A 57,671-nucleotide genomic window follows, 5' to 3' on the forward strand; every position below is an offset into this window, starting at 1 on the left:
CGACCAGTACCGGTGCTTCGGTTGCGGACATGCTCAATTTTCCTGGCGGTAGAGTTTGATGATCGCGGAGAAATCCAGCATCCCGTTGCCCTGCATGCTGAAGGCCTGGTAGAGCTGCTGCGCGAGAGCACCGAGGATAACCGGCTGGCGCACCTGTTTGGCTGCCTCGCTGGCCAGACCGAGGTCCTTGAGCATCAGGTCGGTGCCGAAACCGCCACTGTAGCCGCGCGAAGCCGGGCTGTTTTCCACCACGCCGGGAAAGGGATTGTAGATTTCGGAGCTCCAGCAACGCCCGCTGGAGGAATTGATCACCCCAGCCAGCACCTTGGCGTCCATGCCCAGCGCCACACCCAGCGACATCGCCTCGGCCGCGCCGATCATCGAAATGCCCAGCAGCATGTTGTTGGCGACCTTGGCCACCTGGCCGTTGCCGCAGTCACCGCAATGGATGATGTTCTTGCCCATCGCTGCGAGAATCGGCTGGGCCTTCTGGAAGTCCGCCTCGCTGCCCCCCACCATGAAAGTCAGGGTGCCGGCGGCCGCGCCCACCGTGCCGCCGGATACGGGGGCATCGATCATCGGGTTGCCGTTTTTCGCCGCGGCTGCGGCGACTTCGCGTGCACTCATTGGGTCGATGGTGGAGGAGTCGATCAACAGCACACCGGGTTGCACGTTCGCCAACAGGCCATCGTCGCCCAGGTACACCTCTCGCACATGGGTCGCGGCCGGCAGCATGGTGATGATCACCTCGACTCCGGCCTTGGCGATGGCACCGGCGGAGGTCGCTTCCTGTGCGCCCGCCGCCGTCAGCCCGGCGACCGCCGTGGCGGAAACATCGAAGACGTAGAGCTGATGCCCAGCCTTCAGCAGATTGTGGGCCATGGGCCCGCCCATGTTGCCGAGCCCGAGAAAACCGATATGCATGGCCGCTTTCCTTATTCTTGTAAGCGCTGGGATCTGCTACTTGAGGTTGATGGTGGTATTGACCGGTCCGCCGACCTCATTTTCATCGAACCAGCGCTGGATGACGGTCTTGGTCTGCGTATAGAACTGCACCACCTGCTTGCCGTACGGGCCCAGGTCGCCGAGCTTCGAGCCGCGCGAGCCGGTGAAGGAGAACATGGGCACCGGCACCGGAATCGGCACGTTGATGCCCACCTGGCCGACGTCGATCTCTTCCTGGAAATGCCGCGCCGCGGCGCCTGAGCGGGTGAAGAGGGCGGTGCCGTTGCCGTTGGGGTTGGCGTTGATCAGCGCGATGGCCTCGTCGAGGCTGTCGACCTGCATCACGCAGAGCACCGGGCCGAAGATTTCCTCGCGGTAGATGCTCATCTCGGCGGTGACGCCAGAGAAGATCGTCGGCGCAATGAAGTTGCCTTTTTCGTAACCCGCGACCTGCGGCTTGCGGCCATCCAATGCCAGCTCGGCGCCTTCGGCGACGCCGCGTTCGATCAGCGAGTGAATCCGCTCCAGCGCCGAGCAGGAAACCACCGGACCCAGGTCGGTCGCGTCCTCGACACCGGCGTTGACCTTGAGGGTTTTCGCCTTGGCCACCAGGTCCGGCAGCCAGCTTTGCGCTTCGCCCACCAGGATCAGCACCGACAGTGCCATGCAGCGCTGGCCCGCCGCGCCGAAGGCTGCACCGACCAGGTTGTTGAGCGTTTGCTCCTTGTGTGCGTCGGGCAGGATGATGCCGTGATTCTTCGCGCCCATCATGCATTGCACGCGCTTGCCGGCCTGGCTGGCGCGGTTGTAGACGTGGGTGCCGACCCGGGTCGAGCCAACGAAGGACACCGCCTTGATATCCGGGTGATCGCAGATCATGTTCACCGCATCGGCGCCGCCGTGGATGACGTTGAGCACGCCCGGCGGCACGCCGGCTTCCATCGCCAGCTCGGCCAGGCGCATGGTGACCATGGGGTCCTGTTCGGAGGGCTTGAGCACGAAGGTATTCCCGGTGGCGATGGCCATCGGGAACATCCACAGCGGAATCATCGCCGGGAAGTTGAACGGGGTGATGCCGGCGCAGACGCCCAGTGGTTGCAGCAGCGTATAGGTGTCGACGCCTGTGGCGACGTTGTTGGCCAGTTCGCCCAGCTGCAGGTTGCCGATGCCGGCGGCATGCTCGACGACCTCCAGCCCGCGAAACACATCGCCTTCGGCATCCGGCAGGGTCTTGCCCTGTTCGGCGGTGAGGATCGCCGCCAGCTCCTTCATGTGCTCGCGGATCAGCTGCTGGTACTTGAGGAAGATCCGTGAACGCACGCCGATGGGGGTCTTGCGCCAGGTCTTGAAGGCCTCCTTGGCACTGGCGACCGCGGCGTTCATTTCCGCCTCGGTCGCGAAGGGCACACGGGCCAGTATTTCCTGGGTCGCGGGGTTGACGATGTCGCGCCACTCACGGGTGGTCGACTCGACCAGTTCACCGCCGATCAGGAGTTTGACCGTGGGCAGGGTATTGGGCTGGGACATGGGGAGAGTTCCTGGTGATCAGCTCCCCTGAGCCTAGAAGGCAATATTGTCGATATCAAACACAGACGGGTCTGCGCCGCGGGCAAAGCGGGGGGCGTCACAGGGAAGCAGCCAGGGCCGTGCTCAGGCTCGTCAACAGCAGCCATCCCGATAATCCTGCAAGCAAGGCACCGACGATGACCCGCAGCGAACCGGGTTGCCAGCGATGATGCAAGTACTGCCCGGCGAAGTTGCCGAGCAATGCCGGTAGCAACAAGCCGACCGCCAGCTGTAGATGCTCCGTCCCCAGGGCATCGAATAGCCACAGCCCGAGTAATGCGCAGGCGCTGCTGGCCGCGAAGAACAGAATTGCGGTGGCACGTAGCTGGGTCACATCCAGGCCACTGCGCAAGAGATAGAGCATCAGCGGAGGGCCGCCAGCCGATGCCATGCTCATGGCAAGGCCCGAGGCCAGTCCCGCCGGAAATGCCAGGTGGCGGCTCTGGTCGACGGTTTTCTGCGCGGCAACCGGCCTTGCGAGTATCAGCCCGCTTCCGACCAGACAGACGGCCGCCACCGCAGGCGTCATCCAGAGCGCGGGCAGGATGGTCAGCTGCAGCGTGCCGATCGGCACCGCCAGCAACATGCCGGCAATCAGACGATAACCAATGGGCTGGTGAAAACCTCGACAGGCACCGATCCAGAGCCCTGCGCTACAGACCAGGTCCAGCAGCAACGCAACCGGCACGGCGACCGAGGGCGGCACGGTGGCCATCAGCCCCAATGCGAGAATCATGGAAAACCCGAAGCCGCTGAAGCCGCGAACGAGTCCAGCCGTAAAAGCCAGTAGCCAAAGCATCTGGTTGTTCCGAACCTATCAAGGTTAATCGTGTAGGTCGCGCTCGGACATCATGACCGAAACGCTGATGCAGCAGTCAGGAAGCAGGCCCTGTAGATGAACCGGCGAGCGGCCTGGAGGCGATGGAGGGTGTCGACACGCAAGAGCCAGGCGCTGCGCCCATGGAGAGCTATGGCGCAGCGGCCGGGTATCTGTGACGCAGGTGTTAGTTCACTGCATCCTTCAGCGTTTTGCCTGGCTTGAAGCCCGGCAGTTTTGCCGCGGAGATCTTGATGGTTGCACCGGTCTGCGGGTTGCGACCGTCACGGGCGGCGCGCTCTTTCACTGCAAAGGTACCGAAGCCGACCAGCGTCACGCTGTCGCCGTTCTGCAAGCTGTTGGTGACGCTTGCGGTGAAGGCATCGAGCACGCGGGTAGCGGTGCTTTTGGTTACATCGGCAGAGGTTGCAATCGCTTCAATCAACTCGGCTTTGTTCACGGGAATCGCTCCGGGTGGGGATAGGGGGGTCAGTATAAGCAGCGTCTTGCTTCGCCGCCTGCGACAAATGCCCTCTTTTTCGAATCCTGTCAAAGCCGCAGGCGAGACAGCCGGGCCAGCTGTTCAGCTCTGGACAGCCCCCAAGGGGGCCAGTTCATCGCAACGGGTGGTCTGTTGAATGTTTCAGGCAGAATGCTTTGCGCGCCCTACAAGAGTTCCCAGTACCCCATGGACAAGACCCATATCCAGACGCTGATCGTCGACAGGCTGCAGGCCGACCTCGTCATCGCCCGGGACGCCCTCAAGGCTTCCCATGAAGCAGCGACCCACGCCGAGAGCAAGGCCGAGAACAAGTACGACACGCGCGGCCTGGAAGCCGCCTACCTGGCCGACGGCCAGCGCCGCCGCGTGCACGAGATCGAAACGGCACTGGTGGCTTACCGCAACCTGCCGGTGCGACCGCAGGAAGGGGAGCCCATCCGGGTAGGAGCCCTGGTTGCACTCGATCAGGAGGGCATGGCTCGCCGAATTTTCCTGGGCCCCGATGCGGCCGGGCTGCGCATAGTCGATGAAGGCCAGGAAGTGCTGGTCATCACCCCGCGCTCGCCACTGGGCCAGGCGCTGCTGGGACGTTGCGAGGGCGATGAAGTGGAGTTGCTGGTCGATGGCCGCCGGCAGCTGTGCGAGGTGATGGCGGTCTGGTAAGCCGTTTCAGACAACGATATTCCGATCGACAGCGCTAGCCAGAGCCTGGCCAAAGGAGTACAAATGTACTCCATGAACGAACTCACTCCTCGCCGTAGCGCGATCCTCGATTTCATCCGCGAACGCATCGTCACGCAGGGCCAGCCACCGAGCCTTGCCGAGATTGCCGAGGCCTTCGGCTTCGCCTCCCGCAGCGTGGCGCGCAAGCACATCGTGGCGCTTACCGAAGCCGGGCTGATCGAAGTGGTTCCCAACCAGGCCCGCGGCATTCGCCTGGTGGAGCACTCGCCACGCCCGGAAATGTTGGAGATTCCCGTACTCGGACGGGTCGCCGCCGGCACGCCGATTGGCCCCGACGCCGACCTGCACGGGCATTTGCTGCTGGATCGCTCGACCTTCTCCCGAGTGCCGGATTACCTGCTGCGCGTGCGCGGCGACTCGATGACCGAAGACGGCATCCTCGATGGCGATCTGGTCGGCGTGCATCGCGGCGCCGAAGCGCGCAACGGACAGATCGTCGTCGCGCGTCTGGACGGAGAGGTCACCATCAAGCGTTTCGAACGCACGGCCGGATCGATCCGGTTGCTGCCGCGTAATCCCGCCTACGCGCCCATCGTGGTCAGCCCCGATCAGGAACTGGCCATCGAAGGCGTGTTCTGTGGCCTGGTCAGGCGTGAGTGATGGGCGCCGTCGTTGCCCTCGATTCGCTGCTGGATCAACGCCGTCTCTGGAAAGGCCAGCCACAGGCGCGGCCTTCCGGCAACCAGAGCACTGGCCACGCCGCGCTGGATGCGGCGCTGCCGATCGGTGGCTGGCCGGAGTCGGCGCTGATCGAAATCCTGCTGCCGGCCGAGGGCCTGGGTGAGCTGCAGTTGCTCTGGCCGACCCTGGCGCGCCTGACCGGCAAGGGCGAGCGCATCGCGCTGGTGGCGCCGCCGCATGTGCCTTATCCGCAGGCCTGGCAGGCGGCCGGCGTGGATTTGCGCTGGCTGTCGATAATCGAAGCGAGCGGCAAGGATGCGCTGTGGGCGGCCGAGCAGTGTTTGCGCTCCGGCTGCTGCGCGGCGGTCCTGTGCTGGCCGCTGCAGGCCGATGATCGTGCCTTGCGCCGTCTGCAGGTGGCGGCGGAAACCGGGCAGACCCTGGCATTCGCCTACCGCCCGCTGAAAGAGGCGATGAATCCTTCACCGGCCGCCTTGCGCATCGCCCTGGAGGCCCAGCCTGCGCCGCAGTTGCGGGTGCTCAAATGCCGGGGTGGCCTGGCCCAGCCCGCGCCGATTCCCTTCGCTGCGTGGCATTGAGGTCGACATGCGCTGGGCCTGTGTATTGCTGCCGCAACTGGCGCTCGATGGCGTCCTCCGCCGTCGTCCCGATCCCGACACGCCACTGGCACTGATTACCGGCACGCCCCAGCGGCGCATCCTGCAAACGGTCAACTCGCCGGCGCGCGCCCTGGGTCTGCGACCCGGGCTGTCGCTGACGGCCGCCAAGGCCCTGGTGTGCGACTTCGCCACGGCCGAATACGACCCAGCGGAGATCGACCGCTGGCATCGTTTCCTGGCGGCCTGGGCCTATCGCTTCAGCTCCCATGTGAGCCTGGATTACCCCCGTGTACTGATGATGGAGATCGAGTCCAGCCTCGGCCTGTTCGGACCCTGGCCGAGGTTCGAGGCACGCTTGCGCGAGGAACTGACGGCCCTGGGTTTTCGCCACCGCATCGTCGCAGCGCCCAACCCGGCAGCGGCGCGGGTGCTGGCCAATGCCTACGACGGGCTATGTATCGCGGATGACGAAACCCTGCCCCAGGCGCTCGGACAACTGCCCATCGACCGCGTCGGGCTCGATCGCGAGGTGGCGACCGCCTTGTCGCGGATGGGGCTGCGCAGGCTGCATCAGGTGCTGGCCTTGCCGCGCGAAACCCTGGCGCGGCGCTTCCCGGCCGAGGTCCTGCGTCATCTGGATACCTTGACCGGCAGGCGGGCGCTGGCCTTGGATTGCTACCGCCCGCCGGACCGTTTCGATGTGCGTCTGGAACTGAATTTCGACGTGGGATCGACGCAGGCGCTGCTGTTTCCGCTGCGCCGGCTGACGGCCGATCTGGCGGCATTCCTGGCCGGGCGCGACAGCGGCGTGCAGCGTTTCGACCTGCTGCTCGAGCATGCGCAGGGGGAGGACAGCCGCGTACCGGTGGGCCTGCTCAGCGCCGAGCGCGAAGCGGCGATGCTCTTCGAACTGGCGCGCGGGCGGCTGGAACATTTGCAGGTACCGGCACCGGTGCGGGCGCTGCGGCTGGTGGCCCGGGACCTGCCGAGCTTCGTGCCGCAGCATCGCGAACTGTTCGAGGAGCGCCCGCAACAGACGCTGCCCTGGGAGCAACTGCGCGAACGTCTGCGGGCGCGCCTGGGCGACGAAGCCGTGCATGGCCTGTGCGCCAGAGCCGATCACCGACCGGAACACGCCTGGCTCTGCGAGGGCCGGGGCGAAGCGTTGCCCACCGGCTCGCCGCGCCCGGGGTGGCTGCTGCGTGAGCCCCGGCCGCTACCTGATGCCGCGGTGAGGATGCTGGGTGGCCCCGAGCGCATCGAGTCCGGCTGGTGGGACGGCGACGATGTGCGCCGCGACTACTACCGGATCGAAACCCGTTCCGGCCAGCAGGGCTGGGCCTATCGTGACGTGGCCGAGCACGGTCCCTTGCTGCTGCAGGGCTGGTTCGCATGAGTGGGGAATACGCCGAGCTGCACTGCCTGTCGAACTTCAGTTTCCAGCGCGGAGCCTCCAGCGCCAAGGAGCTGTTCGAGCGCGCCCGGGCTCATGGCTATCGCAAACTGGCCATCACCGATGAATGCACCCTGGCCGGCATCGTCCGCGCCTGGCAGGCGGCGAAGGAGAGCGAGCTGCCGCTGATCGTCGGCAGCGAGATGCGTATTCATGACGGCCCAAAGGTCGTGCTGCTGGTGGAGAATCTCGAGGGCTATCAGCGGCTCTGCAAGCTGATTACTCAGGCCCGGCGCCGGGCGAAGAAAGGCGAGTACCGGTTGTTGCGCGAGGATTTCACCGCTCCAATGACCGGTCTGCTTGCGCTCTGGGTGGCGGACGAAGCGGCCGAGCGGAGCCGGGAGCGCGAGGAGGGCGGCTGGCTGCGCGAGTGCTTCGCGCAACGACTGTGGCTGGCCGTCGAAATGCATCGCGGGCCGAACGATGCGCAGCGTCTGGAATACCTGCAGAAGTTGGCCCGAGAACTGGGCATTCCCGCCGTGGCGGCCGGCGATGCGCATATGCATGCCCGGGGCCGGCGCGCCCTGCAGGACACCCTCACCGCCGTACGCCATCACGTCACCGTGGCCGAGGCCGGATTCCGTCTGTTTCCCAACGGCGAACGACATCTGCGGCCATACGAGCAGCTGCGCGAACTCTATCCGCCCGAATTGCTGGACGAGACATTGCGCATTGCCGAGCGCTGTACCTTCGATCTCGGCCAACTGAGCTATCAGTACCCTCACGAGCTGGTACCTGCCGGGCAGACGCCGACCAGCTGGTTGCGAGTGCTGACCGAGAAGGGCGCGCGCTGGCGCTGGCCGGATGGCACGCCCGAGAAGGCGCGCGAACTTATCGAGACGGAATTGAAGCTCATTGCCGAGCTCAAGTACGAAAGCTACTTCCTCACCGTCCACGACATCGTGCGTTTCGCCCGGGACCAATCGATCCTTTGCCAGGGGCGGGGCTCAGCGGCCAATTCAGTAGTCTGTTTTGCGTTGGGCGTCACTGAGCTGGATCCAGTCAAGAACAACATGCTGTTTGCGCGTTTCCTGTCCAAGGAGCGCAACGAGCCGCCGGATATCGATGTGGATTTCGAACACGACCGGCGCGAAGAGGTGCTGCAGTACGTCTTCCGCCGCTATGGCCGTGGCCGCGCGGCGCTGACGGCGGTCGCCAGTACCTATCACGGTGCCGGAGCGATACGCGACGTGGCCCGGGCGCTGGGGTTGCCGGCGGACCAGATCAATGCTTTGGCTGACTGTTGCAGCCGGCGTGGCGAACGGCTGCCGACGCCGGAGCGCCTGCGCGAGAGCGGCTTCGATCCGGACAATGCGCTGCTGCGCCGGGTGCTGATACTGGCGGGCGAGCTGCTCGGTTTCCCGCGGCATCTGTCGCAGCATCCCGGCGGTTTCGTGATTTCCGAGCACCCGCTGGATACCCTGGTGCCGGTGGAAAATGCCGCCATGGCCGATCGCACCGTCATCCAGTGGGACAAGGACGACCTGGACCTGGTGGGCCTGCTCAAGGTGGATATCCTCGCCCTGGGCATGCTCAGCGCGCTGCGTCGCTGCTTCGACCTGGTCAGTCGCTACCGTCAGCAAAAGCCCTGGACCATCGCCAGCATTCCCGCCGAGGACGAGGCGACCTACGCGATGATCAGCCGCGCCGACACCATTGGCGTGTTCCAGATCGAATCCCGGGCGCAGATGGCCATGCTGCCGCGGCTCAAGCCCGAAACCTTCTACGATCTGGTGATCGAAGTGGCCATCGTTCGCCCCGGGCCGATCCAGGGCGACATGGTGCATCCCTATCTGCGGCGGCGGAACGGCGAAGAGCCCGTCGATTATCCATCGGAGGAACTGGAACCAGTTTTCAAGCGCACCCTGGGCGTGCCGCTGTTCCAGGAGCAGGTGATGGAGCTGGCCGTTGTCGCGGCGGAGTACACCCCGGGCGAGGCCGACCAGTTGCGCCGCTCCATGGCGGCCTGGAAGCGCCACGGCGGGCTCGAGCCTCACCGGCAACGCCTGACCGAACGCATGCTTGAGCGGGGCTACACGCCCGAATTCACTGCACGCATCTTCGAGCAGATCAAGGGCTTCGGCAGCTACGGTTTCCCCGAATCCCACGCGGCCAGTTTCGCCTTGCTGACCTATGCCAGCTGCTGGCTGAAATGCCACGAGCCGGCGGCGTTCGCCTGTTCGCTGATCAACAGCTGGCCCATGGGTTTCTACAGCCCCGACCAGATTCTTCAGGACGCCCGCCGCCATGGCATCGAGACGCGGCCGGTGGATGTGAACCACAGCGACTGGGATTGCACGCTGGAGCCGAATGGCGGCGAGCAGCCGGCAATTCGCATGGGGCTGCGGATGATCCGCGGCTTTCGCCAGGAGGCGGCCGAAAGCATCGAACGTGCGCGTTGCCAGCAGCCTTTCGACGATGTCGCCGATCTGTGCCTGCGTGCCGGGCTCGATCAGCGCGCACGTGCGCAACTGGCCGATGCCGGCGCCTTGCACGGCCTGGCCGGTGATCGTCATCGTGCGCGCTGGGCGGTCGCAGGTGTCGAAGGGCAGTTGCCGTTGTTTGCCGGGCAGACCACGCGCGAGCTTCCCGTATCGCTGCCCCGGCCCACGGTAGGCGAGGATCTGCATACCGACTACGACACCCTCGGCACCACTCTGGGGCCACATCCGCTGAAACTGCTGCGTGCTCAGCTACGCGGCAAGCGCTGCCGCAGTTCGCGGGAGCTGCGGGGCATCGAGCATGGCCGCAACGTCAGCGTGGCCGGGCTGGTGGTCGGCAGGCAGAAACCCGGCACGGCCAGCGGTGTGATCTTCCTTACCCTGGAAGACGAATTCGGCATGGTCAATGTGGTGGTCTGGAAGGATCTGGGCGAGCGGCAACGCCGTGTGCTGGTCGACTCTCAACTGCTGCGAATCGACGGACGGCTGGAAATGCAGCATGACGTGGTCCACCTGATCGCCGGTCGCCTGACCGATTACACCCCTCTGCTTGCGGGGTTGGATGTGCGTAGTCGAGATTTCCGCTAATAAACATATCCTTATAAATCAATAGATTGTTAGATATATCTAAGCAATCACAACAAGATTGTTCGCTTTGATATGCACAACGGGCGAGGGCTGCTGACCGTCAGAAAAACAACCCCAGCCATCGATTCAGAAATAATTTGACGCATTCAGGACGCGCCGCTATCGTTCCGCAGCAAATGATAATCAATCCCATTATTATTTGTTATGGAGGTGAGAGTGAACGCACTGACCAGCGTCGTCTGCGACGGGCCTGAGGTGGGCTATCAATTCCCACCGTCGTATCGCTTCTATTCCCCGGCTGGGGGCATCGAGGCCAGTGGCTGCTTCATGGCGATCACCACGCCGGCCGAAGCGTCCGGCCCGAATCTGGAGCGCGACGTTCTACAGGCCTTTTCCAAGGCGCAGGCTGTGGGGCTGGCCAACCCCGTCCTGGTAGGGGTGATTCCTTTCGACAAGCGGCAAGCCTCCAGCCTGTTCATTCCCCGTCATGTTTCCCATCTTTCCCCGACCTCGCCACCCACCGCAATCTGCGGCTTTGCCTGTGGCCAGGCTCGCCAATGCGTCGAGCAGCCCGACCAAGTCGGTTTCCAGCAGGCGGTCATGCGCGCACTGGACGAACTGCGCAGCGGCCGGCTGGACAAGGCGGTGCTGTCCCGATTGCTGCAACTGGAGTTCGATGAGCCACCTTGTGCGGCGACGATCTTCCAGGGGCTGCGCCAGCAGAATCCCGAGGCCTATCACTTCCTGGCGGATCTGCCCGATGGCGGCGTGCTGATCGGCGCCAGCCCGGAACTGCTGCTGCGCAAGACGGGGCAGCACCTGGAAACCAACCCACTGGCCGGCTCGGCCAAGCGCCACAAGGACTCCAAGGCCGATGTCCAGGCAGCCAACGGCCTGCTGGATTCGAGCAAGGACCAACATGAGCACCGCCTGGTCATCCAGGACATCGAACGCCAGTTGCGACCGCTGTGCCGCACCTTGAACATCCCGAGCGCCCCCTCGCTGATGAGCACGAGCCGACTCTGGCATCTCTCGACCCGGATCAGCGGCGAACTCGCTTCCCCCGTGTCAGCGCTGAAGCTGGCCTGCCAGTTGCACCCGACACCGGCGCTCTGCGGCTTCCCGACGGCGGAGGCGAGGCGGCTGATCGCGGAGCTGGAACCCTTCGATCGTGGCGTCTTCGGCGGCATCGTCGGTTGGTGCGATGCGGCGGGCAATGGCGAATGGGCGGTGGTGATTCGCTGCGGCGTCATTCATCAACGCCAGGTGCGCCTGTTTGCCGGAGCGGGGCTGGTTTCGGCGTCCTGCCCGGAATCCGAATGGCGGGAGACGGGCACCAAGCTCGGCACCATGCTCAGCGCGTTCGGTCTCGAACGGGAGGCGGTATGAGCCTGACGCCCTTCAGTCGGTGGCCCGAGGCCTTCACCGAACGCTACCGCGAAGCCGGTTACTGGCTCGGCAAACCGCTGAACCACATGCTCGAAGAGCAGGCCAGGTCGCAGCCGGACGCCATTGCCGTGGTATGCGGCAGCCGGCAACTCAGCTATGCCGAGCTGGATGCGGCCTCGAGCCATTTCGCCCAGTGGCTGGCCAATCACGGCCTGGGGCAGGGTGACCGGGCGCTGGTGCAACTGGGTAACCAGGCCGAGCTGTACATCGTGTTCTTCGCACTGCTGAAAGCGGGAATCGTGCCGGTCAATGCGTTGTTCAGCCACAACCGGATCGAGCTGAGGGCCTATGCCGCGCAGGTCCGCCCACGGCTCCTGATCGCCAGCCGCGTGCATGCATTGTTTGCGGGCGATGCCTTCCTCGAAGAGCTGATCGAGCTGGTTCCCGAGCTCGATACGCTGCTGCTGCACGACGACGATCATCCTGGCCAACGCCTGGCCAACTGGTTCACCCCTGCGCCTGCGACCTGTGCGTTCGCGCCGACGCCTGCGGACGAGGTGGCCTTCTTCCAGTTGTCTGGTGGCAGCACCGGCACACCGAAGCTGATCCCGCGCACCCATGACGACTACTACTACAGCGTGCGCCGCAGCGTGGAACTCTGCGGTTTCGACCGCCAGACCCGCTACCTTTGCGCACTGCCGGCTGCGCACAACTTTCCGCTCAGCTCACCCGGCGCGCTGGGGGTGTTCGTCGCGGGCGGCCAGGTCGTTCTGGCGCCCGATCCCGGGCCGGCCAGCTGTTTTCCGCTGATCGCGCGGCATCGGGTCAATGTCACGGCGCTGGTGCCGTCGGCGCTGTCGATGTGGCTGCAGGCCGCCCCGGATCATCCGGATGAGCTGGCTTCGCTACGGCTGTTGCAGGTCGGTGGGGCCAGGTTGCCGGAAGCCGTCGCCCGACGCGTGCCGCAGGCGCTTGGCTGTCGCCTGCAGCAGGTGTTCGGCATGGCCGAGGGGTTGGTCAATTACACGCGCCTGGACGATGACGACGAACACACCTATCTGACCCAGGGCCTGCCCATGAGCCCCGATGACGAGGTGCGGGTGGTCGATCGCCAGGGCAATCTGCTGCCCGCCGGGCAGGTCGGTGCCCTCATGACGCGCGGACCCTACACCATTCGCGGCTACTTCCAGAGCCCGGAATACAACGCGCACGCCTTCGATGCAGAAGGCTTCTACCGCTCCGGTGATCTGGTCCGGCAGCGCGAGGACGGCTACCTGGAAGTGGTCGGCCGGATCAAGGACCAGATCAACCGCGGTGGTGAAAAGATCGCCGCCGAGGAAGTGGAGAACCTGCTGATGGCACACCCGGACGTCACCCAGGCGGCGCTGGTGTCGATGCCGGATGCCGCGATGGGCGAGAAAAGCTGCGCCTTCATCGTCAGCCGCGATCCGGCCCTGCGCGGCATCGCCCTGCGCAAGTTCCTGCGCAGCCTCGGCCTGGCCGACTACAAACTGCCGGATCGCTTCGAGCGCCTCGATGCACTGCCCATGACCGCTGTCGGCAAGGTGGACAAGAACCGCCTGCGCCATCACATCGCCGAGCAATTGACCGTTACCGAATAAGGACCTGCTACATGGCTATTCCCACACTGTTGCCCTACAGCCTTCCGAGCGAATGGTCTGCCGACAAAGTCCAGTGGTCGGTGGACCCCGCGCGCGCGGTATTGCTGATCCATGACATGCAGGCGTATTTCTGCGATTTCTGGGGCGAGGACAGCCCCTTCGTCGCCGCGCTCATCCAGCGCCTGGCCCGGGTTCGCGAATGCTGTCGCGCGCTGGGCATCCCGGTGGTCTATACCGCGCAACCGGGCGAGCAGAGCGCCGCCGAGCGGGCGCTGCTCACCGATGTCTGGGGCCCCGGTATCACCCAGCACCCGCAGCGTCAGGCAATCGTGCCCGGGCTGACGCCCGCCGCGGACGACACGCTGCTGGTGAAGTGGCGCTACAGCGCTTTCCAGCGCTCGCCGCTGGAACACATGATGCGCGAGCTGGGCCGCGACCAACTGATCATCGGTGGCATCTATGGCCATATCGGCTGCCTGATGACCGCCTGCGATGCCTTCATGCGCGACATCCAGCCCTTCCTTCTGGCAGACGGCATCGCCGACTTCAGCCAGGCCGAGCATCGGATGGCGCTCGACTACGTCGCGACCCGTTGCGGACGGGTGATCACCTGCAATGAGCTGCTGAGCCTGCGTCCGGCACCGGCCTCCCTGACCCACGAATCGCTGCAGGCCCGCCTGCTGACGATGCTCGATGAGATGGACGAGCCCTTCGATCCCGACGAGAACCTGCTCGATTACGGCCTGGACTCCATCCAGATCATGACCCTGCTCAGCGAATGGCGGGAGCAGGGGCTGGAGCTCAGCTTCACCGACCTTGCGAAAACACCGACGCTGAACGGCTGGTGGGCGCTCATTGGCGAACACGGAGGTGCCCGATGAAGCCGCTCGGTATCGCCCAGCAGGGGCTCTGGGCCGGCTACCTGCTCAACGAAGACCGAGCCATGTTCAACACCGCCGAATGCATCGCCTTCGCCGGCAAGGTACGCAGCGCCGAACTGATCGGCGCGGTGCAGCGAGCGGTGGCCGAATGCGAGGCGTTGTCGGGGGTGTTCGTCACCGACCAGGAGGCGGTGTTCTTCGCCAGCTGCAACCTGCCGCTGGAAGTTCGGCAGATGCGTATCCCCGAAGGGGTCGAGACCGAAACCTGGGTCCGCGACTGGGCCATGAGCGATATCCGGCTGCCGATGGATCTCGAGCAGCAGCTGCCGTGCCGTTTCGCGCTGCTGCAGGGCTCGGAACAGGATTTCCTTTACAGCTGCGTGCATCACATCGCCCTGGACGGCTACGGCACCAACCTGCTGTACCAGCGCATCGCCGAACTCTACAGCGCCGCGGTAACCGGGCAGGTCGCCGCGACGTGTGGCTTCGGCCGATACGATGCGGTACTGGCGGAAGAACAGGAACGGGAGGCCAAGGGGGCTACCGCGGCGGCTCGCACCTACTGGCTGGAACAGTTCGCGCGGATGCCCGAGCCGGTGAGCTTCAGCGAACGCCACGCGCCGATATCCGCCCGTTTCATCCGCCACAGCGCGGCATTTCCCGCACCCTTGTGGAAGGCGCTGAACAGTGTCGCCGAAGGTAATGGCGTCGGCTGGCCCGACCTGCTGCTCGCTGGCCTGAGCGCCCAGCTGCGGCAGGTCACCGGCAGCCGTGCGCAGACGCTCGGGCTGATGGTGATGAACCGCATCGGTTCGGCATCCTTCAACGTGCCCTGCATGCAGATGAACATCGCGCCGTTGTGCCTGGACCTGCCCGACGACACCGACCTGGTTGACTGCGCCACGGCCATCGGCAAGTTGCGTCGCCGCAGCCGCAAGCATCAGCACTACCGTTACGAGTCTCTGCGTCGCGACCTGGGGCGCGTCGGTGGCGAGCAGCGTTTATTTGGCCCGCTGGTCAACATCATGCCGTTCGATCGCCCGCTGGCCTATGGCGATTGTCCGGCGCGCATGCTGAATCTCAGCGCCGGCCCCTTGGAAGATCTGACGCTGGAAGTGCAGATCGGCGCCGATGGCATGCCGACCCTGGATTACGACGCCAACCCCGACTGCTACAGCCTGGAACAGATCCGCAGCCTGCAGCAGGAGCTGTTCGCGCTGCTCGAGTGCTGGCTGGCCGAGCCCCGGCAACCGCGCGCGGTGCTGCTCGATGAACTCTACGCCGTCCGGCGCGCCTGGCAACGCCTCTCGGCGCCCGCCAGCGAGAGCGGCGGGGCGGCCCTCAACGTGCTCGCGGCCATCCGGCAGCAGGCGCAGGCGCGCCCCGAGCGCGTCGCACTGGTGCAGGAGGCAACCTCGCTGAGCTACGGCGAGCTCCAGGAACGCGCCGAACGGATTGCCGCAGCGTTGCTGGAAAAGGGCTTACGGCCCGGCGCCCGGGTCGGCGTCATGCTGAGCCGCTCGCCACAGGCGATCCTGGCCCAGCTTGGGGTGTTGCTGGCGGGCGCGGTGTACGTGCCGCTCGATCCGCAGCAGCCGGCCGATCGCCAGAGGCTGATCTGCCAGAGCGCGCAGCTGGCGCTGGTGATCACCGAAGCCGCGTACCGGCATCAGCTCGCCAGCGTGCATGCCGGGCCGGTCGAACTGATCGGCCAACTGGCCTCGGAAAACCGCCGCTATCGGCCACGGGACGGCGAAGAGGCCGCCTACCTGATGTTCACCTCCGGCTCCACGGGCACACCGAAGGCGGTGGAGATCGGCCAGGGCGCGCTGGCTCACTTCACCCAGGCGGCCCGGCAGCGCTATGGCGTAGGGCCGGCCGATCGGGTGTTGCAGTTCGCACCGTTCAACTTCGACGCCAGCATCGAGGAGGTCTTCGTCAGCCTGACGGCCGGGGCCACGCTGGTGCTGCGCACCGACGCGATGCTGCAATCCATCGACGCCTTCGTCGAGGGTCTTGAGCAGCAGGCCATCACCGTGGCCGACCTGCCCACCGCGTTCTGGAACGAGTGGGTGGTGGCTTTGCGCAGCGACCGGACGCGCATCCCCGAGACGCTGAAGACTCTGATCATCGGCGGCGAGGCGGTCTATCCCGAGCAGTTGGCCGCCTGGCAGCGCATGGCGCGGCCGGACGTGCGGCTGATCAATACCTACGGGCCGACGGAAACCACGGTGGTGGCAACCAGTTGCGACCTGCAACGTGTCGATCCGGATCGCGCGCAGCTGCCGATCGGCCGGCCGCTGGCGGGCATCGAGGCACTGGTGCTCGACCGTGGCGATCGTCCGGCACAGGAAGGCGAACTGGTGCTCTGTGGTCCACAGCTGGCCAACGGTTACCTGAACAGCGAATCGGCGGCCTTCGCCAGCCTGCGCGTCGGCGGCGAATCGGTGCGAATCTACCGCACCGGTGACCGCGTGCGCCTGGAGGATGGCCAGCTCATCTATCTCGGCCGGCTGGATAACGAGTTCAAGATCAGCGGCTACCGCATCCAGCCGGGAGAGGTGGAGGCGCGCCTGCTCGCGCTCGCTGGTGTCGACGAGGCCTGCGTGCTGGGGCTGGAACTCGGCGGCGGACTGCGCCGGCTGGTGGCGTTCATCGCCGGCCCCCGCGATGACGTGCGCGGCATCAAGCGTGAGCTGGCCGAGGTGCTGCCCGCCGCGATGATTCCCACCGACTATCGCCATTACTCCAGCCTGCCGCGCACCGGCAGCAACAAGCTCGACCGCAAACGGCTGCAGCAGGAGTATCTGCAAGGCACCTCCGAACAGGCATTGGACGATGAGACGCAACGGCGTGTGCGCGCCATCTGGCAGCAGATCCTCGGCGTCGGCGCGATCGATCCGCAGGACAACTTCTTCGAGCTGGGCGGTCAGTCCTTGCAGACCATCCAGATCGTCAACCGGCTGGGGGCCGAGTTCGGCACGGCAGTGAAGGTTTCCGATGTGTTCGATCACCCGCGGCTGGCGGATTTCTGCAGCTTCCTCGACAGCCGTCTGCGGCAGCGGGAAGAGCAGGTTGAAATGGTTTGGTGAGGGCGGAAAGATGAACCATCAGATGGATTTCAGCGGTCGCAACATCTGGGTGACCGGGGCGGGGCAGGGTATCGGGCGCGCCGTGGCCGAAGGTTTCGCCCGGCTTGGCGGCGAGGTAACGGGCTTCGACCGTGCGTTCCCCGAACGCGATTACGGCTTCACGCCCTATGTGCTCGACGTCGGCGATGCTCAGGCGGTGCAGCAGGCCTGCCAGGAGCTGCTGGCGGAGGAGGGTGCGCTGGACGTTTTCGCCAGCGTGGCCGGCATCCTGCGCCTGGCGCCGATCGAGGAACTGACGCTGGCGGATTGGGACGATTCGCTACAGGTCAACGTCTCCGGGCCGTTCTACCTGCTGCGCGAGCTGTTGCCGCGCTTCAAGCGTCTTGGTCGCGGTGCCGTGGTGGCGGTGAGCAGCAACGCGACCCACGTGCCGCGGATGCAGATGGCCGCCTACAGCGCCTCCAAGGCGGCGCTGTCCTGCCTGATCCGCACTGCCGGGCTGGAGCTGGCGAACCACGGTGTGCGCTGCAACCTGGTCTCGCCCGGTTCGACCGACACCGCGATGCAACGCGGCATGTGGCACAGCGAGGATGCCCGCGAACGCACCATTGCCGGTTTTCCCGAGCAGTACAAGCTGGGCATACCGCTACGCAAGATCGCCACGCCCGAGGAAATCGCCAGCACGGTGCTGTTCCTCGCCTCGGACCTGGCCAGCCATATCACCCTGCAGGACATCGTCGTCGATGGCGGCGCCACGCTCACGGCCTGAGGGCCGGTTTTCAGGCGCCAGGCCCGACGCGCAGCAGACTTTGAACAGGTTCTGAGAGGTAACGGATGCACACCAACATCATCGGCCTGCTGAAGCAACTGGCCCAGCAGGGGGTGCAGCTTGCGCTCAACGATCAGGGGCAACTCGTCTCGCAGTCGAGCAAGGAGGCGCTGACCCCGGCCCTTGGCCAGCAGATTCGCGAGCATCGCAATGCCATCGTCCGCTGCCTGCAGGCACAACGGGCCTTCGCCGCACCCATCCAGGCCTGCCGCACGTCGGTCGGGCCGCTGTCCTCGTCGCAGAGCGGCCTGTGGTTCATCGAGCAGTACGAGGAGCGTTCGCACCTGTACAACATGCCGGTGTTCTTCCGCCTCACTGGCGAGCTGGACGTGGCGGCGCTGGAGTTCGCCTTCGACGCCCTGGTGCAGCGCCACGCCAGCCTGCGCACGCGCTTCGTGCGCAACGCGCAGGGCAGTGGCGAGCAGCAGATTCTTCCGCACCACGGCTTTGCCCTGCAGCACGAGGACCTCAGCCAGCTGGAACCGCAGGCGCGTGAACAGCAGGTGGCGCGCCGGGTGCGCGAGGAAATCGAGCGGCCCTTCGACCTCACCAGCGGCGAGCTGACCCGGGTGAACCTGCTCAGGCTCGGCGAGCGCGAGTACGTGCTGCTGTTCATCCAGCACCACATCATTTCGGACGGTTGGTCGGTGAAGAACATGTTCGCCGATCTCAAGACGGCCTTTCTCGCCTACCAGAACCGCCAGCCGCTGACCTGGGGCGTGCCGCCGCTGACTTACATCGACTATGCGCACTGGTTCAATTCGCCGCTGTTTCGCGACTATCACGACGAGTTCAAGCCGTTCTGGGTCGAGCGGCTGTCCGGCATTCCGGACGTGCACAGCCTGCCGCTCGACAGGCCGCGCCCGGCGCAGCAGGCCAGCGGCGGCGCACTGGTGTTCTCGACGATCGACAATGCGCTGTGGAGTCGCTTCAAGCAGCTCTGCCAGCAGCACAGCACCTCACCCTTCATCGGCCTGCACGCGCTCTTCGCGCTGTTGCTGGCGCGGCACAGCGGCGAGCGCGACATCGTCGTCGGCACACCGCTGGCCTACCGCGAGCGCGCGGATATCGAGTCGCTGCTGGGGTTCTTCGTCAACACCCTGGTGCTGCGCACCCGAATCCCCGAGCGGCAGGCGTTCAGCGACTATCTGCGGCAATGCCGACAGGACGACCTCGCGGCGTTCGACCATCAGCTGTATCGCTTCGAGGCACTGACCGAGGCGCTGGGCATGGATCGCCATACGGCGATCAATCCGATCTTCCAGATCATGTTGGTGTATCAGGCGCGGGTGGATTTCAACGACCTGATCCCCGGCTGCGCGGCGGTGGAAGAAACCTCGCCGGTGCTGCCGGCCAAGACCGATATCTCGGTGAAGGTCACCGAGCTGATGGATTCGGTGCGGGTCGACTGGCTCTACGCCACCGCGCTGTTCGAGCGCAGCAGCGTCGAGGGTTACGCCAGCCGTCTGTTGAGCCTGCTGCAAGCGGTGGTGGACGATCCGCAGCAGGATATCTGGCAATTGCCGATGCTCGACCAGCCGCTGCTGGCGGACACGGCCAAACGCCTCGCGGCGCTGCCCCGGGCTTACCCCGAGGGGGTGACGGCGCTGTCGCTGTTCGCGGACGGGGTGCGGCTGCATCCGCAACAGAACGCATTGATGCAAGGCGAGAGCACCATCGGCTATGCCGAGCTGGATGCCCGCGCCAACCGCGTGGCCAATTGGCTGCAGGCTCAGGGCTGCGCAGCCGGCGAACTGATCGGGATACTGGCGCGCCGGGAAAACAGCTTCGTGATCGCCGTGCTGGCCTGCTGGAAACTGGGCGCCGCCTATGTGCCGCTGGACCCCAACTACCCCCCGGAGCGACTGGCACACATCATGCGCGACGCCAAACTGCGGTTGATCGTCGGCGAGGGTGCGGCACCCTTCGATCTCGGCGCGGAGCAGCAGTGGATTGATCTCGCCAGCGCCGGGGTGCAGGCCCAGCTGGATGCCCAGTCGCCGGATGCGCCGGCTCTGCGACATGACCCGCAACACCTCGCCCAGGTCATCTACACCTCCGGTTCGACCGGGCTGCCGAAGGGCGTGATGATCGAGCACGGCGCACTGGCCAACCTGCTGCGCGACCATGGGCGGCGCCTGGATATGGCACCAGGCGATTGCATGCTGAACTGCATGTCGCTGTCGTTCGACGCCGGCAACATGTGCGCACTGGTGCCGCTCACGCATGGTGCCTGCCTGCGTTGGGCGGAACCGGGGGAAGGCTTGCTGGACGAGATCGAGCGCACCCGGGCCACCCAGATGATTTTCCCCACGGCCTTGCTGGCGACCCTGCCGGCGCGATCGCTGCCTGCGATGAAGGCGATCGGCTTCGGTGGCGAAGCCTGTCCTGCGTCCATCCCCGAGCGCTGGGCCAGCCAGTTCCGGCTGATCAACATGTACGGTCCCACCGAGGCGACCGTCACGGCACTGACCAAGACCCTCGCGGCTGACGATCGGCTGACCATCGGCTCGCCCATCGATGGCATGCAGGCGCTGGTGCTGGACCCGCATGGCAGCCTGTGCCCGGTCGGCGTTCCCGGTGAGCTGTGCCTGGCCGGCCTCGGGCTCGCACGGGGCTATCTGAACCAGCTGGAACGTACCGCCGAAGTCTTCCGGGAACACGAAGTGGCCGGCGTGCGCTTGCGGCTTTATCACACCGGTGATCGCGCCCGGCTGCTGGCCAATGGCGAATACGAATACCTGGGCCGCCTCGACGAGCAGATCAAGCTGCGCGGCTACCGCATCGAGCCCGGCGAGATCGAAGCTCAGCTGGGCCTCGGTTGCCCGGCGCTGCAACAGATCAAGGTAGTGGTCGCCCGCGAAGGGCAACGTCAGGCGCTGGTGGCCTATGCCTCGGTTCGAGCGGGGCAGACGGCGCCCGAACCCGACGTCATCCTGCAGGACGTGGCCCGGCGTCTGCCCGAATACATGGTCCCGCTGAAGCTGGTGCTGCTGGAGCGACTGCCGCTGACGGCCAACGGCAAACTGGACCTGCCGCGCCTGCCGTCGGTGGAGTTGATGGCGAGCGACACCCTGGTGCCGCCTGGCGATGAGCGGGAAGCGCGGGTCCTGGAAATCTGGCAGGGCGTGCTGCAGCAACCGCTGGGCGTGGAAAGCGATTTCTTCCAGTCCGGTGGCGACTCCATTCTCAGCATCCAACTGGCCACACGCCTGCGTGACGCGGGCTTTGCCTGCAGCGTGCGAGAGGTTTTCGAAGCCAGGACGGTGCGGCGGCTGTGCCGCGTGCTGGCCGCGCCGCGAGAAATGCCGAAGGTCAGGGGCGAGCAAGGGTTGCTGAGTGGGGACTTCCCGCTGCAACCGATCCAGCGCTGGTTCTTCGAGCAGCCTTTCGCCAGCCCGCAGCACTGGAACCAGGGGGTGATCCTGCGCTTGCCACCCGGCATTGGCTGGGCCCAGCTGATGGATCACCTGCGTCAGCTGATGCGCCATCACGATGCATTGCGCCTGGCGGTGACGGCTGACGGCCAGACTTATCGAGAATTTCTGTCGCTCACCGAGCCGGCCCGGCTGGATGCCATGACGCTGGGCCCCCAGGGCCTGCAACAAGCCCTGACCAACCTGCAGGCACATCTTCAGCCAGAGTGCGCGCGGACCTTGGCATGGGCGCTGATCGAGGGGCTGCCGAACGGTGAAAGGGGGCTGTTCATGGCATTCCATCACTTGGTGATCGATGCGGTGTCCTGGCGCATTCTGGTCGAGGATCTGCAGCGGCTCGGCCGTGGCGAGGCATTGCCAGCCAAGACCAGCAGCTATCGCCAGTGGGGAGAGGGCCTGGCCCGATACGCTCGCCAGGCACAGACGCAACTGCCTTACTGGCAGAGCCAGACGGCGGGCATGGACTACCGGATCGCCAGCGAATGGTCCGCCGCACAGCCCGAGCAGCAGCTGCTGGAGCTGGACGAGGCCTTGACACGTCAGCTGGCACAGCGCGCCACACGCTACTTCGAGGCGGACATGCGCGAGCTTCTGCTCGCCTCCCTGACCCGCGCGCTGGTCGAACTCGGCTTGGGCGACCGACACTGGATCATGCTCGAAGGCCATGGTCGCGAGCCGATCGAGCCGACGCTGGACGTCAGCCGGACGGCGGGCTGGTTCACCAGCATGTTTCCGGTGCGGGTCGACAACCTCAGGGCCTGGCCCGACCTGGTGCGGCATGCGGCTGGCCAATTGCGTCAGGTGCCGGACAAGGGCGTCGGCTACCTGCCGCTACGCTGCGATCCGGCACACCGCGAAAGCCTGCCGTTGCCGCCGGTGGCGCTGAACTACCTGGGCGTCTATCAGAGCGGAACCGGCGACTGGCAGACCTTGCCACTGGCGCCGGGCAATCCGAGCGCCGCGGACAACGGCTCCGCCGAGCTGATCAGCCTGCACGGTGGAATCTTCGACGGGCGACTGACGCTGCGCCAGATCGGCAGCCTGCGCGCCGACCTTGGTGAGCGCCTGCTGGCCTCCCTGCGGGCCAACCTGAGCGCTCTCGCCGCGCTGGCAGGAGGTGAACGATGAGCGAATTCAACCGGCATCTGGCCGATGTCTTCATACGCCATGCGGAGCAGCCGGCGCTGAGCTGTCTCGGTGCCAGTTTCAGCTATGCCGAACTGCGGGCACGGGTCGGCGCCATCGTATTGCAGCTGCGGCGGCAGGGACTGGTCGCGGGTGACCGGGTCGGCCTGCACATGGGGCGCGGCCCGGACCTGATCGCCACCTTGCTGGCGTGCCTACACGAAGGGCTCTGTTTCGTTCCGCTGGAGCCGGACTTCCCGCTGGAGCGCCTGCAAGGCATCGACGGGGATGCGCAGCTGCGGCTGGTGATCCAGGACGAACAGGTCGCCACGGCGCTGAGCCCTTCCTTCTGCCTGCAACCGGGGCTCGCCGAGATGCCCCGGACGGCATCCGTGGACGATCGCCTGCCGGCCTACATGATGTTCACCTCGGGCTCCACCGGAAAACCCAAGGGCGTGGTCATCGGGCGCGCGGCACTGGTCAATTTCCTCGATGCCGCCAGCCACCGGATCGGGCTCGATTCGACGACCCGCTGGCTGTTCACCACGACCCCGGCCTTCGATATCTCCCTGCTGGAAATGCTCGGCCCGTTGTGGGTCGGTGGCTCGCTGGAGGTGGTCTGCGCACCGACCCACAAGGACCCGGTGGCGCTGTTGCAGCTGCTGGAGAATCGTCCCGAGATCAATACGCTGCAGGCGACGCCGGCGTTCTGGCGAATGCTGCTCAAGGCGGGCTGGAGCGGCCGGGCGAACCTGACGGCCCTCTGCGGCGGCGAAGCCCTGGACGCGACCCTGGCGGCGCGACTGTGTGGCTGCGTCGGTCAGCTGTGGAACTGCTACGGGCCGACCGAGGCGACCATCTGGTCAATGATGGGCACTGTCCAGGTGACGTCCGGCGAACCCTGCGTGCGACTTGCGCAAACCCTCGAGGGCTATCGCCACTGGGTGCTGGACGAGCAAGGCGTGGAAACGGAGGAGGGCGAGCTGTGCATCGAAGGCCGCTCCCTGGCGGACGGCTACTGGCAGCGCGACGACCTGACCGAACAGGCCTTCGTGTCATGGCAGGGCCGGCGTCTCTACCGCACGGGCGACCGGGTTCGCCGTGTGGCCGAGGATGCTTTCCAGTACCTCGGTCGCCGCGACGATCAGGTCAAACTGCGCGGCTTTCGCATCGAACTGGGCGAGATCGAAGCCGCGCTACGCAGCATCGATGGCGTTCAGGATGCCGCCGTGCGGCTGCTCGGAGAGGGGGAGGAGGCGAGCCTCGTTGGCTACGTAGAGCTGCGCGAGGATGGCCCCGGTCGGATGCAGATCCGCCGCATGCTGCAACGCAACCTGCCGCACTACATGATTCCGGGGCGGATCGTGAGGCTGACGACGCTGCCCAAGACGGCCAGCGGCAAGATCGATCGCAAACGACTGCCGGAGCCGGTCTGAGGAGAACACAGACTTCGTCGCGGCGAATGCAGTGCAGGCCCGAGCCTGTTCGAGAAGCTCGAAGCTTCGCGCCGAGGGCGGCGCTCACAAAAAAGCTAATTGATCGTTCCCATGCGTGGGAACGATCAGTCGTGCGGGTTCAGTTCACCGGCTCGGCATCCGCCTTGCCGACGATGGCTTCGATATCTTCGATCACCTGCATCGCGGCCAGCGGTCCGCCGGTGGAGGTCCAGAGCGAGCCGTCCACGGGGCCGAAGCGTTTGGCCTGGATGGCTGTCAGTTGCCGGAAAGCAGGGGTTTCCTCGGCCTGACGCATGGCCTCGACGGCCTCGCCGCTGGTGGCGAGGGTGCCGATCACCAGCCAGTCGGCGTCGAGCAGCTGCAGCGATTCCAGGCTCAGCGCCATGGAGTGCGTGTGGCCGGCATCCTGTTGATGGGCCGGGCGGCGCAGGCCGACATCTCCTACGATGGTGCTGGCGAAGGACTCCTTGAACATGTAGGACGGCCCCTTGGGGTTCCAGCGCGCGATGCTGAAGGTCTCCCCCTGGTGATTCTTCAGACGCTCACGCGCTTCGGCGGTACGTGCTTCATAGCCTTCGATGAAGGTCTTGGCCTGGGCATCCTGATTCAGGATGTGAGCGGTGCGCTGGAAACTCTCCTGCCAAGGGCGCCCCCAGTTGTAAGTGACGACGGTGGGGGCGATCTCGTTGAGGATCGCCAGCTGCTCCGGCTTCACCGGGCCGGTGAGGATCAGGTCGGGCTGCAGTTCCAGAAGGGTTTCCAGATTGGGGTTGTCGAGATCGCCGACCACCTTGATCCCCGCCGGCATCCGGCTTTCGAGATAGCGGGGTGGGGTGGCCTGGCCGCGGCCGTTGACGACGCCGACCGGTGTCACGCCGAGGGCCAGCGCGCTGTCGAGGTCGCTTTCACTGAGGGTGATGATCCGCTGCGGTTCGGCCGGGACCGCCACGGCGTTGCCGAAGGCGTCTTCCACCTGTCGGGTATCGGCCAGTGCCGGCAGCGCCAGCAGGCTGCCCAGCAGCACCGCGGCGAGGTTTCGTAGGTTCCTGTCGATCATTGCGTTGCATCCTCTTGAACGAATTCGGGCACCTGTGCGGTGCGGGTATTGGTCGACGTGGCAGTCGCCAGCGACCGGCGCCTTGGAACGATCACCGGCGCGCCGTCACCGGGTGCCGGCAGGATGTCCACGTCGGTGTCGTAGAGGCGATCCACCAGCTGTTTGGTCATGACCTGGCGTGCCGGCCCCATGGCCTGAATCTGGCCATCGGCGAGGGCGATCAGCTCGTCGCAATAACGCGCCGCGATACCCAGGTCATGGATGACGATGAGCACCGTGCGGCCTTCCTGGGTGATCCGGTGCACGGCCTCCATCACCTCGGCCTGGTGGCCGATATCCAGTGCGCTGGTGGGCTCGTCGAGCAGGATCAGGTCGGTGTTCTGCGCCAGGATCATGCCCAGCCATGCACGCTGCGCCTGGCCGCCGGAGAGCGACGAGGCCTGGCGCCGCCAGATGGCATCGAGCTGCATGGCCTCCCGCGCGCGGGCCACCTGCCGCGCGTCTTCGTCGCTCCACTGGTTGAACCAGCCTTGGTGCGGATGGCGCCCGTACTGCACCAGTTGTTCGACGCGAATGCCTTCGACCATCACTGGACGCTGGGGAAGAAAGGCCAGTTGTCGGGCCAGGCTCTTCATCGAATAGCTCGACAGCGTCTGCCCCTGAACCTCCACCTGACCGCCTTGCAGCGGGAGTTGGCGCGCCAGCAGCTTGAGCAGCGTGGACTTGCCGCTGCCGTTGGGGCCGACGATGCCGATCAGCCGGCCCTTGGGCAGCGAGAAGGAGATATCCCGCAGGATGACCTTGTCCTGATAGGCAAAATGCAGATTCCGAGCGTGCAAGGCAGTCATCAGTCAGCTCCTCGTCTGTCCTTGACCAGCAGGCCGAGCAGCAGAATGCCGCCGAGCAGCCGGGTCATGATGCCGGTGGGAATTTCCTCGGGCTGGGCCAATACCCGCACCAGGGTGTCGCTGCCCAGCAGCAGCACTGCACCGCACAGGGCCGACAGCCAGATGGGGGCGAGATTGCCGCGAGCCAGCCAGGACGCGAGGATCGGCGCGGCCATGGCGATGAACACCACCGGCCCGCCGATGGCCGTACCCAGCGAGGCGACCACGATGGCCAGGCCGAGCACGCCGAGCTGTACCAGCGGCACACGTACGCCAAGATTTCGCGCCGTGGCATCGCCGAAGCGCAACAGTGCCAGCGGGCGGTTGAGCAACACCATCACGGGGCAGAGCACCAGCAGCACCAGCACGATGGGATTGACCGTCTGGTAGCTGACCCCGGCGAAGTGGCCCATGGTCCAGAGATAGATGTTGCCCAGGTGGGTCAACGGTTGGGTGGCCATGGCGAAATCGCCGAGGGCGCCGAGCAGCTCGGAGAGCGCAATGCCGATGATGATGAACAGGTAGCCTTGCTCGCCGGGCCGGCGGCACAGCGTGAAGAGTGCGGCTGCCGCCAGCAGCGCACCCAGCGGGGAGGCCCACCAGGGCCAGCTGCCCAGCGTCAGGTACAGGGCGAAGCCGACCACCGCCAGTGACGCGCCCTCGTTCACGCCGATCATGTCCGGGGTGGCCAGGCGGTTGCGCACCAGGGTCTGGATCAGGCAGCCGGCCATGCCCATGGCGAAGCCCGCCACGATGGCCGCCGCGACCCGCGGCATACGGATCTTGAACACCATGATCTCGTGCAGCTTGCTGCCGTTGCCGGCCAGGGTGGCGAGCACGTCGCGCACGCCCATGTTTCCCGAGCCCAGGCTGATCGCCAGCACCACCAGCAGCGCGAGCACTGCCGACAAGAGGGCGAACATCAGCCAGTTGCGACGGTGCAACAACAGGCTCATCGCGCCCAGACGCAAGGTCCAGACGCCGGTTGGGGTAACGGTCGCCATGCCTACCTCACCGCCAGCAGTGAACGGAAACCGCCGCGCAGCACGATGGCGATCAGCGCCGGCGCGCCCAGCGCGGCCAGCAGGGTACCGACCGGCAACTCGTAGGGTTGCAGCAACCAGCGTGCGAGCACGTCGGCGGCCAGCAGGAACGCCATGCCGAACAGAGTGGAGAACAGCAGTTGCCGCAGCAATGCCACCGGTTCGATCATGCGGGCGCAATAGGCGGCCAGAAAACCGACGAAACCGATGGGGCCCGCGAGGGAAATCGCACAGGCGATCAGCAGCGTCGAGGCGGCCAGCACGCCCAGGCGTACCCAGGTGGTATGAATGCCCAGCGCCCGCGCCTGACTGTCGCCCATCTGCATCAGCGTCAGCTTGCGACAGAGCAGGGCGGCCAGGACCAGGCCGAACAGTGCGACTGGCGCCACCGTAGCCAGGGCATCCAGGCTGGAGGCGGACAGCGATCCCAGGTTCCAGAAGCGGAACTGCTCCAGCGCGATGCGCGTACGCAGAAGCATGAAGTTCGACAGGCCGCTGAAGATCGCACCCAGGGCAACGCCGGCGAGGATCAGCTTCAGCGGGCTGGCCTGACCGAGCATCAGCCCGATCACCAGCACTACCAGGTTGCCCAGCAGCGCACCAGCGCCGGACCACAGCAGGTAACCCTGGGTGGACTCGACGCCGAAGAAGATCAGGCCGATCACCAGCCCCAGCACCGCACCGGCATTGACGCCGAGCAGGCCGGGTTCGGCCAGCGGGTTGCGTGTCGCGCTTTGCAGCAACGAGGCGGCGATCGCCAGGCTCGCACCGACCACCAGCGCTGCCAGGGTGCGGGGCAGGCGCAGCGTATCGACCACCATGGCCAGTTTCTCGTCCGCCACGGCGAGCGGATCGCCCAGCAGATAGCCGAGCACGTCACCCGCACCGTAGACACCCGCGCCGATACTCATCGAGAGCACCAGCAACCCCAGCAGCAGGCCGCCGCCACACAGGATGACGGTCTTCTGATGGCCGGGAAGCGACTGGTTAGTGGTTGCCATTGTTTATCTGTTACTACTCCGATGAAACCCGGCGGTCGAGACCACCGGGGGTTGGTGGGTCAGATGTCGTAGCTGAAGCCCACGAACAGCGTGCGACCCATGAGAATGTTGTCTACAGCTTGGGCAACTTCATCACGCTTTTCATTGGTCAGATTATTCAATCCGCCGTTAAGTGTGAGATGGCTGGTGGCTTGGTATCTAGCGCCGACGTTAACGGTATGGAAAGCCCCAGTCTCGAATGTTCCTGAACGGGCCACATCATAAACGTACTGACTGCCGGTGTATTGATAATCTAGATTCAGACCAAGTTTCGGAATTGCCTGCCAGTCGACGCCAATATTGGCAACATGCTGCGGTGAATTCCGAATAGCCTCGTCAGTATCGCGATCATTGGCATCGGAGTACGTATAGTTTGCACGCAGGCCGACAGCCTCGGTTAACAAATACCGGCCTTGCAGCTCGTAACCTTTGACTCGGACGTGAGGCTGGTTGTAGGTGGTAAGTACTGGATCTTCTGCGACTGGAGGCAGTCCCGGCCCCGGCGGGGGAAGAAGTCGGGTCGTTTCGGTGTTGATCATATCTTCGATGTCAGTCTGGAAAAACATGACCCCTGCTTGCAATCGCTCATCTTGATAGAGAGCGCCTAACTCATAACTAGTAGCAGTTTCAGGTTTCAAGTTTTCGTTGCCAATGGTTACGCAATAACCTCGACAGGCGATTTCCACATAGGTCGGATCGGATTGAGCAATGCTCGGCGCTTTGAATGATTTGCCCACACCTCCCTTGATCACCCAGTTGTTGCTGAGGTTGTACACACCATAGGCTCGCGGACTAAACTCATTGCCATACGTATCGTGATCGTCCCAGCGTGCACCAAGGGTGATATCGAGCTGCCCTAACGAGAATTCGTCCTGCAAGTACAGAGCTTTCTGATCAACTTTAATTTCCGAGACTAAATTATTACTGTGACTAAGCTCCGTCCGCCTAAACTCACTGCCTAGTGTCAGAAGGTGACTGCCAAGGAACGCGTTAACTTGCCCGTCGAGTGTATGATTGGTCTGGCTTACGTCACTGACCCGCCCGCCTCGCAGGTTAGTCATTACTTCAGAGTCGTCCTTTAAATCAACGTCTTCGTAATAGTAGCGAATGCGTGAGTTGAAACCGTCCCAGGCTCCGTTGTGAGTCAAACCGAAAGCACTACGCTCCATTTCCTGAATATTGGTAGGAAATGCGAAGCCTGAATTATTCCAAGTGGCTTTGCGGTCATCTTCGCGGTAACTCATATCTAGATCGATACTCTGGCGCTCATCAAGAAGCCAGCTCAGGGTTCCATAAACGCTGCCATTTTGGCGCTTCTCGGCCGCGTCAATTCTTGGAGATGTGGTTTGATCGGAACCCCACGCGGCCTGATCGGTGCCCTCGACGATCAGATTGCCGAGTAGCTTGTTGTCAATCAACGCGCCGCTGACATAACCGCTAGTCTTGTGACTGTCGCCAGAGTCCCCTTCGGTCGGGTGCTCATAGACATAGGCAATGCCGGCTTCAGTCTTATCTGTTGGCTGACGCAAGATCACGTTGACGACACCACCAATTGCATCGGCGCCATACAGCGAGGACATCGGCCCGCGGATCACTTCGATGCGCTCGATGGCGGCCATGGGAATCGACGACAGGTCGAAATCGTTGGCGTAGTTGGAGGTCAGGGCTTCGCGGGAATTCACGCGGCGACCATTGACCAGCAGCAGGGTGTAGTCCGAGTCCATTCCGCGCAGCTTGATTTCCTTGCGGCCATAGGCGGAGGACGGGTTGATGTGCACGCCCGGCAGATACTTCACCGCGTCGGCGAGGTTGTACACCGGCATTCTCTCCAGCTCCTCGCGGGTCACCACCGATACGCTGGCGGGGGCGCTGAGTTCGCTGTGTGCCGTCTGGGTGGCGGTGATGACCTGCTGCTGCAGCGCCAGGGGTTCATCCGCCAGCGCGGCGATCGGTAAAAGGCTGGCCAGGATGGTCAGGGACAGGTGACGAGGACCGCTGATTCCTCGGTTTCTTACGATTGGCATAGCATGCTCCGTTGCTGCTTTGATGTTGTTCGAAACGGCCTGATCACGAATCCCCGGCAAGTTCATCCCGCCTGTTGTTCTGTTGTTTCGCCGTGGGCGGCATCGCGCCGCCGCAGGCCATGAAGCAGGTAAAGAACACCCAGCCCGGCCACTGGCCCGGCGAGCGCATAGAAGCCGGCCAGGTGTTCGAAGCCGATCAACTCATGCCGCGCACCGGATGTCAGGTAGAGCGCGGAGCAGAGGCTGCCGACGCCGGCGGCAATATTCGAGACGGTGCCCTGGAACGCCATGAATGCCGCGCGCTGATGCGGCTCCGGGATGCCGGCGGCGATGGTCATGGTGCTGTTGCTGCGCACGGCGCTCAGCGCCATGAACAGGGTGAAGATGATGTAGAGCGAAATGCCCACCGACGTCGCGAAACCCAGCGCGGTTACCAGGGCGAGGCCGCCGCTGCTGCCCAGCACGACCGTCACGGCACCGCCACGATCGATCCAGCCGCCACCGAGGCGCATCGCCGCCAGGCTGGCGAGACCGCCCAGCAGATAGAGCAACCCCAGGTTGCTGCGGGGAAAGTCCAGGTTGAACTGGAAGTAATTGGCGAAGTGCGGCACCAGCAGGAAATGCCCGAACATCTGCAGTGCGGTGATGGACAGGGCTGCCAGGCACAGGCGCGAGGAAAGCAGCGGCAGGATCGAACCACGCGGACGCCCGGCAACTGCAGCCGGCGAGGGCAGAAACAGCTGGGCCAGCAATGCCAGCAACAATCCTGCGCTTCCCAGAATCAGGAAAGGCGACTGCCAACCCCAGCGGGCTGAGCTTTCCAGCGACAGGGGAATGATCAGGATCGCCGCGAGGGAGAACCCCATGCCGACATAGGCGAGCTGCCTGCCTCGTTGCGCAGGCGGAATCATGTCCAGCATGGCGGCCATCAAGACCGCGCCCATCGGGCCTGCCAGCAAACCCGACAGCACGAACAGGGCGATGAGCTGATTGGAATGGGTGACCAGCGCGCAGCAGAGCAGAAGGGCGAAGCGAAGCGCCAGCAGGATGATGAGCGCGCGCTTGCGGTCGAAGCGATCCAGCCAGGGCGCGCTTGCCACCGCACTCAGGGCGGCGGCAATGGTCGCACCACCGCTGATGTAACCCACATGGCTGGCTTCCATGCCGAGGTGGCGAACGAGATCCGGGCCCAGCGGCATGACCATCATCAGGCTGCCCAGCGATAGCATGTTGATCAGCATCGCAAGGTGTACGGCGACCCTCGACTGTTCGGCAACTTTCATGATTTCCGGCGCGCTCATTGGGCAGGCGGGCTGCATCCTATTCCATAGCAAACGCGATATCAAACACAAATCGTTCGCATTTATATGGAAGGCATAGACGATCCATGTCATACCCGGCGAGGGCCTCGTCGAGCCGGTGCAACGCCGCTTGAAGATGCGCCTGATGATTTCTTGAGCGAAATCAAGGGCAGGGTTTCATGAGACCGGTAGCCTCGAAACGACTGCCACTCTCAGGGGTTCGATATGGCCAAGAAGTTTCCGCTAAACCCGCCACATCCCGAACGTATCTGCTGGGGTTGCGACCGCTACTGTTCCGCCGAATCCCTGGCCTGTGGCAATGGCGCAGGCAGGACGCAACATCCATCCGAAATGATGGGCGACGACTGGTACATGTTCGGCGACTGGGATCTCGATTCGATCATCGTCACCGACAAGTCGAAGGACACCTCGCCGCTCTGAGGCCCGCCTCCCATCTGATTTCTCGGATTCCTGAAACCTGCGGCAATCCGAACTTCGTTTCGATCACCCATGCCAGCCACCGGTGATCGCCCGACTGTCCCATATAAGCACCCCGGCGCCCAGCCACGCGACAAAACCCTTACCATATCAACCACATATTCGATGTTCGGTTGGTCGTCATGCTTTCTGCCGTCAAGCGCTACAAACTGCTCGTTTCCGGAGCGCTGGCGCGTTGTTTCCCTCGCACATCCGCCCATCTGCGTTCGGAGGAGGGTGCGGTACTGTTTCGGCGCTGGTCCGTGGCGGACGCGAAGCAGAGCATCGAGTCCGTCGGGAAACCGAAGGCGCGGGCGCCGCGAAAACCTTCTAAACCACGTGCCAAGCCCCGTAAACCAGCCAGCGAGGGCATCTACGGGCCGGCCAGGATGACAGTCGATAACCCGCAGATCCAGGCGATGCGCCTGCGCGTAGGCAAGGCGGTGGAGGCCGGTGTGATCTGTGCGCCGTCCGACGAACAATGGGCCATGATCCTCAGCGACAGCCCTGTCACCCGAATCTTCGCTGGCGCAGGCTCGGGCAAGTCCACCACCTTGGTGCTGCGGGTGGTATTCATGCTCTGTCATATGGAAATCCCGCCCGAACGGCTGACGGTGATTTCCTTCACCAACGCCTCCTGCATGCAGCTGCGCGAACAGTTGCTCCAGGTGCTGGGCTTCTGGAATTTCGCTTTCGATCCGGTTCAGGCGAGGCGCTGCGTGCGTACCTTCCATTCGGCCATGGGCGTGCTGGCCAAGGATGTGCTGGGCGACCCGCGGTGGTTCGAACAGCTCGACGAGAAAGGTGCATCCGCCCCAGAGCTGGACAATCCATTGACCTCCTCGCGTCTGCGACCAGCCCAGCAGCGCCTGCTGAAACAGGCTTACCAGAGCTGCTATGCCGAAACGGCACGCTTTCGGCAACTGGTGCACCAGCTACTCGGTCTGGCGCAACCCGCCGAGCCGGCATCGGGCAAGCGCTGTACGCGCAAGGCGCCGCAGGATGTCTTCAAGCTGCCGGGTGAGTTCACTTCGGCGCCCCTGTTCGAGGTGTTCTACGCGCAGGCGGGCTTCATCGAAAGCATCGGCATACGCATCGACCAGTTGCAGCCCGAGCGGATGACCTGCAGCGAGCACGAGCGCGCCTTCGTCGAAGCGTTGATCCTGTTCTGGAACCATTTCCAGAAAATACTGCAGGCGCAGGGGTTGATGACCTTCAATGCAGCTTTCCAGCAGCTCGCCCAGCGGCTGACGGGGGAGGGCAAGAACATCCCCGCCGAGGCACTGGCTCCCTTCAGTCATCTGCTGATCGATGAATTCCAGGACATCTCGCCGCAGATCGTGCAATGGCTGCAGGCGTTGCACCGTGCCTTGGCACGCCAAGGCGAGGCGGTCAGTCTGATGGCCATCGGCGATGACTGGCAATCGATCTATGGCTGGCGTGGCAGCTCGCCGGAGCTGTTCATCGACTTCGACAAGTATTTTCCCGGCAAGGGCGCCTCGAAGAAAAGCCGGGTGCTGATGCTGGAGACCAACTATCGCTCCATCGAGCCCATCATTCGCGATGGCGAATCGGTGCTGGCTGACGTCAGTTTCAAGCAGTCGAAGAACAGCCGGGCGGCCAAGACAGCCCAGGCGGGTGATCATGGCGTGAAGCTGGTAACGCGTTTCGATATCAAGGCGCGACTGCCGGAGTTGATCGCGCAGATCCGGTCCCAGTGCGAATACGTCGCCGCCAGGCAGCATGCCGATCGCAACGCGGTACTGGTGTTGAGCCGTCGCAACGAGCCGCTGCGTGCCATCCAGGCGCAGCTGGACAGGAAGCTGCCCGTCAAGGCGTACAGCATCCACCGGGCCAAGGGTTTGCAGGCGGAGGTTGCGATCATCGTCGACGACTGCCTGCCGCCGGAAAAGCACCCGCTGCGCAACGCGCTGTATGCCTATTCGGGCTTCTTCCACAACAGTTATGACCAGGCGATGGCCGACGAAAGCCTGCGCCTGGCCTATGTCGCAATCACCCGTGGCGTCAGCCGGGTGTTCTGGTTCACGCAGAAAACCCAGGGCGCGACACGGATACTGGCCGGGCGAGGGAAGGGATGAGCAACGGCCGCCATGAAGGCTGGCGTGCCGGTAATTTTCTCAGCCGCGCCCGAACGCCTGCGCTAGCAATGCGGGCAGCTGTTCGCCGGCGGGCCCCGCAAGGTTGTATTCCCGTTCGCGGCGACCGGCTTGCCCCTGCGGATTGACATGCACGACGACAGCGCCGGCCTCCCAGGCCAGCTCCGGCACCTGCGCAGCGGGATAGACCACCCCGGAAGTGCCCACCGATAGCAACAGGTCGCACGCCTGTGCCGCCGCGAAGGCCCTGTCCAGGGCCTCGCCTGGAAGGTGCTCACCGAACCAGACCACGCCTGGGCGCAACTGCCCCGCGCAATGCATGCAACGTGGTGGCTCCAGGCGGCGACCGGCATCCGGCTCAGCGGGCATGGCCAAGGGCTCATCCGGTTCACGGCCGCAACGCAAGCACCGCGGTCGATGCAGGCTGCCGTGAAGATGGATGACGTCGGTGTTTCCGGCGCGCTCGTGCAGATCGTCGACATTCTGGGTCACCAGGGTGAGCCTGGGCACGTGCCGCGCCAGTTCGGCGATCGCCCGGTGCGCTGGGTTCGGCTGCGCCTGTAACACCTTCATTCGTCGCCACTCATACCAGCCCCAGACCAGCGCCGGGTCCCGGCGAAAGGCATCCGGTGTAGCCAGCGAAGCGGCATCGAAGCGCTCCCAGAGACCGGTGAGCGAGTCGCGAAAGGTCGGGATGCCGCTCTCGGCCGACACGCCGGCTCCGGTGAATACCACGACGTGACGGGCGCTGCGCAGGGCATGCAGGAGGCTGTCTGAGATCACTGTTCGATTCCTTGGAGAGACCGGCTTGGCCATGGCTGTTCGAGCATCAATCAATAGCACCGGACCGGAGGTGAAACCAAGTGCAGCAGGGCTACATCGTCCTGATAGATTTCCAGTTGTACCCGCCTGGGCGAGTGGCCTCTACAATGCCTGCGCCGCATACCCGGCACCTGGTGCACCGGGCATCCCGTTCTGCTTCGCCGATCTGGATGCGGCATTGGCGGGCCTGCGCAAACCGATGCCCGCTGTGTGAAAATAGCGTGGGCCGTGGGATGCGGCGCGATCCTTTAATCCGTAGTCAGGAATGTCGCATGACTGAGCAGGCGTTGTTGTTGGTCAATCTGGGTTCTCCGGCGTCCACGAAGGTGGCCGACGTGCGCAGCTATCTCAATCAGTTCCTGATGGACCCTTACGTGATCGACCTGCCATGGCCGATCCGACGTCTGCTGGTGTCGCTGATTCTCATCAAGCGCCCGGAGCAGTCGGCCCACGCCTATGCGTCGATCTGGTGGCCGGAGGGCTCGCCATTGACGGTCCTCAGTCAGCGCCTGACCGATGCAGTGAGGCCGCACTGGAACGAGGGGCCGGTCGAATTGGCGATGCGCTATGGCGAGCCTTCCATCGAGCGTTCGCTGCTCAAGTTGGCAGGGCAGGGCATCAGGCAGGTAACGTTTGCGCCGCTGTATCCGCAGTTCGCCGACAGCACGACCACGACCGCCGTCGAAGAGGCGCGCCGAGTGATTCGCGAGAAGGGGCTCGATCTCAAGCTGTCCGTGCTGCAGCCTTTCTACGATCAGCCGGAATACCTCGACGCGCTGGTCGCCAGCGCCAAGCCATACCTGGCGCAGGACTTCGATCACCTGCTGCTGAGCTTCCACGGTCTGCCGGAGCGGCACCTGCACAAGACCGACCCGACCGGCTCCCATTGCCTGAAGACGCAGGACTGCTGCCAACGTGCCGAGGGCGCCGTGCTCGCCAATTGCTACCGTGCCCAGTGCCTGCAGAGCGGCGCCGCGTTCGCTGAACGTCTCGGGTTGCGTCCGGAGCAATGGTCCGTCAGCTTCCAGTCCCGCCTGGGCCGTGCGAAGTGGATCGAACCCTACACGGAGGCGCGGCTGGATGAGCTGGCGGCACAGGGCGTGAAGAAACTGCTGGTGATGTGCCCGGCCTTCGTCGCGGATTGCATCGAGACGCTGGAGGAGATTGGCGATCGTGGCCGCGAACAATTCCTGGCCGCAGGTGGTGAAGAACTGCAACTGGTGCCCTGTCTGAATACGCATGAGGCCTGGGTGCAGGCACTGGTTACCCTGTGTCGCCGCGCGCCCCAGGCGTTGTAACTGCCGGACGGGCTTGGCGAATCGGTGCCAAAGAAGCATTGTGCTGACACGAGAGTCAGGGCAATGCTGCCATCCGAAACCCGCGGATCGAGGCACCATGGACAACGACATCGCCGAACGCCCGGAACTGAGCCACCTGCCTGGCGGGCTGCGGATACGCCTGCTGCCCCGGCGGCGCAGTTCCCAGGCCGCCGCACTGGTGCGGGTACACGCGGGCGCACACGATGCGCCGGCAGCCTATCCGGGGCTTGCGCATTTTCTCGAGCATCTGCTGTTTCTCGGTAGCGATCGCTATCCGCCTGAACAGGGCCTGATGCCTTTCATACAGGGTTGCGGCGGGCAGCTGAATGCCTCCACCCGCGAGCGACACACCGATTTCTTCTTCCAGCTGCCGGCCGAGTTGCTGGAACAGGGCCTGCTTCGGCTGCTCGACATGCTGGCTCACCCGCTGCTCGATCCGGCCGCTCAGCTACGAGAGCGTGAGGTGTTGCAGGCCGAATACCTGGCCCGCGCCCAGGACAGCGAGACGCTCTGCGATGCCGCGCTGGGTACGCTGCTCGACGTCGAGCATCCCTTCGGCGGTTTCCACGCCGGCAACCGCGACAGCCTGCCGGTGGAAGCCGACGAATTTCAGCTGGCCCTGCGCGGCTATCATCGCCGTTTCTACCACGCCGGGCAGATCGAACTGCTGCTGGCAGGGCCGCAAAGCGTCACGGAACTGCAGCGGCTATCGGAACTGGCGGCGCGCAACCTGCCTTCCGGCGCGTCGTTGGAGCGCGCCCCTGCGCCACTGCGTGCATCCGCATCCTGGCTGGATGTGCAGATCCCCAACGGGGCGCCCGGGCTGCACCTGTGCTTCGTGCTCGACGAACTGCCCGAGGACAATGCCGTCGCGCTGGATTATCTGGCCACCTGGATAAGCTCGGAAATGCCCGGCAGTCTGCTGGCGAACCTGCGCGCCGAGAGTTTCTGCAACGGGCTGAAATGGCGAGAGCCCTACCGTTACGCCAATCAGGCCGTCGTGGTTCTCACGCTGCCGCTCACCGAGCGCGGACGGGCACAGCCTCAGGAAATCATTTCGAGGGTGTTGGGCTGGCTGACGTTCTTCGCCCGGGCCGGCATCCAGCGGCAAATCCGCGAGGAATACCGTTACATCCGGCTCAGGAGCCTGCAGGGTTTCACGCCGCTGGAGCAGCTGCGTTACTGGGCGGAACCTGCCGCGTGGTCGGCAGCCAGCGACAGCGATTCGTTGCAGCAGGCCTTCGATGCCCTGATGCGGCGGGTTTCTTCCTGCGAGCCCATCGTCCTCCTCACCGGTTCCGATGAACGCCCCGCGTTGGCCAGCAAGGGTTTCCCGGTACGCGCACGTCGGGAAGCGCCGCGCCGCATCGAACCATGCTCTTTCGACTGGCGCCTGCCCGAGCCGAATGCTTGGTTGAAGTCTCCGGCACCACAGGTGCCCGGGAGCGCCGCTGTCGAGTCATCCCTACGCTGGCGGGCTGGTGACTTCAATGGGCAGGGCGCGCTGTATCTGCGCTGGCAGTTCGCCGAAAAGCGTCCTTGCGCCGCGCTCTGGCATGCCCTGTGGTCCACGCTGCAACCCTGTCTATGGGCAGCGAAGCAGGCCGGCGTGACGCTTCGCTTCGAGGATTTCGGCCATGCCTGGTGCTTGAGCCTGCTGGGCTTCGCCGAGGCCTTTCCGCGTATCGTCGAGGACATCGGCAGGCTGCTGAACAACCCGCCATCCCAGGCCTTCGCCGAAGGCATTCGGCTCGCCGGCGAAGCAGGATGGTCGAGCGGTGACGAAATGCTGATCCGGCAGCTGATCCGGCAACTGCCACGACAACTCGGCCAGCGCGCCCCGGATCACGAGGAGAAGGAACTGCGCCTCGATCGATCCGTGCTGCTGCACTGGCAAACGGCGCAGCGGGATGGGCTGGCGATGGGGTTTACAGGCGATCTGGCCGATTCGCTCGCCGAAGCCATGAAAGCGATGCCCGGCTTGTCGGGTGATACGAACGATACGATCAGGCCGTTCGCTGGCCATCGCTGGCACGACGCAGGGCTGCGTGCAACCGATACCGCGGTGTTGCTGTTCTGCTCGCTGCCGGACGCCAACCCCGAGACGGAGGCCGGCTGGCGGTTGCTGGCGCGCCTGATGGAGGGGGATTTCTTTCGCCGGCTGCGTGGCGAGCTGCAGCTGGGTTATGCGGTGTTTTGCGGCTTCCGCCAGATCGCGGGGCAGGGCGGAATACTTTTCGCGGTGCAGTCTCCCAAGGCTTCGGCGGCGGAAATCCTCGCTCACGTTGGCGCCTTCCTGGCGGATTTCACCCACCCGCTTTCTGACTTGCCAGCCGAACGAATGGCGCAGGCCGTGCAGGCGTCGACTGATCTTCTGTTCGACAATGAACCCGAAATCGCCATGGAGCGCACCTGGCAGAACCACCTGGCTGGCCAGCCAGAGGACCATCCACAGCGCGTCGCGGCGGCACTGCGCAAGCTGCAACTGTCCGATCTGCAGGGGCAATTGCAGGCCTTGCGCGAAGCGGAGGGCGGCCGACTGGTGCTTGCCAACGCACCGCCCCCCAGCGAATGGACTCAGACGGTGCGCGAGAACCGTCCACGCTGTTCGCCGCCCAGGTAGGCGTCGAACGCCATGGCGACGTTGCGCATCATCAGGTGGCCCTGGGGCAGCAGCACCAGCGAATCATCGCGAATCTCCACCAGGCCGTCGGCAACGTGCTCGGCCAGCTTGTCGAGCGATTCGGCGAAATAATCGCGGAAGACGATGCCGTAGCGCTTTTCCATCTCGCTGAAATCGATGCGGCCGTGGCACATCAGCGAGATGATCACGTCGCGACGCAGGCGATCGTCCTCGCTGAGCTTGTAACCACGCTGCACCGGCAACATGCCTTCGTTCAGCCGCGCGTAGTACTGGGACAGCTCCTTCACGTTCTGGCTGTAGCTGTCGCCGACCTTGCCGATCGAAGAGATGCCCATGCCGATCAGGTCGCAATCGGCATGTGTGGAATAGCCCTGGAAGTTACGCTGCAGGGTGCCATTGGCGCGGGCCAGGGTCAGCTCGTCATCGGGCAGGGCGAAGTGATCCATGCCGATGTAGACGTAGCCGGCATCGGTGAGCCGCTTGATGGTCAGCTCGAGCAGTTCCAGCTTGCGCTCCGGCGGGGGCATGTCTTCGGGGCGGATCAGCTTCTGCGCGCGCACCAGGTCTGGCAGGTGTGCATAGCTGTAGGCCGCGATGCGATCCGGGCGGATGTCGATGATCTTGTCCAGCGTGGTGTTGAAGCTCTCGACCGTTTGCAGCGGCAGGCCGTAGATCAGGTCGACACTGATCGACTTGAATTTGGCCGCTCGCGCCGCCTCGACCAGCTCGCGGGTCTGCTCCTCGGTCTGGATGCGATTGACAGCGATCTGCACCTGCTCGTCGAAATCCTGAACGCCGAAACTCAGGCGATTGAAGCCCAGCTTGCGCAGTTCGTGAATCTGCTGGGGCGCGACGGTGCGGGGGTCGACTTCCAGTGAAAACTCGTGGCTGTCGCTGTCGTCCATGTTGAACGCCTGGCGCAGCGTACTCATCAGATCGACCAGCTGCTCACTGGTCAGATAGGTCGGCGTACCGCCGCCCAGATGCAGCTGGGTCAGCTTGCGCGAGCGATCGAACAGGGCAGCCTGCATCTGGATTTCACGCTTGAGGTACTCGAGATACTCGACGGCACGCTCGGTCTTGTGGGTGATGATCTTGTTGCAGGCGCAGTAGTAGCAAAGGCTCTTGCAGAACGGAATGTGGATGTACACCGATAGCGGCTTGGGGGCCGGGGCCTCGTTGGTTTCCCGCGCGGCGCTGCGATAGTCATCGATGGCGAAGGCCTGATGAAACTGCGGTGCGGTGGGGTAGGAGGTATAGCGAGGACCTGGACGGTCGTATTTCTCGACCAGGGCGCGGTTAAAGCTCGGCGTTTGGTCCATGTCAGGGGATCACCTTGGAGGTTGAAAGGGAGAGCGCCATGCTGCATCCGGGCTCTGCGCGGCTCAGCATGCGATGCGATAGGCGAATTATCGACGATTCTAGCCCAGGCGCCGGCTGTTTCAGATCAAGAACACTGCGGTTTGCTCGGATGAGCCGCCCGGCGCGATGGGAATGCCCGAGTGGCAGGCCGACCTGCTGAGGCCGGCCTGTCATCCGCTACAGCCTGAACTGGCTCACCAGCCTGTTCAGTTCGGCCGCCAGCTGCACCAGCTCGTCGCTGATCCGTGCGGTCTGCTGGGCATCCGTGGAGGTGGTATCGGCGATCATGCTGATCGTGGTGATGTTGCGGTTGATCTCCTCGGCCACTGCGCTCTGCTCCTCGGCCGCCGTGGCGATCTGGGTGTTCATGTCGTTGATGGTGCCGACTTCGCCGGCGATCACGGTCAGGCTCTGGGCCGCCTTGGCCACGCATTCGGAACCGGCATGGGCACGAACCTGCGCACCCTCCATAGCCTTCACCGCATTGCGCACGCCGTTTTGCAGCTGCTCGATGGTCTGCTGGATTTCCTCGGTGGATTTCTGCGTGCGCGAGGCGAGGGTGCGCACCTCATCGGCCACCACCGCGAAACCGCGCCCCTGCTCGCCGGCACGGGCCGCCTCGATGGCGGCGTTGAGCGCGAGCAGATTGGTCTGCTCGGCGATGCCATTGATCACGCCCAGTACCATGCCGATGCTGGCGCTGTCGTCTTCGACCCGCTTGATGACCTGCGCCGCGTTCTCGATGTCGCGAATCAACACCTCGATGCCATCCAGCGCCTCGGTCGCCACCTTGACGCCGGCCTTGGATTCTTCGTCCGCTCCGCTGGAGGCCGAGGCCGTTTGCGTCGCGTGACGGGCGACTTCCTGCACGGTAGCGCTCATTTCGTTCATCGCCGAGGCAACCATGTCGGTTTCACTGCGCTGCTCGATGACCGCGCCGTGGGTCTTTTCCGCAACGCTGGAGACGCGATCGGACACTTCACCGAGCTGACGCGTCACGCCGGCCACGGCCTCGAGACTGTCGCGGAACTTGCCGATCATGCGGTTGAAGGCGTGGCCCATCGCGCCCACCTCGTCTTCGGCACGGATCACCACGGCGCGGCTCAGGTCCTCATGGGCGGTCATTTCCTCCATGGTGTGACGCATGGCATTGATGCGGCTGATGACCACGCGGCGGATGATGTAGCTCATCACCAGCAGTCCGGCGAGCAGCAGCAGCAGCTGGATACCGGCGGAAACCAGGATGTTGCGGTCTACCTCGCCGTCCAGCGCGGACAGGTCATAGGTGATGCGCACCGCGCCCATGACCGCATCCTCAGGCACCTGGTGGCAGGTAAGACAGTTGGTGCCGCGGTAGTCCTTCTCGGCGTGGATCGGGTTGATCACCGTCAGAACGCGGCCCTGTTTGCCCTCGGTCACCTCCATGATGGCTTCGCCGGCCAGGGCGCGTCGATCCAGCAGATCGGCAGGGGCCTGGTGCTCGAAACCGGGGCCGAAGACCTTGCTGACCAGATCGCCACGCACGATGCGAGCATCGATGACGCCCGGGCGGGCGAGGATCTTGTTTCGCAGCACCTCCCGCTGGGCCATGGTGCCGGTCAGCATCATGGTGTTGATGCTGTCGAAATAGGAGTCCGCGGCGTCCTTGGTCTGCTGCTCGACCACTTGCAGCACGAGACGCTTTTCGGTGACGGCGGCATAGAGCAACGAAGCCGAGAGCACCAGAGCGAAGACTACCAACAGGGCCAGGTTGATCTTGGCCTGGATAGATATTTGCCGAGTCGCGGGAGTCGCGGAAATGCTGCTGTTCATCGTTTTCCTTAGATATCGACTGCCAAGCGTGGCCCCATGGCTCACTGCTTCGTGCCGTACATCAGTCTGTCATCCGAGGCGTCTGAAGGAGCCCGGTATACGAAGGGGTATCGGCCGAATAACCTTTTCCTTTAAGTGGTCTTATATTCGACCCGAATGATAGCCAAGTGCCATCTATCGAAGTGAATACATAGTATGAGCAGGCGCTTTCCGAAGCCTCCGCCAGGCAACGATTGCGTCTTTTATTCGCCTATTGAATGACATGGATCAGTTATTCGGCTTTTTGCCGGCCTGAGCAGCTTGACAGTGCCGATTGCATCTTTCCGATAAATTATCGTCAGCCGCGATGTCGGCAGCTCTTGGCTTTCGGAACGCGCCGCGTCACGCTATGCCGGTCAACTACCGCCAGTCGTCTCGTTCACCCAAATTTCATTCTGGTACGCGGAGCGAAGCGCGAACCCCTCGGGGATTCAATGGTCGTAGCCTCTGCGTCGGGCTGCCGACGGGGCGGGCAGGACAACGGCTATCGATGTCAGGGCTGCGCAGCAACCGGAACCCTTTTTCTTCAAGGACTCACATGATCAAGAAATGCCTTTTTCCTGCGGCCGGATATGGCACGCGATTCCTTCCTGCAACCAAGGCGATGCCCAAGGAAATGCTGCCGGTAGTGAACAAACCCCTGATTCAGTATGGGGTCGAAGAGGCATTGGCGGCAGGACTCAACCAGATTGCCGTGGTCACCGGCCGAGGCAAGCGTTCGCTGGAAGACCACTTCGACATCAGCTACGAGCTCGAACACCAGATTCGCAACACCGACAAGGAGAAATACCTGGTCGGCATCCGCCGCCTCATCGACGAGTGCAGCTTTTCCTATACCCGCCAGGTGGAAATGAAAGGGCTTGGCCACGCCATTCTCAGCGGCCGCCCGCTGATCGGTGACGAGCCGTTCGCCGTGGTACTGGCCGATGACCTGTGCATCAACCTCGACGGCGATCCGGTGCTGGCGCAGATGGTCAAGCTGTACAACCAGTTCCGCTGCTCCATCGTCGCGATCCAGGAAGTCCCGCCGGAGGAGACCAGCAAGTACGGTGTGATCGCCGGCGAGATGATCCGCGACGACATCTACCGCGTCAGTCACATGGTCGAGAAGCCCAAGCCCGAAGATGCACCTTCCAATCTCGCCATCATTGGCCGCTACATCCTGACGCCGGACATCTTCGAGCTGATCGAGCAGACCGAGCCCGGCAAGGGCGGTGAAATCCAGATCACCGACGCACTGATGCGCCAGGCCCAGGACGGTTGCGTGCTGGCGTACAAGTTCAAGGGACAGCGGTTCGATTGCGGTAGCGCCGAGGGTTACATCGAGGCGACCAACTTCTGCTACGAAAACTTCTACCTCACCGGCAAGGCATTCTGAGCGGCTCGGGCCGCCTTCGGGTGGCCCATTGGAACGCCCGCCTGGAAAGCGGCCTCAGCACCTCCGCTGCGGCCGTCTCGCTTACGGACTTGGCAATTCCTCGGCACCCGGCCCCAATGGCTGGCCGTAGCTGAACTCCACGTAATTTCCCGCCGGATCACGCAACCCACAGTAGTACCCGACCGGATAGGGCTCGTCGCGCGGCTCCCAGATCAGGCAGCCAGCCTGGCGCGCCCGTGCAGCCAGGGCATCGACCTCGCTGCGGCTGGACAGCGCGAAGCCGAAATGGCTGTAGTCGTTCTCGGCCAGCGCCCGATCCGTCCCGCCCGGCATGATGACGAAGATGAATGTCCGCTCCTTCCCTGGCTCGGCCATCCAGACGATGCGTGAACCTTTCCCGGGGCGTTCGTGGAATACCCGCATGCCGCAGAAGTCGGCATAGAACTCGACGCAGGCGTCCAGGTCGGGAACATGCAGGGCGAGATGGGTTAGGGTAGGGCGCATACGACACTCCGGTGGTGAGCGGGCGAAATGCCTCGGTTATGCTGTACGTTCCTGACAGGAGACAACTGCTAATGGCTTACGACTTCGATCTTTTCGTCATCGGTGCCGGCTCGGGTGGCGTGCGTGCCGCGCGTTTCGCCGCCAGTTACGGTGCGCGGGTGGCAGTGGCGGAGAGTCGCTACCTCGGCGGAACCTGCGTCAACGTCGGTTGCGTGCCGAAGAAACTGCTGGTGTACGGCGCCCATTACGCCGAGGACATCGAACAGGCGCAGGGTTTCGGCTGGACCGTAGACAACAAGACGTTCGACTGGAAGACCCTGATCGCCAACAAGAACCGCGAGATCGAGCGGCTCAACGGCATCTACAAGAACCTGCTGGTCGACAGCGGCGTCACCCTGTTGCAAGCCCACGCACGTCTGGTCGATGCCCATACCGTGGAAGTAGCGGGCACGCGATACAGTGCCGAGCACATCCTGGTCGCGACCGGTGGCTGGCCCCACGTCCCAGACTTTCCGGGCAACGAGCATGTGATCACCTCCAACGAAGCCTTCTACCTCGACGCGCTACCACGTCGTGTGCTGGTCGTCGGCGGTGGCTACATCGCCGTGGAGTTCGCTTCCATCTTCCATGGCTGCGGCGCCGAGACCCAACTGTTGTATCGCGGCGAGCTGTTCATGCGCGGCTTCGATGGCTCGCTGCGCGATCACCTGAAGGACGAGATGATCAAGAAGGGCGTCGACCTGCAGTTCAACGCTGACATCGCGCGTATCGATAAACAAGCGGATGGCAGCCTGCTGGCCACGCTGAAGGACGGCCGCACCCTGGCCGCAGACTGCATCTTCTACGCCACCGGGCGCAGGCCGATGCTGGATAACCTCGGCCTGGACCAACTGGATATCGCGCTGGATAAGCGGGGCTTTATCGAGGTGGATGACCGCTATCGCACCTCAGTGCCTTCGATTCTCGCCATTGGCGACGTAATCGGACGCGTGCAGCTCACCCCGGTCGCCCTGGCCGAAGGCATGGCCGTGGCGCGGCAACTGTTCAAGCCGGAGGAATATCGACCGGTGGATTACAACACCATCGCCACCGCGGTGTTCAGCCTGCCCAACGTGGCCACGGTCGGCCTCACCGAAGAGCAGGCCCGCGAGCAGGGCCACAAGGTCGTGCTGTTCGAAAGCCGCTTCCGGCCGATGAAGCTGACCATGACCCAAAGCCTGGAACGCAGCCTGATGAAGCTCGTCGTCGATGCCAAGACCGACAAGGTGCTGGGCTGCCACATGGCGGGGCCTGATGCGGGAGAGATCATGCAGGGCCTGGCCGTGGCGCTGAAGGCCGGCGCCACCAAGCGCGTCTTCGACGAGACGATCGGCATTCACCCGACGGCGGCCGAAGAGTTCGTCACCATGCGCACGCCAACCGGTATCTGACGTAGGCAGCCGAGGAAGGGAGCAGGGCAGCCAGGTTGGTGCCCTGCGAAGTGTTTCAGTGATGCATATGGGAGTCGCCGTGACCCTGCGGCGGCTGCTCCTGAACCGAAACCTCCACGGTTACCTCACCCGCCTTCTCGAAGATCAGCGTCAGCGGAAAATGGTCGCCCGCAGCCAGCGGCTCGCTCAGCTTGAACAGCATCACATGATGGCCGCCCGGCTCGAACTCCACCTGCCCGTCAGCCGGTACGTCGACGGCTTCGACCTGCTCCATGCGCATCATGTCGCCTTCGTGAACATGGGTGTGCAGTTCCGCTCTTTCGGCCCGCGTCGTATGCGCGCCGGTCAGGCGATCAGCCTGGCCCGTGGGGTTGTGCAAACTGAAGTAGACCGCGCCGGTGGGAGCGCTGGGCGGCATGGCGCGGGACCACACCTGGGTGATATCCATCGTCTGCGCCTCGCTCGCATGGGAATGAGCGTGGGTGTGATCGTTGGCTACGGCGGTCAGGCTGGCGGTGCCAAGCAGGAAGGTAGCTACCAGGCGAAGCAACATGGGCATCTCCAATACTCCAAGTTTTCAAGTGACGGAACATTAGCAGCGAAGTGCAGCGGCGTCATGGCCAAGCTGGGAACCTGCGCCGCCTCGGCGTTTCTGTTTGAATGAGGCACCGACCATAAAGCCCGGAGATTCACCCCAATGCAACGTAGCCGCTGGAGTCACCGGTTACTGTCTGGCGGGCAAGAGCCCGATCCACGTTTCACCCTGGCCAACGAACGTACCTTCCTCGCCTGGATCCGCACATCGTTGGCGCTGCTGGCCGGCGGCGTTGCCGTCGAGGCCTTCGCGACGGAAATCTTCTCGCTGGAAATACGCAAGGCGCTGTCGATCACGCTCCTGCTGCTGGCCATGTTCATCAGCGCCAGCGCCTGCATTCGCTGGCTGAACATCGAACGCGCCATGCGCCACAAGCGGCCCTTGCCGTTTCCCTTGCTGATTCCTGCATTGTCCGTAGGCGGCACGCTGGTGACCCTGGTACTGATCAGCCTCGTGGCGTTGTGATGCGCCGTTCGTTTCGACGTCTCCGGCAACCTGAGCCATCGCTGTTACCGCTCCACGCGGATCCCGGACTGCAGCCGGAACGCAGCTCGCTGGCGTGGGGCAGGACGCTGCTCACGCTGATCTCCGTCAGTGCATTGTTCCTGCGCTGGATGCCTTACCATGGCGCCTTCGTCGGCACGCTGCTGTCGATATCATTGCTGACTGCAGCCGCGATCTGGCTCACCCAGCGGCGCCGATACCTTCGCAGCGCGAGCGGGCTTGAGACGGGACGCATTCGCGCCGATCTGGCTTCGGTGATGTGGCTGAGCACAGCCGTATGCGTTCTCGGCGCACTGGGGTTGTATACCGTAATTTATTTGCCGATCCACTGAGGCAGACCGAGGAAGAGGTTCCGATGAGCACGAACAACCAGCAGTTCGCCAGCGACAACTATTCGGGTATCTGCCCTGAAGTCTGGGAAGCGATGTCCCGAGCCAACCAGGGCCATGAACGTGCCTATGGCGATGATCAGTGGACGGCCCGTGCGGCAGATCATTTTCGCCAGCTGTTCGAAACCGACTGCGAGGTATTCTTCGCCTTCAACGGCACGGCGGCCAACTCCCTCGCGCTATCGGCCTTGTGCCAAAGCTATCACAGCGTCATCTGCGCCGATATCGCGCATGTCGAGACCGACGAATGCGGCGCTCCGGAGTTCTTCTCCAACGGTTCCAAGCTGCTGGTGGCACGAACCGAGGAGGGCAAGCTGACGCCCGCCTCGATCCACGAGATCGCGCAGAAACGCCAGGACATCCATTACCCCAAGCCCCGCGTGGTCAGCCTGACCCAGGCCACCGAGATCGGCACCGTCTATCAGCCCGCCGAACTGCGCGCCATCAGCCAGACCTGCAAGGAGCTGAACCTGCACCTGCATATGGATGGGGCGCGTTTTGCCAACGCCTGTGCCTCCCTGGGCCTGTCACCGGCGGAGCTGAGCTGGAAAGCCGGCGTGGATGTGCTCTGTTTCGGCGGCACCAAGAACGGCATGGCAGTGGGTGAAGCGATCCTGTTCTTCAACCGGGCGCTTGCCGAAGATTTCGAGTATCGCTGCAAGCAGGCCGGACAGCTCGCATCCAAGATGCGTTTCCTTTCGGCACCCTGGGTCGGGCTGCTGGAAACCGGCGCCTGGCTGAAATACGCCGCCCACGCCAACCGCTGCGCTCGGTTGCTGGCAGAGTTGATCGACGATATTCCGGAAGTCGAGCTTATGTTTCCGGTACAGGCCAACGGCGTCTTCGTGAAACTGCCGCCCGTGGCGCTGGAAGCCTTGCGTGGCCGAGGATGGATGTTCTATACCTTCATCGGCGTCGGCGGTGCACGTTTCATGTGTTCCTGGGACACCTGCGAACAACGTGTGCGGCAACTGGCGCAGGACATTCGCGAACTGGTGGAACAGGGGCGTGGGTGAGGAAGCCAGCCAGCCAGGATATGTGCGCCTGGGGAGATATGCTGTGATGCCTGCTCAAAAAAGAGACTAGATTTTTCATATATAAATCAGTGACATAGCTTCGTTTCAGTTTAAAAAAAAGACAAAATTGGCGAAATAACATCTCATAGTCTATTTTTTAAATGCCGTCTGCGTTGTGACAGGCAATATCACCCTTGGCGATATGTTGCCGAAAGATGTTTCTCTCCAAATTTTGCAGCGAAACTATATATGACAGATCAACTAATTGTTGGGGAGCTAGTAGTCGCAAAGGGAAAGCTTGCCACAATTCAACAGATTCTTAGCGCAAAGAGCATTAGGGTAGTCGTTAAGGCAACTGGCGAAGCTTTGATGGTTTCTCAGCGCGATATTGAGAGGATTGTTGGTCTCACAGGAGGGGTGGCTGGGGGTAATGTAATAAATTTGAATGTGAATGATTATGGAGAAGACGAGCTATCGCTAGCTGTAGAGCGGTACAACGTTATTAGCCAGTGGAGGGTGAAGGAAGTAACAACCGCTCAAGCTTGTGTGAAGCTGAATTTGTCGCGGAGCTATTTTTTTCGTTTGGCTAAGATGTGTGATGAGGAAATTGGTCCTCTGTCATTGGTTCTTCAGCGGCGTGGGGTTAAGAAAGGAGTTACTAGATTAGATGAAGCTGTAGAGGTAATTGTTTTTGATGCGACTCATAAAGTTTACAATTCGAAAGGTGCTAGCTATAGCAAAGTGTGGCTCGAGGTAGATGTCGCATGTAAAGAGCAGGGGTTACCATCCCCTTGTAAAGCTACAGTTTTACGACGTGTGAAGTTAATTCTCTCAGAGAAAAAAAGAGTCAAAATCAAAGCCGGGGCCGATGCCGCAGCACAACAGTTCTCGGCGCGACCGGGAAAGAAAAAAGTCGAAAGGCCGTTGCAATGGGTGCAAATGGATCACACGTTGGTCGACATTATCCTTTTAGCGGATGATCGTATCAATGTGATTGGTCGCCCTTGGTTGACGGTGATAATTGATATATATACAAGAGTGATTGTCGGCTATTACCTCAGCCTTCACGTTCCGTCGTCAGTTTCTGTTGCGTGTGCACTTAGTCAAAGTGTGCTTCCTAAAATAGGTTTTGCCAAAAGCATGGGCATAGATCCCGTAGACTATCCCTATTATGGTAAGCCAGACGTTTTGCACATGGATAATGCTGCGGAGTTCACCAGTCCCAAATTTAAAGCTGGATGCGAGTCATTTGGAATACATCCCGAATATCGACCAGTTGGTGAAAAGCACTTTGGTGGTCATGTTGAACGATTGATTGGTACTTTCATGACGACAAAAGTCCACCTCTTAAAAGGAACAACAATGTCGAACTCAGTTGCACGAAGAGATCTCGACAGCGAAAAGAATGCCACAATGACATTCTTCGACTTTTCTCGTTGGTTTGCACGCGAAGTGGTTGTTTATCACTCGACCATTCATAGTGCGTTGAAAGTTAGTCCGCGGCAAGCTTGGTATGACTATTTTGCTCCCTCCGGTGGGCTTCCGTATCCACCGAAAATTTCAGAACCGGAGCAGCTGAAGCTTTGGTTTATGCCTCAAGAAGTACGAAAAATTAACCCCGAAGGTATAAAGTTACACGGTCAGACGTATTGGGATCCTATTTTAGTGCCCTTTGTTGGGACTAATAAGGCGGTTGTTAAATTTGATCCGTTTAATTTGAATGAGGTGTGGGTTAAGTTAAATGGACAGTTCTGCTCAATTCGTCTATCCGACTTAACGATCCAAGCACCAAATTATGAAGAATATCGTGCAAGCAGGTTACATAGGCGGCCAGTTCGAGTCGGGGCAATTGATAGTGCTGGAGGGCTTAAAGCCTACAGGGAAAAGCAGGGCATCGAGAAAGAGAGCATCGTCTTAACGCGTAAGCAAAGACGCCGAAAAGCTGCGGAAAAAGCCTATCTTGATGCCTACCCTGGACCTATTGGCGACAATCCGGCAGTTAAGCCCGAAAAAGTCAAGCCTGACTATTCAGCTCTTCCGGAAAGATTCAGATCTGGGGGGAGCAAATGAGTAGCGAACACGTTCGATCTGACATACAGAAGTATTTATCCGCCGATGTGGATACTCGAATAGCCGCAATTCATAATGAGCTTTGGGTTGATAATAATTCCAGCGAAGCAGTTTTTAGAATGATGAATAATATTGCGGAAGTCCCAGATCGCATTAATGCCCCCGCGCTGCTCGTGATCGGCCCTGGTGGTTCGGGGAAAACGGCCATAATATCACAAATCCCGAAGCGAATTAAGAATAGTGAAGGATTGGTTGTTATATCCATGGCCGAGTCGCCTGAGATAAGCGTCAAGAAAAGCCTTAAAGCCGAACTCGCCTTGGCTCTCGGTTTGCCTCTAGCCTCTGGGGTGAGACCTAAAAGCGGCTCGGATATTATCCCAAATGAAATTAGAGAGGTTATCAGGCTTAGAAGAGTTTGGGGCTTGGTTATCGATGAATTTCATGATGCACTTTTGCGTCCTAAGCAAGAGCAGCGAGTTAATATGTCAATCCTCAAGAAATTACTTGGGGTCGAGTATGGATTGAAGTTATTTTGCTTTGGCACCGTTAGCGCGCGGAATGCCCTGCAGTCCAATGATGAATTTAAAAGGCGATTTCATGAGGTTACGCTTACGGATTGGTGTGAAGATGAGGGTTTTAGATCGTTCTTGCTAGAAGTCGAGGAATCATTGCCATTGCGAATGCCATCGCAGCTCTATTCTGAGGAGATGGTAAGGTCGATTTTATCTATTACCTATGGCCGAATGGACAAGACTCTCGAGTTGATTAGAAGTGCTGCATGTTATGCAGTAAAGCTAGGCGTTGAGAAAATTGATCTGAATATGCTGCAGCGTGCAAACAAAAATCTCTGGGGCTACTAGATGTGAGATTAAGTGCGCTACTAACGCCGAATTTTGACGAGACGCTATCGTCATGGCTTTTTCGGTGCAGCCTTAATCGGCATATAATAAAATTTACGCGCCTGGAATTGGCCGAACGTCCGTTGCATTGGTGGGAAGGGCTAGAGTTCAGGTCCGCTGATCCAGATGTTGATTTTTTTTCAGCGTCTCAACGCCTGGGGGAAGGGCGTGAGGACATTAATCCAGAATGGTTGAGTGTTTATTTCGGTTTACGTAATGGAACTGCAGTTGAATGGAGTTATCGCCGTTTCTTTTGTCCGGACTGTTTGCGAAATGACGTAGCCAATGGTCATTTACCTATATGGCGAAAAAGTTGGTGCTATTCCCATTCATGTATTTGCAGTATGCATAAAAAGGAATTGGTCGCGCTATCTGATGCGTCTCGTTACTCGAAAGCGTGGGATGCTTTTGTCCAAGAATGTAATTCGGTCTCAAGAAGTAATGTGGCGGAAGACCCATGGTTTTCACGTTTCCGCTCTACCACTCTTATGAAGATTGAGCACTTTCTTACTGGTAGCAGAGCTAGTCGGAGATATATCGTGGTTGATTTATTCAATAAGTTATTCTGTATTTTTCTTCAAGCTCCTTTTCATGGTGGTCGAGGTGGATCTGCGAGAATCCATTTTCAGACAGAGAGAGGTATGCGGTTTTCTGATCCGACCTCCTTTGAGCAAAGCATATTCAAGGGGGCTTCCATCGCGGACCCGCCAAGTAGATTTGGAAGCATGATATTTGCTGCTTCATTGCTAGATATTATTCCTTATTCAAGATTTTTGATGTTCATTGAAGCGTGTGAGGATGCAAAGATTGGTCTACTAATATCTAGGGACTTACATCGGGCTGCAGCCTTTCCTTATGTCGATGGGGCCGGGTATAGAGCACTGCATCGTTATTTGGGTGGTTTTCCCAGGAAGGACTTTCCGTTATTGGATCGCCACCTTCAACTCCAAGAGGTCAGATATGCTCGTGAGGGTGTGCTCGGCCTGCATTTGTTCGGAACAGTTCTTGACTAGCGGTTGTTAGTCTACGCAACTCTGTTCGTGCATAAATATGACAAATCGTGAATCTTGTTTCTGCCTATGAAAAGGTATTTTGGTACTGCGGAAAATTGACAAGCTGAAGCAAGTAATTCCTATCCTTACTTGTCAACTCAAAATCCATCAATGATCGGTCGATACCGATCGCATTGGGCATCAAGGGGCGCTGTACTAGGGCGTTTTTTCATTGGGGCAGGTTATGCCTCCAACGCAACGCGCATCCATTTTGGAATTTTGGATGTCATTAGTTTCGCTAGGTCTTCAGGTCTAAGCGCCTTTTTAATTGTGACAATACACTCCGGGGTAGAGTTGTCTTTACCGAGGTAAAATAATGCGCTGATGGCGGTGCCTACCTCGGTTCCGCAGTGCTGCATGACCATTGGCGGAGCATGAACCAAACGGATTTCAGCTTTCCCTATAAAAATTGATCGACTGGGGCCGCTTGTGTAATAGATCGGAATAAGCGGCATTTGGGTGCTCAGTCCAAACAATCTGACCGCATCTGCGCCATGAAGCTGCAGAACCTGGTGGTTCTGGCTGGCAATCAAATTTGTCACTTGCCATACGTTTGGGCGAACCCATGCTGTGTATTGACCGGGTTTCGGTCGCATGTAGATTCCTCGATACACCCGCTCAAGTTCACCTCGGTTGACCAGTCGATTTATTGCTTTAGATACGGCGCTTCTCGTTCCAAATTCCGCGAATCGCCGGATACTGAATGGCTGTCCTTTGGGAGTCAGCTTGACTCGTTGAGCAACGCGGGCAGTTACCGAAAGGACTCTATCAGCGCGGATCATTACTTACCCTATGGCTATAGCGTGTAGTTTAATGACGAACTGAAGAGCGGCTGATGGAAAGCAATTACCCTTCGTCGATATTCATCATCTTGCGCATCAATCACCAGGCACTCTTCGAGGCGCCCTAACGAGAAAATTTGGTTAGCTGACGGGTAATGCCTGAGCAGGCTTTTTGCATAGCTGCGGATGTCCTGGGGCAGCTCAGTGTTGCGAGAGAGTTCTCGTAGGAACTCTTCGGTCTTGATGACGCTGCGGGTTCTCTCGTGGGGAAGGGTCAATGCGTTGCCTCCTGATTCAGCCAACCACAAAAGCCGACGTCTGAGCTCTGATATCTACATAAGAAATCAAAAGCAAGCCAGCAACTGCTGACGATAGTGCTTGGAAAAGCTGACCTGGTAGCTTGGTTCGGGGGCAGAGTCTTCCAGAGAGATGCGGGACGTAGCGACGGCTCCAAATACCTGTGCGTTGCTATTTTCAGTACTGCCATCCACTCTGTCGACATTGTCGGCAGACCCAATCAAGCCGGAAATGGAGCTTGAGGTATAGGTTGGCATCTGGACCTCGTTAAGCACCGCCAGGTCATCCGGCAGATCATCTGCAATTCTTTCCGCCATGCACTTCAATGCCGGCTCCGCCAACATGAATAGCCACGCTTGATCATCGGGCTCGCCTGTGCGTCGAAGCACTCGCCCTAGTACTTGTCGGTAATGCAGCTCGGTGCGGATGCGGCTCAGGTAGCAACATACCTGAAGGCGTGGGATGTCCGTACCTTCACTGATCATTCCCACAGCGATAATCCAGCGGCAGTTGCTGTGTCTGAACTCATTGATCACTTGTTGTGCGGCGGGAGTTATGTTGGTCACGATGCGGCAATCGTCACCCCGGGCTTCCAGGGCCCGGGCAATTTGCTGGGCGTGTTCGATATCGGTGGCAACCACCAAACCTGCTGCATCAAGCTTGATCAGGCGAAGCTCATCCAGCTTGCTGCACCCACGACTGAGCAACTGATCGATCACTTCGTCATGGCGCAGCAGCTCTTCGTAGGTGACAGGGGATTCGCCCAATAGTTTGGCGATGCTCGGAAACATCCTGACAGTGCACTCTGTGTCCAGCTCTTCGGTAAGTTTCACCTTTTGATTGTCGAGCAGGACAATGCGGGGAGCGCGGCATACCTGATCAGTGATGGCTTCTTTCAGTCCGTAGCGGTAGTCGCAGATCAGATGCCCTTCGGGGCTCGAATAGCGAGCCAGAGCAATGGGCCGGTCGTCTGAACGCCAAGGCGTACCAGATAGCGCCAAGGTGAAAGTGGCCCTGTCTTGTATTCGCTGAAGAATTTGCTGGCCCCAAGAGTTGCTTAGTGATAGATCGTGGCCGGCGCAGTGGTGAATCTCGTCAAACACCGCAAACACTCGATAGTCAGTGAGGAGTTGCCAGAACGCCTCATCTCGGTACTCCATGGCCTGATAGGTGAACGCTGCGCCTGCTGCGCCGAGTTGGCCGTCAAAGCGTCTACCGAGAACGGCAGCAAAGGATGCGCGAAAGCCCTCGACCACCTGGCAAGATGGCGCGAAGCAGAGCACCAGATCGATTTTGCCCTGACCAAGTAGCCTGCTGGCCAGTTCAGCCGCCATGCGCGTCTTGCCGGCGCCTGGCGTCGCTTGGCAGAAGAAGTGGGGTGTGGATTTAAATCGTTCAAGCGCTTTGTCGATGCAGCGGCGCTGCCAGTTTCGCAGTTGTGTGGTCATCGTGCGGAGGCAAGTGTCTTGAGCGTCTTTTCGATGGCGCGGAGATGGCCCAGCAGGCGTGAGCTTCGGTCTCTGGCCTCCAGATACTCGCTTTCGACCTTGTCGCGGAGATGCGGCATATCCTCAAGAAGCAGCTTATATCGCTCCGCCTCGCCCATCGATGCCAGGAAGTCCAATCGGACCTCTTTGAGAAGCGTCTCCAGATGCTGATCCATACCGGGTGAGGGTTCAGGCGACACTGCTGCATTATCGGAAGTTGATGGTGCCCGGTCTGGCTCACCAGCAGTCTTACGGCTGTTCTCGAACCCGTTGTCAATCAACTCTAGCTGCAGATGTGTCGGGATGGATAAGAGGTGGTAGACCTGTCCCCGTACGCGGCGCTCTTCGTCATGCACGAGCCAACCTATGCGTAACATTCGGCGTATCTGTTCATACACATAGCGGCGCACATCGCCGATGCGATAGGTCATGCCTTCGAGGCGCTTGGCGTAGGCATCGCGCAGTTCACGAATCGTGAATCGTGTGCGGCCTTCCTCCTGAAGCAGCTCATACAGCCGCCTGTCGAAGGTGAACGAGGCTGATTTCATTGCGGCACCAGAGAGGATAGCGCGAAAAATACGGATTATAGTCCGTGGCCTGTGCGTCCGTAAACGCATGATATTGCCGTCTCAGCGGAATTGAGACGGTCATGGATAAGTTGGCGAAAGCGTTGGGCGAACGCATCCGAGCGCAGAGAAAGGCCTGCCGGATTTCTCAGGATGCCCTGGCGCTGGCCTGCAGCATCGACCGCAGCTATATGGGGCGGATTGAGCGGGGTGAAGTAAGCATCACCGTAGAGAAGCTGTATCGAATTGCACGCCAGCTCGCCTGTGACCCGGCCTATCTGCTACCTAAACTGTCCGAACTGAAACCAACCTGAATGATCCTGGGTTGAAAGTCGCAGCTGACCGCCGCGCGGCGGGGCAAGTGATCCACGTCCTCGAGTATTGGTTTGTCGATCTAGTCGTCTCGGCCAGCTTTGCTTTTTGCTGGCGGAGCCGATTTATCTACTGCCACGGTTGCGCGCTCGGCATTCCGTGGCTGTCGGCGGGTGCCTTGCCTGGCCTTGGACTTGCTCAAGCGGTCCAGTTCGCCCTGTAGATCCTGATTGCGCTGCTCCAGGACCAGCTTGATGGCTTCTATCGCGCTGAGTTGGCTCTGCAGAGCTTCAAGGGCCAGAGCTTTCTGATCCAGCAGACGTTGCTGGGCCTGCTGATCCTTGTGCAGCTGCCTTGCTTCGGTGAGAAGGCGCGCGTTGTCGCGATTCAGCTGGGTCAGTTCGTCCTGCTTGACGATTAACGTCTGCTGCAGCTGACGCGTTTCCAGTTGCAACTGCTGCACCTGCGACTCGTGTCGACGCTGTTCCTGTTCGCGCTGTTCCTTGCTGGCCTGCCGGTAGTGCTCCAGGGTGTCGCGTGCATGTTGGTGCTTTTCCTCTAGCGAATGGATCTGTGCGTCGCGATCCTGTAGCCGCTCCTCCAGATCGCGATTGGCCTGCTGCAGGCGGGCGTTCTCGACCTCGGTCTGCTGCCGCTGCTCGCGTGCTTGCTGCAGCTCGTGATGAGTCGCCTGAAGTCGTTCGGCGTCGAGGGCAGCCTGACCTTCCAGCTGTTGGATGCGGCTTTCGGCCTGTTGAATCCGCTGCTGGTAGTCGATCCGTTCGCGGCCCAACTGTTCCCGCTCGCCGGCGACGGCGGCTTGCGCCTCCTCCTGCAACTGGTCGGCCAGTTGGCTCACCAGGTTGGCTAATTGCTCGCTCAGCGAAAGCGGCACCGCCCCGCGGCTGCGGTCGGCGGGTTCCAGCTCTTTCAGGTAGCGGTGAATGGTGGTCTTCGAACCGGTATTGCCCAGTTCAACCCGTATCGCATCGATGCTCGGGTGCTCGCCGCGGGCGAGGAGGGCGGTGCGAGCCTTCTGTACCACCGCCTTGTTGATACCGCCACGCGCCATGTAGGCCTCCTACAATTACGTACTGTATTACATACCCTGTATTTACATTCTATGTTTCAGCGAAAGTTTGCACTAGAAGGAAGCTGAATTAAAATTGGATAATCACGAATTATTCAATATGAATGGCGCAGACGGTCGTTCATTGGCCGTTTTGCAGTACATAAAGGGCATCTCAGTCGATGAAAGACGTCGGGCGCTACCTACAAGCCGGTACGCGGGAAAACACCCGCCGCAGCTATCAGTCGGCCATCGAGCACTTCGAAGTGGCGTGGGGCGGCTTTCTGCCCGCAACAGGCGATAGCGTTGTCCGCTACTTGGTGGACTATGCAGATACGCTGAGCGTGAACACGTTGAAGCAACGCTTAGCCGCTCTCGCTCAATGGCATATCACCCAAGGCTTTCCCGACCCAACGAAGACTCCCACGGTGCGTCAGGTACTCAAGGGCATCCGCACCCTGCATCCGGCACAGGTCAAGCAAGCTGCCCCTCTGCAGCTGCAGCACTTGGAGCAGGCAGCTCAATGGCTGGATCAGGAATCAGAGCGAGCTCGGATGCGGGGCGATTTAGCGAACCTGCTGCGCTGTCGGCGCGACATGGCATTGCTGCTGATCGGTTTCTGGCGAGGCTTTCGCAGCGATGAGCTCTGCCGGCTGCAGGTCGAGCATATTCAGGCCGAAGCAGGCGCAGGCATGCGTCTTTTCCTGCCGCAGAGCAAGGGCGACCGAGAAAATCTCGGTACGACGCACTACACGCCGGCGCTAAAGCGACTATGCCCGGTACAGGCCTATCTCGACTGGATCAGTGCGGCAGGTATCGTTCGAGGAGCCGTGTTCCGCCGCCTGGATCGCTGGGGGCATCTCAGCGAGGATGCTTTACACCCGGGTAGCCTGATCAGCCTGCTGCGTCAGATTCTTCGACGCGCCGGGATTTCGGCTGAACTTTATACCAGTCACTCCTTGCGCCGCGGCTTCGCTACATGGGCCACGGCCAATGGATGGGACCTCAAAGGCTTGATGACCTATGTGGGCTGGAAAGACATCAAATCGGCCATGCGGTACATCGATCCCACTATTTCATTTGGTGGCCTGGCGGTCAGGCCCGCTGTTGAATCTAATACTGGCACTTTGACGCAGCTGCCAGCTTCTCACTAACATCGATGCACGACAGGAGTGACGGTGAAATGAGTACGCAGACCAGCATCGAATGGACGGAAATGACCTGGAACCCCATTGTGGGTTGCACCAA

48 protein-coding genes (2 of these 48 only partly in view) are annotated in these 57,671 nt (G+C 62.0%); 27 read left to right on the plus strand and 21 right to left on the minus strand.

Going from position 1 to position 57,671, the window contains the following annotated elements; translation table 11 throughout:
• The 5 genes from EA795_RS05290 to EA795_RS05310 form a co-directional block, all read right to left on the minus strand.
• Window positions 1-31: the 5' portion of an enoyl-CoA hydratase/isomerase family protein gene (locus EA795_RS05290; protein WP_122075958.1), read on the minus strand. 1,025 nt of this gene lie to the left of the window's left edge; 31 of the gene's 1,056 nt are visible here — the first part of the coding sequence; the start codon lies at window positions 29-31; its stop codon lies beyond the left edge, outside the window.
• A 2-nt stretch (window positions 32-33) separates the two neighbouring features.
• A complete protein-coding gene (mmsB, locus tag EA795_RS05295; RefSeq protein ID WP_122075960.1) occupies window positions 34-924 on the minus strand; it encodes a 3-hydroxyisobutyrate dehydrogenase in 891 nt (296 codons plus the stop codon).
• Window positions 925-960: 36 nt separating this feature from the next.
• Window positions 961-2,472: a CoA-acylating methylmalonate-semialdehyde dehydrogenase gene (locus tag EA795_RS05300; RefSeq protein WP_122075962.1), complete on the minus strand. Its 1,512-nt coding sequence runs from the start codon at window positions 2,470-2,472 to the stop codon at window positions 961-963.
• A 97-nt stretch (window positions 2,473-2,569) separates the two neighbouring features.
• Window positions 2,570-3,310, minus strand: coding sequence for a sulfite exporter TauE/SafE family protein (locus EA795_RS05305; protein WP_122075964.1), 741 nt, complete (start codon window positions 3,308-3,310; stop codon window positions 2,570-2,572).
• A 205-nt stretch (window positions 3,311-3,515) separates the two neighbouring features.
• Window positions 3,516-3,788: an HU family DNA-binding protein gene (locus tag EA795_RS05310; protein WP_014852853.1), complete on the minus strand. Its 273-nt coding sequence runs from the start codon at window positions 3,786-3,788 to the stop codon at window positions 3,516-3,518.
• A 228-nt stretch (window positions 3,789-4,016) separates the two neighbouring features.
• Here EA795_RS05310 and EA795_RS05315 point away from each other — a divergent pair, with 228 nt between their 5' ends.
• The 12 genes from EA795_RS05315 (at window position 4,017) to EA795_RS05370 (ending at window position 24,108) form a co-directional block, all read left to right on the plus strand.
• The gene (locus EA795_RS05315; protein WP_122075966.1) at window positions 4,017-4,493 is read left to right on the plus strand and encodes a GreA/GreB family elongation factor; all 477 of its coding nucleotides are present in this window, start codon (window positions 4,017-4,019) and stop codon (window positions 4,491-4,493) included.
• Between the two features lie 63 nt (window positions 4,494-4,556).
• Window positions 4,557-5,174, plus strand: coding sequence for a transcriptional repressor LexA (gene lexA / locus EA795_RS05320; RefSeq protein ID WP_122075968.1), 618 nt, complete (start codon window positions 4,557-4,559; stop codon window positions 5,172-5,174).
• Complete coding sequence (imuA, locus tag EA795_RS05325; protein WP_122075970.1) at window positions 5,174-5,794, plus strand: translesion DNA synthesis-associated protein ImuA; 621 nt, start codon at window positions 5,174-5,176, stop codon at window positions 5,792-5,794. The genes lexA and imuA overlap by 1 nt, the downstream gene beginning before the upstream one ends.
• Before the next feature lie 7 nt (window positions 5,795-5,801).
• Window positions 5,802-7,211 (plus strand): Y-family DNA polymerase, encoded by a 1,410-nt coding sequence (locus tag EA795_RS05330; RefSeq protein ID WP_122075972.1) that lies wholly within the window; start codon window positions 5,802-5,804, stop codon window positions 7,209-7,211.
• Window positions 7,208-10,297 carry an error-prone DNA polymerase gene (locus EA795_RS05335; RefSeq protein WP_122075974.1) on the plus strand — a complete coding sequence of 1,030 codons (3,090 nt, stop codon included), beginning with the start codon at window positions 7,208-7,210 and terminating at the stop codon, window positions 10,295-10,297. The genes EA795_RS05330 and EA795_RS05335 overlap by 4 nt, the downstream gene beginning before the upstream one ends.
• Window positions 10,298-10,513: 216 nt before the next feature.
• Window positions 10,514-11,686 carry an isochorismate synthase gene (locus EA795_RS05340; RefSeq protein ID WP_205891471.1) on the plus strand — a complete coding sequence of 391 codons (1,173 nt, stop codon included), beginning with the start codon at window positions 10,514-10,516 and terminating at the stop codon, window positions 11,684-11,686.
• Window positions 11,683-13,308, plus strand: a complete 1,626-nt coding sequence (locus EA795_RS05345) for a (2,3-dihydroxybenzoyl)adenylate synthase (protein WP_122075976.1) — start codon at window positions 11,683-11,685, stop codon at window positions 13,306-13,308. Before EA795_RS05340 ends, EA795_RS05345 begins: the two co-directional genes overlap by 4 nt.
• 11 nt (window positions 13,309-13,319) lie before the next feature.
• Window positions 13,320-14,189 (plus strand): isochorismatase family protein, encoded by an 870-nt coding sequence (locus EA795_RS05350; RefSeq protein ID WP_122075977.1) that lies wholly within the window; start codon window positions 13,320-13,322, stop codon window positions 14,187-14,189.
• A complete protein-coding gene (locus tag EA795_RS05355) occupies window positions 14,186-17,281 on the plus strand; it encodes a non-ribosomal peptide synthetase (protein ID WP_122075979.1) in 3,096 nt (1,031 codons plus the stop codon). The genes EA795_RS05350 and EA795_RS05355 overlap by 4 nt, the downstream gene beginning before the upstream one ends.
• Window positions 17,282-17,291: 10 nt before the next feature.
• A complete protein-coding gene (dhbA, locus tag EA795_RS05360; protein WP_122075981.1) occupies window positions 17,292-18,050 on the plus strand; it encodes a 2,3-dihydro-2,3-dihydroxybenzoate dehydrogenase in 759 nt (252 codons plus the stop codon).
• Window positions 18,051-18,115: 65 nt separating this feature from the next.
• Window positions 18,116-22,675 carry a non-ribosomal peptide synthetase gene (locus EA795_RS05365; RefSeq protein ID WP_122075983.1) on the plus strand — a complete coding sequence of 1,520 codons (4,560 nt, stop codon included), beginning with the start codon at window positions 18,116-18,118 and terminating at the stop codon, window positions 22,673-22,675.
• Window positions 22,672-24,108 (plus strand): amino acid adenylation domain-containing protein, encoded by a 1,437-nt coding sequence (locus EA795_RS05370; protein WP_122075985.1) that lies wholly within the window; start codon window positions 22,672-22,674, stop codon window positions 24,106-24,108. The genes EA795_RS05365 and EA795_RS05370 overlap by 4 nt, the downstream gene beginning before the upstream one ends.
• 139 nt (window positions 24,109-24,247) lie before the next feature.
• On the opposite strand, the gene EA795_RS05375 is transcribed toward EA795_RS05370, so the two are convergent.
• The 6 genes from EA795_RS05375 to EA795_RS05400 all read right to left on the minus strand — a co-directional run bounded on the left by EA795_RS05375 (window position 24,248) and on the right by EA795_RS05400 (window position 31,463).
• Window positions 24,248-25,186, minus strand: coding sequence for an ABC transporter substrate-binding protein (locus EA795_RS05375; protein ID WP_122075987.1), 939 nt, complete (start codon window positions 25,184-25,186; stop codon window positions 24,248-24,250).
• Entirely contained in the window at window positions 25,183-26,034 is an 852-nt protein-coding gene (locus EA795_RS05380; protein ID WP_122075989.1) for an ABC transporter ATP-binding protein, read from the minus strand. Before EA795_RS05380 ends, EA795_RS05375 begins: the two co-directional genes overlap by 4 nt.
• On the minus strand, window positions 26,034-27,077 hold the full coding sequence (locus EA795_RS05385; protein WP_122075991.1) for a FecCD family ABC transporter permease: 1,044 nt from the start codon (window positions 27,075-27,077) through the stop codon (window positions 26,034-26,036). Before EA795_RS05385 ends, EA795_RS05380 begins: the two co-directional genes overlap by 1 nt.
• Window positions 27,078-27,079: 2 nt before the next feature.
• The gene (locus tag EA795_RS05390; protein WP_122075994.1) at window positions 27,080-28,117 is read right to left on the minus strand and encodes a FecCD family ABC transporter permease; all 1,038 of its coding nucleotides are present in this window, start codon (window positions 28,115-28,117) and stop codon (window positions 27,080-27,082) included.
• Between the two features lie 59 nt (window positions 28,118-28,176).
• Window positions 28,177-30,180: a TonB-dependent receptor domain-containing protein gene (locus EA795_RS05395; RefSeq protein ID WP_122075996.1), complete on the minus strand. Its 2,004-nt coding sequence runs from the start codon at window positions 30,178-30,180 to the stop codon at window positions 28,177-28,179.
• Between the two features lie 62 nt (window positions 30,181-30,242).
• On the minus strand, window positions 30,243-31,463 hold the full coding sequence (locus EA795_RS05400) for an MFS transporter (RefSeq protein WP_240644990.1): 1,221 nt from the start codon (window positions 31,461-31,463) through the stop codon (window positions 30,243-30,245).
• Between the two features lie 243 nt (window positions 31,464-31,706).
• Here EA795_RS05400 and EA795_RS05405 point away from each other — a divergent pair, with 243 nt between their 5' ends.
• Window positions 31,707-31,922, plus strand: a complete 216-nt coding sequence (locus tag EA795_RS05405) for a DUF3079 domain-containing protein (RefSeq protein ID WP_014852834.1) — start codon at window positions 31,707-31,709, stop codon at window positions 31,920-31,922.
• Window positions 31,923-32,101: 179 nt separating this feature from the next.
• Entirely contained in the window at window positions 32,102-34,057 is a 1,956-nt protein-coding gene (locus tag EA795_RS05410) for a DEAD/DEAH box helicase (protein ID WP_122076052.1), read from the plus strand.
• 39 nt (window positions 34,058-34,096) lie between these two features.
• Here the strand turns inward: EA795_RS05410 and EA795_RS05415 are convergent, their stop codons facing one another.
• Window positions 34,097-34,858, minus strand: a complete 762-nt coding sequence (locus EA795_RS05415; protein ID WP_122076000.1) for an SIR2 family NAD-dependent protein deacylase — start codon at window positions 34,856-34,858, stop codon at window positions 34,097-34,099.
• 311 nt (window positions 34,859-35,169) lie between these two features.
• On the opposite strand from EA795_RS05415, the gene hemH reads away from it, so the two are divergent.
• Both hemH and pqqF read left to right on the plus strand, forming a co-directional pair.
• On the plus strand, window positions 35,170-36,195 hold the full coding sequence (hemH, locus tag EA795_RS05420) for a ferrochelatase (RefSeq protein WP_058075848.1): 1,026 nt from the start codon (window positions 35,170-35,172) through the stop codon (window positions 36,193-36,195).
• A gap of 97 nt (window positions 36,196-36,292) precedes the next feature.
• Window positions 36,293-38,839, plus strand: a complete 2,547-nt coding sequence (gene pqqF, locus EA795_RS05425; RefSeq protein ID WP_122076002.1) for a pyrroloquinoline quinone biosynthesis protein PqqF — start codon at window positions 36,293-36,295, stop codon at window positions 38,837-38,839.
• Here the strand turns inward: pqqF and hemN are convergent.
• Both hemN and EA795_RS05435 read right to left on the minus strand, forming a co-directional pair.
• Window positions 38,794-40,182 (minus strand): oxygen-independent coproporphyrinogen III oxidase, encoded by a 1,389-nt coding sequence (gene hemN / locus EA795_RS05430; RefSeq protein WP_122076004.1) that lies wholly within the window; start codon window positions 40,180-40,182, stop codon window positions 38,794-38,796. The two genes, pqqF and hemN, sit on opposite strands and share 46 nt — an antisense overlap.
• A 217-nt stretch (window positions 40,183-40,399) precedes the next feature.
• Complete coding sequence (locus EA795_RS05435) at window positions 40,400-42,034, minus strand: methyl-accepting chemotaxis protein (RefSeq protein WP_122076006.1); 1,635 nt, start codon at window positions 42,032-42,034, stop codon at window positions 40,400-40,402.
• 577 nt (window positions 42,035-42,611) lie between these two features.
• Here EA795_RS05435 and galU point away from each other — a divergent pair.
• The gene (gene galU, locus EA795_RS05440) at window positions 42,612-43,451 is read left to right on the plus strand and encodes a UTP--glucose-1-phosphate uridylyltransferase GalU (protein ID WP_014852827.1); all 840 of its coding nucleotides are present in this window, start codon (window positions 42,612-42,614) and stop codon (window positions 43,449-43,451) included.
• An 81-nt stretch (window positions 43,452-43,532) separates the two neighbouring features.
• Here galU and EA795_RS05445 read toward each other — a convergent pair whose 3' ends face one another.
• Window positions 43,533-43,955, minus strand: a complete 423-nt coding sequence (locus EA795_RS05445) for a VOC family protein (RefSeq protein ID WP_014852826.1) — start codon at window positions 43,953-43,955, stop codon at window positions 43,533-43,535.
• Between the two features lie 71 nt (window positions 43,956-44,026).
• Between EA795_RS05445 and gorA the strand changes: the two genes are divergently transcribed.
• Window positions 44,027-45,385 carry a glutathione-disulfide reductase gene (gene gorA, locus EA795_RS05450; protein ID WP_122076008.1) on the plus strand — a complete coding sequence of 453 codons (1,359 nt, stop codon included), beginning with the start codon at window positions 44,027-44,029 and terminating at the stop codon, window positions 45,383-45,385.
• Between the two features lie 55 nt (window positions 45,386-45,440).
• On the opposite strand, the gene EA795_RS05455 is transcribed toward gorA, so the two are convergent.
• Window positions 45,441-45,938 (minus strand): copper chaperone PCu(A)C, encoded by a 498-nt coding sequence (locus EA795_RS05455; protein ID WP_122076010.1) that lies wholly within the window; start codon window positions 45,936-45,938, stop codon window positions 45,441-45,443.
• A 144-nt stretch (window positions 45,939-46,082) separates the two neighbouring features.
• On the opposite strand from EA795_RS05455, the gene EA795_RS05460 reads away from it, so the two are divergent.
• The 6 genes from EA795_RS05460 to EA795_RS20900 all read left to right on the plus strand — a co-directional run bounded on the left by EA795_RS05460 (window position 46,083) and on the right by EA795_RS20900 (window position 51,871).
• Window positions 46,083-46,445: a YidH family protein gene (locus EA795_RS05460; RefSeq protein WP_014852823.1), complete on the plus strand. Its 363-nt coding sequence runs from the start codon at window positions 46,083-46,085 to the stop codon at window positions 46,443-46,445.
• Window positions 46,445-46,816, plus strand: a complete 372-nt coding sequence (locus EA795_RS05465) for a DUF202 domain-containing protein (protein WP_122076012.1) — start codon at window positions 46,445-46,447, stop codon at window positions 46,814-46,816. Before EA795_RS05460 ends, EA795_RS05465 begins: the two co-directional genes overlap by 1 nt.
• Window positions 46,817-46,839: 23 nt before the next feature.
• A complete protein-coding gene (locus EA795_RS05470; protein WP_122076014.1) occupies window positions 46,840-47,889 on the plus strand; it encodes a threonine aldolase family protein in 1,050 nt (349 codons plus the stop codon).
• A gap of 249 nt (window positions 47,890-48,138) precedes the next feature.
• The gene (locus EA795_RS05475) at window positions 48,139-49,959 is read left to right on the plus strand and encodes a TnsB C-terminal domain-containing protein (RefSeq protein WP_080965150.1); all 1,821 of its coding nucleotides are present in this window, start codon (window positions 48,139-48,141) and stop codon (window positions 49,957-49,959) included.
• Window positions 49,956-50,819, plus strand: a complete 864-nt coding sequence (locus EA795_RS05480; protein ID WP_053069166.1) for a TniB family NTP-binding protein — start codon at window positions 49,956-49,958, stop codon at window positions 50,817-50,819. Before EA795_RS05475 ends, EA795_RS05480 begins: the two co-directional genes overlap by 4 nt.
• Window positions 50,820-50,926: 107 nt before the next feature.
• A complete protein-coding gene (locus EA795_RS20900; protein ID WP_138412860.1) occupies window positions 50,927-51,871 on the plus strand; it encodes a hypothetical protein in 945 nt (314 codons plus the stop codon).
• Window positions 51,872-52,092: 221 nt separating this feature from the next.
• Here the strand turns inward: EA795_RS20900 and EA795_RS05485 are convergent, their stop codons facing one another.
• The 4 genes from EA795_RS05485 to EA795_RS05500 form a co-directional block, all read right to left on the minus strand.
• Window positions 52,093-52,692, minus strand: coding sequence for a DUF6088 family protein (locus EA795_RS05485; RefSeq protein WP_080965149.1), 600 nt, complete (start codon window positions 52,690-52,692; stop codon window positions 52,093-52,095).
• 14 nt (window positions 52,693-52,706) lie between these two features.
• The gene (locus tag EA795_RS05490; protein WP_048329185.1) at window positions 52,707-52,970 is read right to left on the minus strand and encodes a BPSL0761 family protein; all 264 of its coding nucleotides are present in this window, start codon (window positions 52,968-52,970) and stop codon (window positions 52,707-52,709) included.
• Between the two features lie 66 nt (window positions 52,971-53,036).
• Window positions 53,037-54,437: a DEAD/DEAH box helicase gene (locus EA795_RS05495; RefSeq protein WP_048329184.1), complete on the minus strand. Its 1,401-nt coding sequence runs from the start codon at window positions 54,435-54,437 to the stop codon at window positions 53,037-53,039.
• A complete protein-coding gene (locus EA795_RS05500) occupies window positions 54,434-55,024 on the minus strand; it encodes a VspR family transcription factor (protein ID WP_048329182.1) in 591 nt (196 codons plus the stop codon). The genes EA795_RS05495 and EA795_RS05500 overlap by 4 nt, the downstream gene beginning before the upstream one ends.
• Window positions 55,025-55,125: 101 nt before the next feature.
• Between EA795_RS05500 and EA795_RS05505 the strand changes: the two genes are divergently transcribed.
• Window positions 55,126-55,356 (plus strand): helix-turn-helix domain-containing protein, encoded by a 231-nt coding sequence (locus EA795_RS05505; RefSeq protein ID WP_048329181.1) that lies wholly within the window; start codon window positions 55,126-55,128, stop codon window positions 55,354-55,356.
• Window positions 55,357-55,436: 80 nt separating this feature from the next.
• Here the strand turns inward: EA795_RS05505 and EA795_RS05510 are convergent, their stop codons facing one another.
• Entirely contained in the window at window positions 55,437-56,426 is a 990-nt protein-coding gene (locus EA795_RS05510; protein ID WP_048329180.1) for a DNA-binding protein, read from the minus strand.
• A gap of 179 nt (window positions 56,427-56,605) precedes the next feature.
• Here EA795_RS05510 and EA795_RS05515 point away from each other — a divergent pair, with 179 nt between their 5' ends.
• A complete protein-coding gene (locus tag EA795_RS05515; protein ID WP_048329179.1) occupies window positions 56,606-57,577 on the plus strand; it encodes a site-specific integrase in 972 nt (323 codons plus the stop codon).
• Between the two features lie 29 nt (window positions 57,578-57,606).
• On the plus strand, window positions 57,607-57,671 hold the start of the coding sequence (locus EA795_RS05520) for a phage Gp37/Gp68 family protein (RefSeq protein WP_122076016.1). 679 nt of this gene lie beyond the right edge of the window; the window shows 65 of its 744 coding nt (coding positions 1-65); its start codon is at window positions 57,607-57,609; the stop codon falls past the right edge of the window.

Source organism: Stutzerimonas nitrititolerans, from assembly GCF_003696285.1.
GTDB lineage: Bacteria > Pseudomonadota > Gammaproteobacteria > Pseudomonadales > Pseudomonadaceae > Stutzerimonas > Stutzerimonas nitrititolerans.

What these genes read in the sequence shown, in the direction of transcription:
- EA795_RS05505 (WP_048329181.1), top strand. Translation starts at nt 55,126, where the DNA reads ATGGATAAGTTGGCGAAAGCGTTGGGCGAACGCATCCGAGCGCAGAGA.
- galU (WP_014852827.1), top strand. Translation starts at nt 42,612, where the DNA reads ATGATCAAGAAATGCCTTTTTCCTGCGGCCGGATATGGCACGCGATTC.
- EA795_RS05395 (WP_122075996.1), bottom strand. Translation starts at nt 30,180, where the DNA reads ATGCCAATCGTAAGAAACCGAGGAATCAGCGGTCCTCGTCACCTGTCC.
- EA795_RS05470 (WP_122076014.1), top strand. Translation starts at nt 46,840, where the DNA reads ATGAGCACGAACAACCAGCAGTTCGCCAGCGACAACTATTCGGGTATC.
- EA795_RS05445 (WP_014852826.1), bottom strand. Translation starts at nt 43,955, where the DNA reads ATGCGCCCTACCCTAACCCATCTCGCCCTGCATGTTCCCGACCTGGAC.
- lexA (WP_122075968.1), top strand. Translation starts at nt 4,557, where the DNA reads ATGTACTCCATGAACGAACTCACTCCTCGCCGTAGCGCGATCCTCGAT.
- imuA (WP_122075970.1), top strand. Translation starts at nt 5,174, where the DNA reads ATGGGCGCCGTCGTTGCCCTCGATTCGCTGCTGGATCAACGCCGTCTC.
- EA795_RS05405 (WP_014852834.1), top strand. Translation starts at nt 31,707, where the DNA reads ATGGCCAAGAAGTTTCCGCTAAACCCGCCACATCCCGAACGTATCTGC.
- gorA (WP_122076008.1), top strand. Translation starts at nt 44,027, where the DNA reads ATGGCTTACGACTTCGATCTTTTCGTCATCGGTGCCGGCTCGGGTGGC.
- EA795_RS05300 (WP_122075962.1), bottom strand. Translation starts at nt 2,472, where the DNA reads ATGTCCCAGCCCAATACCCTGCCCACGGTCAAACTCCTGATCGGCGGT.
- EA795_RS05500 (WP_048329182.1), bottom strand. Translation starts at nt 55,024, where the DNA reads ATGAAATCAGCCTCGTTCACCTTCGACAGGCGGCTGTATGAGCTGCTT.
- EA795_RS05410 (WP_122076052.1), top strand. Translation starts at nt 32,102, where the DNA reads ATGCTTTCTGCCGTCAAGCGCTACAAACTGCTCGTTTCCGGAGCGCTG.
- EA795_RS05335 (WP_122075974.1), top strand. Translation starts at nt 7,208, where the DNA reads ATGAGTGGGGAATACGCCGAGCTGCACTGCCTGTCGAACTTCAGTTTC.
- hemN (WP_122076004.1), bottom strand. Translation starts at nt 40,182, where the DNA reads ATGGACCAAACGCCGAGCTTTAACCGCGCCCTGGTCGAGAAATACGAC.
- EA795_RS05345 (WP_122075976.1), top strand. Translation starts at nt 11,683, where the DNA reads ATGAGCCTGACGCCCTTCAGTCGGTGGCCCGAGGCCTTCACCGAACGC.
- dhbA (WP_122075981.1), top strand. Translation starts at nt 17,292, where the DNA reads ATGAACCATCAGATGGATTTCAGCGGTCGCAACATCTGGGTGACCGGG.
- EA795_RS05350 (WP_122075977.1), top strand. Translation starts at nt 13,320, where the DNA reads ATGGCTATTCCCACACTGTTGCCCTACAGCCTTCCGAGCGAATGGTCT.
- EA795_RS05305 (WP_122075964.1), bottom strand. Translation starts at nt 3,310, where the DNA reads ATGCTTTGGCTACTGGCTTTTACGGCTGGACTCGTTCGCGGCTTCAGC.
- EA795_RS05515 (WP_048329179.1), top strand. Translation starts at nt 56,606, where the DNA reads ATGAAAGACGTCGGGCGCTACCTACAAGCCGGTACGCGGGAAAACACC.
- EA795_RS05400 (WP_240644990.1), bottom strand. Translation starts at nt 31,463, where the DNA reads ATGAAAGTTGCCGAACAGTCGAGGGTCGCCGTACACCTTGCGATGCTG.
- mmsB (WP_122075960.1), bottom strand. Translation starts at nt 924, where the DNA reads ATGCATATCGGTTTTCTCGGGCTCGGCAACATGGGCGGGCCCATGGCC.
- EA795_RS05365 (WP_122075983.1), top strand. Translation starts at nt 18,116, where the DNA reads ATGCACACCAACATCATCGGCCTGCTGAAGCAACTGGCCCAGCAGGGG.
- EA795_RS05390 (WP_122075994.1), bottom strand. Translation starts at nt 28,117, where the DNA reads ATGGCAACCACTAACCAGTCGCTTCCCGGCCATCAGAAGACCGTCATC.
- EA795_RS05370 (WP_122075985.1), top strand. Translation starts at nt 22,672, where the DNA reads ATGAGCGAATTCAACCGGCATCTGGCCGATGTCTTCATACGCCATGCG.
- EA795_RS05510 (WP_048329180.1), bottom strand. Translation starts at nt 56,426, where the DNA reads ATGGCGCGTGGCGGTATCAACAAGGCGGTGGTACAGAAGGCTCGCACC.
- EA795_RS05330 (WP_122075972.1), top strand. Translation starts at nt 5,802, where the DNA reads ATGCGCTGGGCCTGTGTATTGCTGCCGCAACTGGCGCTCGATGGCGTC.
- EA795_RS05485 (WP_080965149.1), bottom strand. Translation starts at nt 52,692, where the DNA reads ATGATCCGCGCTGATAGAGTCCTTTCGGTAACTGCCCGCGTTGCTCAA.
- EA795_RS05480 (WP_053069166.1), top strand. Translation starts at nt 49,956, where the DNA reads ATGAGTAGCGAACACGTTCGATCTGACATACAGAAGTATTTATCCGCC.
- hemH (WP_058075848.1), top strand. Translation starts at nt 35,170, where the DNA reads ATGACTGAGCAGGCGTTGTTGTTGGTCAATCTGGGTTCTCCGGCGTCC.
- EA795_RS05435 (WP_122076006.1), bottom strand. Translation starts at nt 42,034, where the DNA reads ATGAACAGCAGCATTTCCGCGACTCCCGCGACTCGGCAAATATCTATC.
- pqqF (WP_122076002.1), top strand. Translation starts at nt 36,293, where the DNA reads ATGGACAACGACATCGCCGAACGCCCGGAACTGAGCCACCTGCCTGGC.
- EA795_RS05385 (WP_122075991.1), bottom strand. Translation starts at nt 27,077, where the DNA reads ATGGCGACCGTTACCCCAACCGGCGTCTGGACCTTGCGTCTGGGCGCG.
- EA795_RS05375 (WP_122075987.1), bottom strand. Translation starts at nt 25,186, where the DNA reads ATGATCGACAGGAACCTACGAAACCTCGCCGCGGTGCTGCTGGGCAGC.
- EA795_RS05455 (WP_122076010.1), bottom strand. Translation starts at nt 45,938, where the DNA reads ATGTTGCTTCGCCTGGTAGCTACCTTCCTGCTTGGCACCGCCAGCCTG.
- EA795_RS05315 (WP_122075966.1), top strand. Translation starts at nt 4,017, where the DNA reads ATGGACAAGACCCATATCCAGACGCTGATCGTCGACAGGCTGCAGGCC.
- EA795_RS05465 (WP_122076012.1), top strand. Translation starts at nt 46,445, where the DNA reads ATGCGCCGTTCGTTTCGACGTCTCCGGCAACCTGAGCCATCGCTGTTA.
- EA795_RS05460 (WP_014852823.1), top strand. Translation starts at nt 46,083, where the DNA reads ATGCAACGTAGCCGCTGGAGTCACCGGTTACTGTCTGGCGGGCAAGAG.
- EA795_RS05495 (WP_048329184.1), bottom strand. Translation starts at nt 54,437, where the DNA reads ATGACCACACAACTGCGAAACTGGCAGCGCCGCTGCATCGACAAAGCG.
- EA795_RS05355 (WP_122075979.1), top strand. Translation starts at nt 14,186, where the DNA reads ATGAAGCCGCTCGGTATCGCCCAGCAGGGGCTCTGGGCCGGCTACCTG.
- EA795_RS05475 (WP_080965150.1), top strand. Translation starts at nt 48,139, where the DNA reads ATGACAGATCAACTAATTGTTGGGGAGCTAGTAGTCGCAAAGGGAAAG.
- EA795_RS05380 (WP_122075989.1), bottom strand. Translation starts at nt 26,034, where the DNA reads ATGACTGCCTTGCACGCTCGGAATCTGCATTTTGCCTATCAGGACAAG.